Origin of the sequence: Streptomyces dengpaensis, assembly GCF_002946835.1 — a bacterium.
Taxonomy (GTDB): Bacteria; Actinomycetota; Actinomycetes; order Streptomycetales; family Streptomycetaceae; genus Streptomyces; species Streptomyces dengpaensis.
Genome location: NZ_CP026652.1, coordinates 5,142,214 through 5,199,418, shown reverse-complemented (window position 1 = coordinate 5,199,418; position 57,205 = coordinate 5,142,214). Strand labels below are relative to the sequence as shown.

Here is a 57,205-nt window from a genome sequence, read left to right as displayed (position 1 = left end):
TCCGCGCTCGCCGCGGACCCCGCGCGCCCTCTGGTGACCTTCTACGACGACGCCACCGGCGAACGCGTCGAATTGTCCGTGGCCACGTTCGCCAATTGGGTGGCCAAGACGGCCAACCTGCTCCAGGGCGAGTGGTCCGCAGAGCCCGGCGGACGGGTGGCGCTGCTGCTGCCCGCGCACTGGCAGACGGCGGTATGGCTGCTCGCGTGTTCCTCGGTGGGTGTCATCGCGGATGTCGGCGGCGATCCGGCCGCGGCGGACCATGTCGTCGCCGGGCCGGGCCGGTTCGACGACGGGCTCGCCTGTCCGGGCGAACGCATCGCCCTCTCGCTCGCACCGCTGGGGCGCCGCTTCCCGGCCCCGCCCGCCGGGTACGCCGACTACGCCGTCGAGGTGCCGACCCAGGGCGACCGCTTCGTGCCGTACGCGCCCGTGGACCCGGAGGAGCCCGCGCTGATCGTCGCCGGGGCCGAGTACACGAGCGCGGAGGTCGTCGAGCGGGCCCGGGCGGACGCGCCCGAGCTGGGCCTGACCGGGCCCGGGTCCCGCATCCTGTCGGCGCTTCCGTACGACACGTGGGAGGGCCTGAGCGCCGGTCTGTACGCGGCGCTCTCCACCGGCGGGTCCGTGGTGCTGTGCCGCCATCTGGAGCAGCTCGGTGAGGACTCGCTCGCCCAGCGGATCGAGAGCGAGCGGGTGACCGCGACGGCTCACTAGATCGCCGTGTGCCTCCTGGTCAGGGGAGCCGCGCATCCCCCGTTCGGCCTACTATCAGCCACCCCTATGGCCCCCTCCGCGCCATGGTCGTAAGAGCAGGCACCGCACGCTCGTACGTCATGAGTACGTCATGAGGGGTGGATCCACACGTGTCCGACACCGTGCGCACGCCCCCCGGACGGCCGGAGGGGCCGGGACTGGGAGCGTCGCCCACCGGGGCCGGTCGTCTGCGTCGGCGCCGGCGCTGGCTGCGCTGTACGGCGATCGGTGTCGCCGTCGTGGTGCTCGGCGCCGTGGGGGCCGGCTGGGTGGCGTACGAGATCCTGAACGCGAACATCACGTCGGACGACGACGCCGCCGCCGAGCTCGCCCGGTTCGAGAAGGAACGGCCCACGTCGCTGGTGCGGGACGCGCAGAACATCCTGCTGATCGGGTCGGACTCGCGTTCCGGGGAGGGCAACAAGAAGTACGGGAAGGACCCCGGAACCGAGCGGTCCGACACCATGATCCTGCTGCACCTGGCCGCGAACCGGCACAGCGCGACCGCCGTGTCCATCCCCCGCGACCTGATGGTGGACGTGCCGAGCTGCCGGCGGCCGGACGGGACGCGCACCCAGCCGATGTTCGCGATGGTCAACTACGCCTTCGAGATAGGCGGTTCGGCCTGCACGATCCGGACCGTCGAGAAGCTCACGAACATCCGCGTCGACCACCACATGGTCGTCGACTTCCGCGGCTTCACGGACATGGTCGATGCCGTGGACGGCGTCGAGGTCTGCCTGAAGGAACCCATCGACGACAAGGAAGCCAAGCTGAAGCTGCCCGCGGGCAAGGTCGTGCTCGACGGAGAGCAGGCGCTCGGCTACGTACGCGCCCGCAAGAGCATCGGCGACGGCAGCGACACCGACCGGATGGACCGTCAGCAGCGATTCCTCGCCGCGCTCGTCAACGAGGTGCGCGGCAATGACGTTCTGCTCAATCCGGCGAAGCTCTATCCCGTGCTCGACGCGGCCACCTCGGCGCTCACCGCGGATCCGGGGCTCGCGAGCCTGCGCGGCCTTTATGACCTGGTGCGCGGAATGCGCAACATCCCGACGGAACGTGTGCAGTTCCTGACGGTGCCCCGGACGTCGTACGTCAACAATCCCAATCGTGACCAGCTCGTGGAGCCCGACGCGACACAGCTTTTCGAACGGCTGCGTGCGGACCTGCCGGTGGCGGTCTCGAAGGACCTTCCAGAGGATTCCGCCGCAAAAAGCGGTAATTCGACATCCAGCCGTACGGCCGACTCCGCACCCGACTCCGCACCCGACCCCTCGCCAGACCCCTCGTACGACCACGAAGAGGAGTCGCGCGACGACGGAAAGTCGAAGGCCAAGCAGCCACGCGGAAGCGCCGGAACCCCGGAACCCGCGCCGACTTTCCGCGGGAACACGGCGGCCGGGGACGCCTGCGGGTAAAGCCCACGCCAAGGCTGGGAACGACCGGGCCAAGAAGTCTCCGGGAAATAGGTCGGATTGCCCGGTTGTAGGGACGTGGAATTCGTCACCGACGTCGCTGGACGCTGAACTGGGCGGATAGTGTGAGCGACCCGGTGCACCCGGCCATGAGGTCATCCTGCTGGTCGAGCACTGCTGACCGAGACCCGAGCGCCTTTTGAGGGGATAAGGCGCCGCGTGGCCCCGACGGAGGATTCAGACAACCGTGGACGCGCAAGGCCGTGGGCGGGCGGACGACATCGACCCCGCAGACCAGTGGGTACTCAACCCGAACACCGGCGAATACGAACTGCGACCGCCCCCTTCCGCACCGCAGTCGGGGGTCCCGAGGCCGCGGAGAGGCACTCCCCCGGGAGGGCGTGCCCGCACCGCCCCGGGCAGGGATCGCGAGACGCCGGGCCGGAGCCGCGAAGCTCCCGGCACCGATGTGCCGGGCCCGCGCCGACGGCGTACGGGCCCCCCGGAGCCGGTTCCGGGGCGGCGCCGCGGGCGCACCAAGCCGCAGAAGTCGAAGGCGAAGAAGATCCTGCTGTGGACCGGCGGCACCATGGCCTTCGTACTGGTGGGCGTCTCGGCCGCCGCGTACGCCTACCTCAAGCACCTTGAGGGCAACGTCAACACGACGGACATCGGCAGCGCGGGCAAGAGCAGCTTCAGCAAGGACGACGCCTTCAACATCCTGATCATCGGTACGGACAAGCGCACCGGCGCGGGCAACGAGGGCTACGGCGACTCGGGCAGCGTCGGGCACGCCGATACCACCCTCCTGCTGCACGTCGCCAAGGACCGTACGAACGCGACCGTGATGAGCATTCCGCGCGACCTCATCGTCGATATCCCGGACTGCGAGACGGTCCAGTCGGACGGCAGCAAGGAGATCGTCCCGGGCACGCAGGGCGTCCGCTTCAACACGAGCCTCGGTCAGGGCGGCCGGGACCCGGGCTGCACGATGCGTACGGTCGAGGAGAACACCGGCATCGAGCCGGACCACTTCATGATGGCCGACTTCAACGCGGTCAAGACGCTGACCACCGCGGTGGAGGGCGTCCCCGTGTGCCTCGCCAAGGACGTCGACGACCCGGACTCGCACCTCAAGCTGTCCGAGGGTGAGCACACACTCCAGGGTGAGCAGGCGCTCGCCTTCCTGCGCACCCGGCACAGCTTCGGCAACCAGGGCGACCTGGACCGCATCAAGGTGCAGCAGCAGTTCCTGGGCTCGCTCATGCGCAAGATGAGCTCCGGCGACACCCTCACCAGCCCCACCAAGCTGGTGAACCTGGCCGAGGCCGCCACCAAGGCGCTCACCGTGGACACCGGCATAGGAAAGGTCAGCACGCTCAAGGACGTGGCCCTGGAGCTGAAGAAGGTGCCGACCAAGAACATCTCCTTCACCACCGTGCCGGTGGACGACAACCCCGCCGAGACGGTCAAGGCGACGGTCGTCGTCAGGCCGGGTGCGGGACAAGAGCTCTTCGACGCCATCATCAACGACGTCTCCTTGACCGCGGTGAAGGAGAAGGAGAAGAAGGCGAAGGACAAGGAGAAGGCCGCGGAGGACGCCCGCCTCAAGGGCTCCCGCTCCGCCGCGTCCGACATCCGGGTCAACATCTACAACGGCGGCGCCGAGGCCGGCAGCGCACAGGAAACTCTTAACTGGCTGCAGAATGATGAGGGCGTGCTCAAGTCCAGCCAGCTCGGAAACGCTGACGAAACACTGAGTAGGACAACCCTGGAGTACTCTCCCGACCAGGCCGATCAGGCACGCAAACTGGCGGATCTCATGGGGCTGTCCGGTTCCGCGTTGAAGCCGGGCGAGAGCGAGCTGAACTCACAGGGTCTGCCCGCGATCGTGCTGACCCTGGGCAAGGACTTCAAGGGGGCCGGGGTGTCGATGACCGCGCCGACGAAGGCGCCGGAGGTCGAGAAGTCCACGGCCGACAAGACAGTGTGCGCCAGCTGATGACCTAACGGGTCCGTCAGGCGTCTGACAAGACGCGGGATGTGTCCGGCAGGGCGCTCGAAGCGTCCTGCCGGACGTGCGTGACGGACCCGTTTGTCAGGCGCAGGGTGGGGAGGGGCAGGGAGATGGCGCAGAGCAGTGTGCGTGGGGAGGGAATACGGCCACGCGTCCGGGAAGCCGGCGAACCGGGCTGGAACGACGGCCTGTACGACGAGAACGGCGACCCCGTTCACAGGACCGGCGGCGGTCGCGTCAGGACGGCCGATGGCGTTCGCGTCCGGACAGCCGATGACGGTCGCGTCGGAACACCCGACGGCGGTCGCGTCACCACGGCCGACGGCGATGGGGGTCGCCCGGCCGACGACACGCTGCCGCCCACACAGCAGGCCCACGGCCGGCACGGCGGTCGCTGGGACGGGGGCGGCGGGCGGCGTCCGCGTCGCAGACGCCGCATCCTGCGCTGGTCGGCGATGGTCCTGGCGTTCCTGATACTCGGCGCCGCCGGGGCCGGTTACATCTACTACCGGCATCTCAACGACAACATCAAAAAGGACGCGTTGAACATCGGCGACGCGAAGGACCGCGCCGCCGCGCCCAAGCCGAACGCGGCGGGCCAGACCCCGCTGAACATCCTGCTGATCGGTTCGGACGCCCGCGACTCCGTGGAGAACCAGAAGCTCGGCGGCGCCAAGGACACTTTCGGCGCGCCGCCCCGCGCGGACGTCCAGATGCTGTTGCACGTCTCGGCGGACCGCACCAACATGTCGGTGGTCAGCATGCCGCGCGACACGCTCCTGCAGATACCGACGTGCACCGACCCGGACACCGACAAGGATTACGCGGCGAGCACGTCGCTCGTGATGACGAACGACTCGCTGGGCCGCGGCGGCCCGGGCTGCACGGTCGCCACGTGGGAGAAGCTGACCGATATCCACATCGACCACTTCATGATGGTCGACTTCGCGGGTGTGGTGTCGATGGCGGACGCCATCGGCGGCGTCCCGGTCTGCGTGGACGCCAACATCTACTCGCACACCTCCGACGGTCACGGCTCGGGGCTGAGGCTGGAGAAGGGCACGACGTCCATCCAGGGCAAGCAGGCCCTGCAGTGGCTGCGTACGCGGTACGGCTTCGAGGACGGCAGCGACATCGGCCGGGCCGAGGCCCAGCACATGTACATGAACTCGATGGTCCGCCAGCTGCGCGAGAACGCCACGCTCAGCAACCCCAACAAGCTGCGCAAGCTCGCCGAGACGGCCACCAGCGCGCTGACCGTCGACGAGGGCCTGGGCTCGGTGACCCAGCTCTACGACCTCAGCAAGGAGCTGAAGAAGGTCCCGACGGATCGCATCACCATGACCACCATGCCGTGGGTGTACTCCTCCGACGGCAACCGGGTGCTGCCCAAGCCGACGGACGCGGCGAAGCTGTTCCGGCTCGTCCGCGAGGACATCGCGCTGGACGGCAAGGACAAGAAGAAGACCGCCAAGGAGAAGACCTCGTCCGACCCGGCCGCGGAGGACGACAAGATCGGCGTGATCGTGCAGAACGGCACCCGGACGTCCACGCTGGCCGCGGCCGCCGGGCGGGCGAGCACCGTGACCCAGCTGCTCATCGGCAAGGGCTTCACCCAGGCGACGGCCGACACGGCGTCCGCGCTCACCGAGGACACGACGGTGATCCGCTACCCGAGCGCCGACTTCGAGGGCGACGCCCTGCGGGTCGCCAAGGCCCTCGGGATTCCGGCGCGTTCGGTGGAGAAGTCCACGGACGTCTCCGGGGTGACGCTGATCGTCGGCGCCGACTGGCGTGACGGTACGACGTACAAGCCGGCCAAGGACGACGACAAGACGCCGGAGTCGGCCGACGCGCTCAACGGCTCGGACACGAGCGCGTGCATGCACGTCAACCCGAACTTCACCTGGTAGCGCTCCCTGGGCCTCACCTGGCGGCGCTCCTGACGAAACTGGGCCCCCTTCCGTGCGGAGAGGGGCCCAACTCGTATGCAAGAGACCTCAGTTGGAGCTGAGCACCGCCGGGCGCCGGGACGCGATGACCTTCTTGGCCAGCGTCTTCGGGCTGGTGAGGAAGCCGAAGCCCCAGGACATGTGCATCGTCGCGAGGGCAACGGGGATCTGGAGGCGCGCCTTCAGCGGCAGCCCCTTGCCCGCGGGCAGCGAGCCGAGCGCGATCGCCGCGAGGTAGCCGCCGGGGATCACAAAGCCGAGGGGAGACACCAGAGCACCCACGACCACACCCGCCGCGATCGCGCACACCGCGATCGGCGGGGCGAGGTAGCGCAGGTTGATGGAGCCCTCGTGGTAGCGGGCGACGACGTGCCGCCAGCGCCCGTAGTCCTTGTACTGCTTGCCGAGGGCGCGCACCGAAGGCCTGGGCCGGTACGACACCCTCAGCTCGGGCGAGAACCAGATGAGCCCGCCCGCCTCCCGGATCCGGAAGTTGAGCTCCCAGTCCTGGGCGCGGATGAACTCCTCGTTGTAGCCGCCCTGTTGCTCCAGCGCCTCGCGCCGGAAGACCCCGAGGTAGACGGTCTCGGCGGGACCCGCCTCGCCGCCCGTGTGGAAGGCGGCGTTCCCGACGCCGATCTTCGAGGTCATCGCGGCGGCGACCGCGTGCTCCCAGTCGTTCTCGCCCTCGGCGTGCATGATGCCGCCGACGTTCTGCGCGCCGGTCTCCTCCAGGAGGCGTACGGCCGTCGCGATGTAGTTCGGCGAGAGCATGCCGTGCCCGTCGACGCGTACGACGACAGGGTGCCGAGACGCCTTGATCGCGGCGTTCAGCGCGGCGGGGGTGCGCCCGGTCGGGTTCGGCACGGTGTGGACGCGCTTGTTTTGATTGGACACAGTCTCGCGTACGAGCTCGGCGGCGATCTCCTCCGTGCGGTCCGACGAGGGACCTACGGCGATCACCACCTCCATCTCGCCGTCGTAGTCCTGCGCCAGGATCGCTTGGACGGCCCCGCGCAGATGCCGCTCCTCGTTGAGGACGGGCATGATCACAGAAACAGCGGGGGGCCGCACGTCAGACTTCTCGCTCATCGGACGTCACGTTACCGCGAATGGGGGACACGGGCGCGCGCCGCCCGGCCTAAGGCCCGGGCCGCAGATCGTATGGGCCTACGGTGCTCACGGATCCCCACGCCGCATCCCCCGTCCAGCCTCACGAACCGCATCCCCGTCCAGCCTCACGAACCGCATCCCCGTCCAGCCTCGCGAACCGCATCCCCCGTCCCGCCCCGGTCCAGCCCCGCGGAGGTGCCCCCCTTGCCCACGCCGCCCCGCTCACCCGCACGCCCGCAGCCGTCCCGCTCGCGGAGACCCCCCGCGCGGCCGCCCGTACGGCGCAAGAAGCCGCGCTGGGCCATGCGGATGACGACCACCCTCTCCGTGGTGGTCCTCGCCTCGGCGGGCATCGGGCACGCGGTGGTCACCAGCCTGGACGCGGACATCGCCCGGGTCGACCCCTTCAAGGACATGAAGAACCGCCCCGAGGCGGGCCACGGCATGAACCTGCTGCTGGTCGGCACCGACGGCCGGGACAAGATCGCGGAGGCGGAGCGGCGCAGGTACCGGCTGGGCGGAGCGCCCTGTCACTGCACCGACACGATCATGATCGTGCACATCTCCGAGGACCGGGAGCGGGCCAGCGTCGTCAGCCTGCCGCGCGACTCGTACGCCGAGACGCCCGGGCACACCGACGCGACCACCGGCAAACGGCACGGCGCCCACCCGGTCAAACTCAACGCGGCATACGCGGAGGGCGGCCCGAACCTGACCGTGCGCACCGTCGAGAACATGACCCACGTCAAGATCGACCACTATCTGGAGGTCGACTTCACCAGCTTCATGAAGACGGTGGACGTGCTCGGCGGCGTACAGATCTGCACCGCCAAGCCGCTGAAGGACTCGAACACCGGTCTCGATCTGGCGGCGGGCTCGCATCTGCTGGCCGGCGGGGAGGCGCTTCAGTACGTACGGGCCCGGCATATCGACGGGGCCTCGGACCTCGGCCGGATGCAGCGCCAGCAGCGCTTCCTGGCGGCGCTGGTCGAGCGGGCCACCTCGTCCGGGGTGCTGATGAACCCGATGAAGTTCCGCGACGTCACCCGGGCCGTGCTCGGCTCGGTCCGCGCGGACAAGGGGTTCGGCACGGACGAACTGCTCGACCTCGGGCGGGCGATGCGGAGCTTCTCGCCCCGTTCGTCCGAGTTCACGACCGTGCCGATCGGTCAGATGGGATATGCCGTGAAGGGCATCGGGTCGACGCTGAAGTGGGACCCGGCCAAGTCGGCGAAGCTCTTCCAGGCGCTGCGCGACGACAAGCCGCTCGCGGCGCACACGCCGCTGCCCAGGCCCGCCGTGCGCGTCGACGTGGCCCCGCAGCAGATCCGGGTCCAGGTCGAGAACGGGACGACCACGGCGGGCCTCGCCAGACGCGTCGACAAGGCGCTCGCCGCCACCGGGTTCCGTACGACGCACCAGCCCACCAGCGCACGGGACCAGACCGTGCGGCGCACCGTCGTCTCGTACGACCCCCGCTGGGACCGCTCGGCGAAGTCCGTCGCGGCCGCGCTGCCCGGCGCCGAACTGCGCGCGGTGAAGAAACAAGGGGCGGTGCTGAAGGTCACCGTCGGGGCGGACTTCAAGGAGGTCACGCGGGTGCGGGCGGAGGATCAGCATCAGGGGGAGTTCGGGGTGGTGACGGGGGATCAGGTGGTGTGTCCGTAGGACACCGAACCGCGAGGCCCGCGTCTCCGAATCCCTGGTCGTATCCCTGGTTGTCGCCCTGGCCGGTCCCTGGTCGTCTCCCTAGTCGTCGAGGCCTTCCGCCGCACGCTTCTCGCGGAGCTCCATGATGGCGCGGCGGCGGGCCAGTCGGTGGCTGCGGCGGATCTGGGCCTCCTGGTAGCGGCGCTTGTCGCGCTCGGTCTCCGGGAGCACCGGTGGGACGCGGCGGGGCTTGCCGTCGGCGTCGACGGCGGCGAAGACGAGGTAGGCCGAGCCGACCTGCTGGGGTGGCGTGGATTCGTTCCAACGCTCGGCCAGGACGCGGACACCGACCTCCATCGACGTACGACCGGTCCAGTTCACCTGGGCCTTCACATGGACGAGGTCGCCTACGCGGACGGGTTCCAGGAAGGCCATCTCGTCCATGGAGGCGGTGACGGCGGGCCCGCCGGAGTGCCTGCCGGCCACCGCGCCCGCCGCGTCGTCGACGAGCTTCATGATCACTCCTCCGTGCACCGTTCCCAGAAGGTTGGTGTCGTTGTGGGTCATGATGTGGCTGAGGGTGGTCCGGGACGCGGAGGTCGGCTTACCCGGAATGTCGGATTCCGGGTTGAGGGCCTGGTCTGTCATGGCGTCCACCTTATGCCGGGGGCACACAAGACCCGCTTTGCATCAGCTCTGCAACAGCCGTGACGCAGATCTCCCTACTCTCTTGTAAGCCACACCGTGGGGCCCTGCACACTGGTCCGCATGAATGATTGGCCCGAGGCGTGGTCCGACGAAAACCGCAGCAGTCGCGGCAACCGCTACGGACGCGGCAGCGCAGGCGCACAGCCTGAGAGCGCCCGCGTGATGCGGCAGGTCCGGCGCGGCCCGACGTCGCCCGCACCGGGCCCGGGGGCGCCGCCGTACGGCGTGCCCCAACAGCCGACGTACGACGACGGATACGGCAACGGGTACGACTCCGGGTACAACACGGGCCAGGTCTACGGCGGCGGCGGCTTCGTGCCGAACGACAACGATCCCGACCCCTACTATCAGGACCGTCCGCGCCCGAACTGGCGTCGCCGGATCAAGGTGACCACGATCACGCTGGTCACGCTGCTGATCGTGGTCTCCGTGGGCACGTACTTCTGGGCGGACTCCAAGCTCAACCGTGACGTGGATCTCTCGAAGGTCATCGACCGGCCCGAGGCGGGCGAGGGCACGAACTATCTGATCGTCGGCTCCGACAGCCGCGCCGGCATGTCCGCCGATGACAAGAAGAGGCTGCACACCGGCTCCTCCGAGGGCAAGCGCACGGACTCGATGATGATCCTGCACACCGGCGGCAACGGGTCTACGCTCATATCCCTGCCCCGCGACTCGGACGTGGAGATACCGACGTTCGTGGGCTCCGAGTCCGGCAAGACCTACCAGGGCACCGGCCGGCACGTGAAGCTGAACGCGGCGTACGCCGAGGACGGCCCCGAACTGCTGGTCCGCACGGTCGAGTACAACACCGGCCTGCACATCGACCACTACGTGGAGATCGGCTTCGCGGGCTTCGCGAACATCGTTGACTCGGTCGGCGGCGTGGAGATCGAGATCCCCAAGGGCGGCATGAAGGACTCCAAGTCCGGCGCCGACTTCGAGGCGGGCAAGCAGACCCTCAACGGTGAACAGGCGCTCGCGTTCGTCCGTACCCGGTACGCGCTCGCGGGCAGCGACCTGGACCGTACGAAGAACCAGCAGAAGTTCCTCTCCGCGCTGGCCAACCAGGTCGCGACGCCGAGCACGGTCCTGAACCCCTTCAAGCTCTACCCGACCATGAGCGCGGGCCTGGACACCCTGATCGTCGACAAGGACATGGGCCTGTTCGACCTCGCCGACATGTTCTGGGCCATGAAGAGCGTCAGCGGCGGCGACGGCACGTCGATGAACATGCCGATCTCCGGCTCCTCGGGCGGCAACCTCCTCTGGGACAAGACCAAGATGAAGAAGCTGGTGGAGGAGCTGAAGAACGACGAGAAGGTGACGGTGACGGGCGACTGAGCCCGGCCGCGGGTGAGTCACGGTCCGGTCGTCCCCGTGACTGCCATGACAACTCGGCCCGTGACAGCCATGACAATGAGGAGAGGCACCCGGGTCCCGGGTGCCTCTCCTCATTGCTGCCGCCGAAGCGGGGACTACGGCAGGTTGCGGGCCATGACGATCCGCTGAACCTGATTCGTGCCTTCATAAATCTGCGTGATCTTCGCGTCGCGCATCATGCGCTCGACCGGGTAGTCGCGGGTGTAGCCGTATCCGCCGAGGAGTTGGACGGCGTCCGTCGTGACCTCCATCGCGACGTCCGAGGCGAAGCACTTGGCCGCCGCGCCCTGGAAGGTGAGGTCGCTGTCGCCGCGCTCGGACTTGGCCGCTGCCGCGTACGTCAGCTGGCGGGCCGCCTCTATCTTCATCGCCATGTCGGCGAGCATGAACTGGATGCCCTGGAAGTCGGCGATCGGCTTGCCGAACTGCTTGCGCTCCTGGACGTAGCCCTTGGCGTAGTCGAGGGCGCCCTGGGCGATGCCGAGGGCCTGGGCCGCGATCGTGATGCGGGTGTGGTCCAGGGTCTTCATGGCGGTCGCGAAGCCGGTGCCCTCCTCGCCGATCATGCGGTCGGCGGGGATGCGGACGTTGTCGAGGTAGACCTCGCGCGTCGGGGAGCCCTTGATGCCGAGCTTCTTCTCCGGGGCGCCGAAGGAGACACCCTCGTCCGACTTCTCGACCACGAAGGCACTGATGCCCTTCGAGCGCTTCGTGGGGTCCGTGACCGCCATCACCGTGTAGTAGTCCGAGACGCCGGCGTTGGTGATCCAGCGCTTCACGCCGTTCAGGACGTAGAAGTCGCCGTCGCGGACCGCCTTCGTCTTCATGCCCGCCGCGTCCGAGCCCGCGTCCGGCTCGGAGAGGCAGTACGAGAACATCGCGTCGCCCTTGGCCAGGGGGGACAGGTACTTCTTCTTGAGGTCCTCCGAGCCGGAGAGGATCACGGGGAGGGAGCCGAGCTTGTTCACCGCGGGGATGAGGGAGGACGAGGCGCAGACCCGCGCGACCTCCTCGATCACGATCACCGTCGCCAGGGCGTCGGCGCCCGCGCCGCCGTAGGTCTCCGGTACGTGCACGGCGTGCAGGTCGCCCGCGACCAGCGCGTCCAGGGCTTCCTGGGGGAAGCGGGCTTCCTCGTCGACCGCTGCGGCGTACGGCGCGATTTTCGCCTCGGCCAGCGAACGGATCGCGTCCCGGAGCATGTCGTGCTCCTCGGACGGGCGGTACAGGTCGAAATCAGCCGATCCGGCCAAGGTCTCTCACGCTCCAAGGGACGCAGGTGGCGCTAATTACCGTTAAGTAACCCAAATTTTAGAGGGCCGACCACGGCACGGGTACGTGAGCTTGGCGACAGAGGGCAAGTTGCCCGTCAGCCCCTCCGACTATGCTCGGGCCCGCACCGCCCCCGTCCACTCTCTGGAGTACCCATGGCCCTCAAGATCACCGTGATCGGCACCGGCTATCTCGGCGCCACGCACGCCGCGGCCATGGCCGAGCTCGGGTTCGAAGTGCTGGGCCTGGACGTCGTGCCCGAGAAGATCGAGATGCTCCAGCGGGGCGAGGTCCCGATGTACGAGCCCGGGCTCGAAGAGCTGCTGCGCAAGCATGTCGCCGGGATCGAGGGATCCACCGGGCGGCTTCGGTTCACCATGGACTGGGCCGAGGTCGGAGCGTTCGGCGACATCCACTTCGTCTGTGTGAACACGCCGCAGAAGCACGGTGAGTACGCGTGCGACATGTCGTACGTCGACGCCGCCTTCGAGACGCTCGCGCCGCATCTGCGCGGTCCCGCCCTCGTCGTCGGCAAGTCCACCGTGCCCGTCGGCTCGGCGGAGCGCCTCGCCGCCCGGCTCGCGGAGCTCTCGCCCGCGGGTGAGGACGCCGAGCTCGCCTGGAACCCGGAGTTCCTGCGCGAGGGCTTCGCCGTGAAGGACACCCTGCACCCCGACCGGATAGTGGTGGGCGTGCGCAGCGAGCGGGCCGAGAAGCTGCTGCGCGAGGTGTACGTGACGCCGGTCGCCGAGGGCACGCCCTTCGTGGTGACCGACTTCCCTACCGCCGAGCTGGTGAAGACCTCCGCGAACTCCTTCCTCGCCACCAAGATCTCCTTCATCAACGCGATGGCCGAGGTCTGCGAGGCCGCCGGCGGCGATGTCGCCAAGCTGGCCGAGGCCATAGGGCACGACGAGCGGATCGGGAAGAAGTTCCTGCGGGCGGGGATCGGGTTCGGTGGCGGGTGTCTGCCGAAGGACATCCGCGCGTTCATGGCCCGTGCCGGTGAGCTGGGTGCCGACCAGGCGCTGACCTTCCTGCGCGAGATCGACTCCATCAACATGCGGCGCCGCGGCCAGATGGTGGAGATGGCCCGGGAGGCGCTCTGGGGCGGTTCCTTCCTCGGCAAGAGGGTCGCCGTGCTCGGCGCGAGCTTCAAGCCGGACTCGGACGACGTGCGGGACTCACCCGCGCTGAACGTCGCCGGGCAGATCCACCTCCAGGGCGGCCAGGTCACCGTCTACGACCCGAAGGCCATGGAGAACGCGCGGCGGCTCTTCCCGACGCTCGGGTACGCCGGCTCCGCCGTGGAGGCCGTGCGCGGTGCCGACGTCGTCCTGCATCTGACGGAGTGGCGCGAGTTCCGGGAGCTGGACCCGGCCGTCCTCGGCCAGGTGGCCGGGGCTCAGGTGATCCTGGACGGCCGCAACGCCCTCGACCCCGAGGCGTGGCGGCGGGCCGGGTGGACGTACCGGGCGATGGGGCGCCCGACCGCCTGAAGACACGGGTGACGCGATGGGCCGCCCGACCGCTTGATAGCGACGGGCCGCCCGGCCGCCTGAAGATACGGGCGAGGCCATGAGCCGCCCGACCGCCTGATGGCGACGGGCCGCCCGGCCGCCTGAAAACAAGGGTGACGCCGGTCCGGCCGAGGCTCAGTCGGCCGGATCGGCGTCTGTTGCATTCTGCACCACATCGCCGCGCGCCGAGCGACGACCGCCCGACTCCGCCTGCCCCAGGCCTACTTGGCGCGGTATCGCCGCATCTTCACGCGTGCCCCGCACACCGACATCGAGCACCAGCGGCCCCGGCCCGCGGGACTGCGGTCGTAGTACGCCCAGTGACATTCGGGCAGTTCGCAGGCCTTGAGGCGGAGCCAGGTGCCCGCGGTGAGGGCCTCCGCCACGGCCGTCGCAACACGGGAGAGCAGCGGGCCGTCGTCGGCCGGGGCGAGGGCCGCCGAGCCGTCCCGCGCGTCGACCGCCACATACAGGGGCGCGCGCGCCAGCAGCTCGCCCAGGGGTGTCACCTCGCGGTGCGGCGGGTGACCGGCATGCGCCAGGCACACGGCGCGCAGGGACTCGCGCAGTTCTCGTACATCCGCCACGTCCCGCTCCGCGACGCCGAACACGGCGCGCCCCTCGGCCGTGTCCAGCGTGTCGGCGCCCGACTCCAGGTCCACGGTGTTGACCAGGGCCTCCACGAGGGCCAGTCCCCCGGGCGCGGGCGCTCTCTCACTCATGCTTGCGACGTTACCTCCTATGCGGGAGCATGCAGTAACCGTTACCGGTTACTCGCCTCTATGGGTAACCGAACGCCGTAATGCTTCGAGGAGGAAGTCATGGCTCTCGCCAAGCTGGGCGTCGTCGTCCTGGACTGTCCCGACCCCCGTGCCCTCGCCGGGTTCTACGCCGAGGTGCTGGGCGGCACGGTCAGCGGGGAGGACGACTGGATCGACCTGGACACGCCCGGCGGCCACCCGCTGGCGTTCCAGGCCGCCCCGAACCACGTACCGCCGCGGTGGCCGGCGCCCGACGCCTCGCAGCAGTTCCACCTGGACCTGACCGTCGACGACCTGGACACGGCGGAGAAGGCCGTCCTCGCCCTCGGGGCGAAGCCGCTGGACACCGAGGACCGCTCACGCTCGTGGCGGGTTTACGCGGACCCGGCGGGGCATCCCTTCTGCCTGTGCGCCTGCTGATTCCGGAGGCTCTGTCTCTGTGTGCCTGCTGCCGGATCGAGCGCTCCCGACAGGACGGGTCAGCCGTCCAGGTCCGCGATCCTCGCCAGTGATGGCTTGCGGCGCTGTTGCAGGGAGCGCGCCGTGAAGTCCGCGCCGCGCAGGATGCGTTGGACGTTGCCCCAGGTGAGCAGGGCGAGGTCGGTCTCGGTCCATCCACGGGAGAGGAGCTCGGCGATCAGGTGGGGGTAGCAGGAGGCGTCGGGCAGGTCCTGCGGGTGGGCGGCTCCGGAGTCGTACGTCCCCGAGAGGCCGACGCACTGCGCGCCCGCGAGGGTGCGGATGTGGTCGAGGTGGTCGGCGACGTCCCGTACGGTCGGGCCCGTCTGCTCGGCCGTGAGCGGGACGAGGCACAGGCCCTTGACGGCGCCCAGCTCGACGAGGACCTCGTCGGGGAGGTTGGCCGGGTGGGGGCGCAGGGCCCAGGCCGCGGAGCGGGTGAAGAGGACCGGGGCCTTGGAGACCGCGAAGACGCGGCTGATGGTGGCTTCCGAGGTGCCGGAGAGGTCGGCGAGCATGCCGACGCGGTTCATCTCGCGCAGCATCTCCTCGCCGAACCGGGTCAGGCCCGCCTCGCTCGCCCAGGAGGCGCCCGACAGCGTGAGGACACGCAGGCCGAGGGTGTGCAGACAGCGCAGTATGCCGAGCGAGTCGCCGAGCGCGGCCGCTCCGGCGGGGCCGAGCATGACGGCCACGCGCCCGCAGTTACGGGCGTCGGCGATCCCGGTGGTGCTGTACGCCATGCGCAGGCCCTCGGGGTGCGCATGGACCACCGTCTTCACCAGGTCGAGCTGCTCCATGGTCGCGCCGACGGCCCGGTCCCCGGCCAGGCCCTCGGGCAGGTGCAGCGACCAGAACAGCACGCCCACGTGCCCTTCCCGCAGCCGCGGCACATCGGTGTCGACGGCGCGCTCACCCAGCTCCAGGTCGAACCAGGGCAGATGGCGCAGTGCCCAGGGCAGACCGCTGTAGCCGTCGGCGACGGGGTGCGCGGTGAGCAGGGCGCGGGCCCGCTTCAGCGGGTCGGCCCCGGCCCCGCCCTCCAGCTCCGGTTCGGCGGTGCCGGCGGGCGGCGGCTCGGACTCGGGCCAGGCAGCGGGCCCGTCGAGCTCTCCCACCTCAGTGGTGGTGTGCAGTTCGTCCTGCAGTTCCGCCATGACAGGCTCCGTGGGGTGGACGGTGAAGATCGCAGTACCGCCACCGTGGCACGCAGCCCGTGGGCCTTCCTGGTGGGTGGGGCGTTTGGGGGTACGCCCCGCCCACCGGCGGACAGGTCAGCCGTCCAACTGCTCCCGCGTCTCAGCCGTCCAGTTGCTCCCGCGTCGCGTTCGACGGACCGCGCCGCGCCTGGAGGTCACGGGCCACGTCCTCCGCCGCGCCCAGCACCCGTACGGCGTTCTGCCAGGTCAGCTTGGCGAGGTCGGCGCGGGACCAGCCGCGGTCCAGCAGCTCGGCGATCAGGTTCGGGTAGCCGGAGACGTCGTCCAGGCCGTGCGGCGTGAACGCCGTGCCGTCGTAGTCGCCGCCGATGCCCAAGTGGTCGACGCCCGCGACCTCGCGCATGTGGTCGAGGTGGTCGGCGACCGTCGCCACCGTGGCGATCGGGCGCGGGTTGGCCTCCTCGAAGGCCCGGTGGACCTTCATGCCCCCGGCCGTGGTGTCGAGGTGGTGGAAGCCGTGGGCGCGCATGTTCTCGTCGGCCGCGGCCGTCCAGTCGACCGCCGCCTGGAGGACGAACTTCGGTACGAACGTCACCATCGCCACTCCCCCGTTGGCGGGCAGCCGCTCCAGGACGTCGTCCGGGATGTTGCGCGGGTGGTCGCACACCGCGCGCGAGGAGGAGTGGGAGAAGATCACCGGCGCGGCGGTCGTGTCGAGCGCGTCCCGCATGGTCGTCGCGGCCACGTGTGAGAGGTCCACGAGCATGCCCTCGCGGTTCATCTCCCGTACGACCTCACGGCCGAAGGCCGACAGACCGCCGACGGCCGGGACGTCGGTCGCCGAGTCCGCCCACGCGATGTTGTCGTTGTGGGTGAGGGTCATGTAGCGGACGCCCAGGGCGTACAACCGCCGTAGCACGGCAAGGGAGTTGTCGATGGAGTGGCCGCCCTCCGCGCCCATGAGCGAGGCGATACGGCCCTCCGCTCGCGCCGCCTCCATGTCGGCGGCGGTCAGCGCGGCGCGCAGGTACGACGGGTGACGGTCGATCAACTGCCGTACGCAGTCGATCTGTTCCAGCGTCGCCGTGACCGCTCCGGGCAGGTCCGAGCGGACGTACACCGACCAGTACTGGGCGCCGACCCCGCCCGCGCGCAGGCGGGCCAGGTCGGTGTGCAGGTGGGCGCTCTGGTCGGTGGCGATGTCGCGGGCGTCGAGGTCGTAGCGGACCTGCTCGCGCAGCGCCCAGGGGAGGTCGTTGTGGCCGTCGACGACGGGGAAGTCGGCGAGCAGTGCGCGGGCCTCGTCAAGGGAGGGCATGGCCTTGCCAGGGGAGGACATGGAGGTCACTTCCCGAAGCCGAAGCCGTTGGCCGCGCCCTCGGCCTTGGCGCGCAGCCGCTTGCCCTTCTCCGTGGCCTGGGCGTTCAGCTCCTGCTGGAACTCCCGCATACGGCCGAGGAGTTCCTCGTCGTGCGCGGCGAGCATCCGGGCGGCCAGCAGGCCCGCGTTGCGCGCGCCGCCGACGGAGACGGTCGCGACGGGGACACCGGCCGGCATCTGCACGATGGACAGCAGCGAGTCCATGCCGTCGAGGTACTTGAGGGGTACGGGCACGCCGATGACGGGCAGCGGCGTGACGGACGCCAGCATGCCGGGCAGATGGGCGGCACCCCCGGCCCCCGCGATGATCGCCTTGAGCCCGCGCTCCGCGGCCTGCTCGCCGTACGCGATCATCTCGTGCGGCATGCGGTGCGCGGAGACGACGTCCACCTCGTAGGGGATCTCGAACTCGTCGAGGGCCTGGGCGGCGGCTTCCATGACGGGCCAGTCGGAGTCCGACCCCATGACGATGCCAACAACAGGGCTCATTCGGTGATGGTGCCTCTCAGGTAACCGGCTGCGTGGCGGGCACGCTCGAGGACGTCGTCCAGGTCGTCGCCGTAGGTGTTGACGTGGCCGACCTTGCGGCCGGGCTTCACGTCCTTGCCGTACATGTGGATCTTGAGCTGGGGGTCGCGGGCCATGCAGTGCAGATACGCGGAGTACATGTCCGGGTAGTCGCCGCCGAGGACGTTCGCCATGACCGTCCACCGGGCGCGCGGGCGCGGGTCGCCGAGGGGGAGGTCGAGGACCGCGCGGACGTGGTTGGCGAACTGGGAGGTGATCGCGCCGTCCTGGGTCCAGTGGCCCGAGTTGTGCGGGCGCATGGCCAGTTCATTGACCAGGATGCGGCCGTCCGCCGTCTCGAAGAGCTCGACGGCCAGGTGGCCCACCACACCGAGCTCCTTGGCGATGCGCAGGGCCAGCTCCTCCGCCCGGAGTGCCAGCTCCTCGGCGAGGTCCGGGGCCGGGGCGATCACCGTGTCACAGACGCCGTCGACCTGGCGGGACTCGACGACGGGGTACGCGACCGCCTGGCCGTGCGGGGAGCGGACGACGTTCGCCGCGAGTTCCCGTACGAAGTCGACCTTCTCCTCGGCGAGGACGGGGACGCCCGCGCGGAAGGGTTGCGCCAGGGCCGGGTCCTCGGCGGAGCCGATGACCCACACGCCCTTGCCGTCGTAGCCGCCGCGGACGGTCTTCAGGACGATCGGGAAGCCGTCGCCCTCCGCGGCGAAGGCCGCCGCGTCCTGCGGGTCGCCGACTATGCGGTGCCGTGGGCACGGCGCGCCGATCTCGTCGAGCTTCGCGCGCATCACGCCCTTGTCCTGGGCGTGCACCAGTGCGTCGCGCCCCGGGCGGACCGGGATGCCGTCCGCTTCCAGGGCCCGCAGATGCTCGATGGGTACGTGTTCGTGATCGAAGGTGATCACATCGCAGCCCCGCGCGAAGTCACGCAGCGTGTCGAGGTCGCGATAGTCGCCGATGACGACATCGCCGACGACCTGCGCCGCGGAATCCTGAGGGGTGTCACTGAGGAGCTTGAACTTGATGCCGAGCGGGATGCCTGACTCGTGGGTCATACGAGCGAGCTGGCCACCGCCGACCATGCCGACTACCGGGAACGTCACACTCCTAGGGTATCGGCCACGCCAGAGTGGCCGATTTCCGCGCCGACAGGCACGACTTTCCGCCGTGGTGACCCGGTCTTTCCTCACCTGTGAGTCTGTACACAGGCGTCGGAGGGGGGTGCTGGTTAGCATGGCGGGGTTGACGTAGTCGACGTATTCGCACGAGTTCGAGCGACTTCGCACGATGTACGTGATGTACGTGATCTACGTGTTCGACTGGCGTATCCGCGTCAGCTGCCGCAGCCGCTGCAGCTGTCGTATCCGACGACGCATCCACCGACGGGGGCTCGCGACACCATGGGCAGTGCTTCTTCGGGGTCTCCTGCGAGGCCTCGCGGCGCGGTTCGCCGCCGGTTCGACCTGCTCTTCCGGGAGGTCGCCAAGTTCGGCGCGGTCGGTGGGGCGGGGCTGCTCGTCAATCTGCTCGTGTTCAACCTGGTACGTCATGTCACGGACCTGCAGGTCGTGCGGGCCAGTGTCATCGCCACGGTCGTGGCGATCGCCTTCAACTACGTCGGGTTCCGCTACTTCACATACCGTGACCGCGACAAGAGCGGCCGCACCAGGGAGCTGACGCTCTTCCTGTTGTTCAGCGCGGTGGGGCTGGTCATCGAAAACGGCGTGCTGTACGCGGCGACGTACGGGTTCGGCTGGGACAGCCCGCTGCAGAGCAACATCTTCAAGTTCCTCGGCATCGGCATCGCGACCCTCTTCCGCTTCTGGTCGTACCGCACGTGGGTGTTCCGCGCGCTGCCGGCACGGGAGGCTGTGGCCAGCGCGGAGTCCTTCCTGGACGCGGAGCGGGCCCGGGCCCGGGTGAACTGAGCCCTTCGCTGCCGCGGGGGCCTGGCGTGAACCTTCGCCGCCGCTCCGCGGCGGTTTTCGGCCGCTCCGCGGCCCCTGCGTCTTCGGCGCTCCGCGCCTCCCTCTTCGCCGCTCCGCGGCGGCTGTCCCACCCACCCACCCGTGCGGGTGGGGAGGGATGGGCGTTGCGGCTGGGGGTCCGGCGCGGCGGCGCGCGCGGCGCGGCCGGGGCCAGCACGGGAACGGCCAGAGCGGGGACCTTCCAGCCGACCGAGACGGGCGGGTGGGCGGGGAAACCCGCCGCGGAGCGGCGAAAAAGGGGTCGCGAGGCGTCGGCCAGGTGTGCCGCCGAGCAGCCGGTTATCTGACCGTTGGGTCGTTTTCGTTTGGAGTCGGGGGGCTCTTCAGGGGGGTGCGGGAGAGGAAGAGGCCGAAGACGGGGGGCTGCGCCTGGAGCATCTCCAGACGCCCACCGTCGGCTTCCGCAAGGTCGCGGGCAACGGCAAGACCGATACCCGTGGAGTTGCGCCCGCTGATCGCACGCTCGAAGATGCGCGCGCCCAGGTCGGCGGGGACACCGGGCCCCTCATCGGTGACCTCGATGACGGCCTGGTTGCCGGTGACACGGGTGCGCAGAGCAACCGTGCCGCCACCATGCATGAGGGAGTTTTCGATCAACGCCGCCAGCACCTGGGCGACCGCGCCCGGGGTCCCCACCGCCCGCAGGTGGCGCTTGCCGGAGCTGACGATCGCACGTCCCGCACTGCGGTAGGCCGGCCGCCACTCCTCCAGCTGCTGCTTGATGACCTCGTCGAGGTCGAAGGAGACGGCGGAGCCGGTACGCGGGTCGCGGGCGTTGGTCAGCAGTCGTTCGACGACGTCCGTGAGGCGTTCCACCTGCGCCAGCGCGATCGTCGCCTCCTCCTTGACCGTCTCCGGGTCGTCGGTGAGGGTGATCTCCTCCAGCCGCATGGAGAGGGCCGTGAGCGGCGTACGGAGCTGGTGGGAAGCGTCCGCGGCCAGCCGGCGTTCCGCCGTCAGCATGCGCGCGATCCGCTCCGCGCTGCCGTCCAGGACGTCGGCGACGCGGTCCAGCTCCGGGACGCCGTACCGCCTGTGGCGCGGGCGGGGGTCGCCGGAGCCGAGCCGTTCCGCGGTCTCCGCGAGGTCGGTGAGGGGCGACGCGAGGCGGTTGGCCTGGCGTACGGCCAGGAGGACCGCCGCGATGATCGCCAGCAGCGCGACCGCGCCGATGATCATGAGCGTACGGCCGACTTCCTTCGTCACCGACGAGCGCGGCTCCTCGACGGTGACGGTCTCGCCCTCCTCTCCCTCGGCGGTGGCGGAGATGACGTCGCCGGAGGGCCGCTCGCCACCGACCTCTATGGGCGCACGCCCGGGGATCTTGATCACGGCGTAGCGGTCGTCGCCGACCTGGTTCTCGAGGATCTCGCCGGTGACGTTCTCGTCGCTGAGGATGCGGCTGTCCACGATGCTGGCCAGGCGCAGGGCCTCGGAGTCGACGCGCTCCTGGGCGCTGCTGCTGATCGTGCGGGTCTCGACGATGACGAGGGAGACGCCGAAGACGGCGATCACTACGAGGACCACGGCTAGCGTGGACTGGATGAGGCGGCGACGCACGGGGTCCTCCGGGCAGGTGGCTGTACGTGGACCAGTGTGCCCTTACGCGGCGCTGTGCTGGGGCGGCCTGGGGTTCCTTGTCTCGCGGGGCGGCTTTACCCGCGGGCCCTGGCTGCTCGGGCCCTGGCTGCTCGCGCCCCAGCCGCCCGCGCGCCCCAGCCGCCCGCGCGCCCCAGCCGCCCGCGCGCCCCAGCCGCCCGCGCGCCCCAGCCGCTCGCGGGGCGGGGTCTGTTTCGCCCCCTCCGCCCCTGCCCGTCCTGGGGGGCTTCGCCCCCAGACCCCTCATCGCGCTTCGCGCTCGTCCTCAAACGCCGGACGGGCTGAAACCCTGCACCTGCTCAGCTCTTCTCGAAGCGGAAACCCACACCCCGTACCGTCGCGATGTAACGAGGATTCGCCGCGTCGTCGCCGAGCTTTTTGCGGAGCCAGGAGATGTGCATGTCGAGGGTCTTCGTGGACGACCACCAGGTCGTGTCCCAGACCTCGCGCATGAGCTGGTCGCGGGTGACGACCCGGCCCGCGTCCCGCACCAGCACCCGCAGCAGGTCGAACTCCTTGGCCGTGAGCTGGAGTTCCTCGTCGCCCATCCAGGCACGGTGCGACTCGACGTCGATGCGTACGCCGTGCGTGGCGGGCGGCTGCTGGGGCTCGGCGGCGCCGCGCCGCAGGAGGGCCCGTACGCGGGCGAGGAGTTCGGCGAGCCGGAACGGCTTGGTGACGTAGTCGTCGGCGCCCGCGTCGAGGCCGACGACGGTGTCCACCTCGTCGGCGCGCGCGGTAAGGATCAGGATCGGGATGGTGTGACCCTCGGCGCGCAGGCGGCGGGCCACTTCCAGGCCGTCCATTCCGGGCAGGCCCAGGTCGAGGACGACCAGGTCGACGCCGCCCTGCATTCCGGCGTCGAGCGCGGTCGGTCCGTCCTCGCGCACTTCGACCTCGTAACCCTCCCGGCGCAGGGCGCGGGCCAATGGCTCCGAGATGGACGCGTCGTCCTCGGCGAGCAGTACACGGGTCATGGGCTGATGGTAGTCCGCCTCGGACGACAGCCGTGGGGCGATCCGACTCTGTGGTTCACACCCTCCACTCGTGTGATTCTTGCCTGCGGGTGTGGGATGCGATCCTGGTGTGGACCTTCACATGGGTGTCCGCGGTTCCCCCGTCACCTGTGATCCATATCTCAAGTCCTTCCATATGCCGCATTGACATGCCGTATGGTGACCAGACGCCTGTAGCACCACAACGGGACCTTTGGCGCCAGAACGATGCTGAAGGTCTCTTTTGTGTGCGGGCTGGTGTTCGCCAGCCTCGAAAGGAATGACCTGTGGCCGGGCCCGAGCGCATCGACGCGTGACGGGCGTGGATCCCGGTGGTCGCCGTCCACTGCTCCGTCATCCGGAGCGGACTCCCCGTGGGCGTGGGGTGGACGTCCGATCCCCGCCGGTGCCGGCCGCCCCCACCGGGCGCGCAATCGTTCAAGCCCGCGCGTCCCGACCAGCAAGGAACGACCATGGCGTCCAGCCTGACGAAGGACTCCGTCCCGGGCACTCCCGGTTCCGAGAAGACCTTCTTCGGCCACCCCCGGGGACTGGCCACTCTCTTCATGACCGAGATGTGGGAGCGGTTCTCCTACTACGGCATGAGGGCTCTGCTCCCGCTGTATCTGGTCGCACCGGGCGGCCTGCACATGAGCGCGGTCTCCGCGACCGCGATCTACTCGGTGTACCTGTCGCTCGTGTACCTGCTCGCCCTTCCCGGTGGCTGGTTCGCGGACCGTGTCCTCGGCCCCCGTAAGACGGTCGCCGTCGCCGGTCTCATCATCATGCTGGGTCACCTGACGCTGGCGCTGCCGACGTCCGGCACCTTCTTCGCGGGTCTGGGCCTGGTCGCGATCGGTTCCGGTCTGCTGAAGGCCAACATCTCCACGATGGTCGGCCACCTCTACGACGGCCCGGACGACCCGCGCCGCGACGGTGGCTTCACGCTGTTCTACGTGGGCATCAACTTGGGTGCGTTCGCCGCGCCGCTGATCATCGGCACCGTCGGCGAGAACGTGAACTGGCACCTGGGCTTCGCGCTCGCCGCGCTCGGCATGGCGCTGGGTCTGGCCCAGTTCCTGCTGGGTGGCCGTCACCTGAGCGCGCACTCCAGCGTCGTCCCGACTCCGCTGACCGCCGCCGAGAAGGCCTCGACGCTGCGCAAGTCCGCCCTGTGGGCGGCCGTCGCCGTCGTCTTCTACGCGATCGTCGGCTTCTCGGGCCACTACACGCTGAACTGGCTGCTGGTTCCGATCACGATCGCCGGTCTGCTCATCCCGGTCATGGTCATCGCCCGTATCAAGCGGGACAAGGACCTGGACCGCGTCGAGCAGTCCAAGATGTCCGCGTACATCTGGTTCTTCGTGGCCGCGGCCATCTTCTGGATGATCTACGACCAGGGTGGTTCGACCCTGTCGATCTTCGCCGAGTCGTCGGCCGACAACTCGGTCTTCGGCTGGGAGTTCCCGGTCTCCTGGTACCAGTCCGTCAACCCGGTCATGATCATGGCGTTCGCCCCGGTCTTCGCCTGGATGTGGCTGGCGCTGAACCGTCGCGGCAAGGAGCCGGGCACGGCCGTGAAGTTCGCCTCCGGTCTGCTCCTGATCGGTGCGTCCTTCTTCCTCTTCCTGGCCCCGCTGTCGATCGCCGAGGGCGGTCACAAGGCGGCCGCGATGTGGCTGGTCGCGATCTACTTCGTGCAGACCGTCGGTGAGCTGACCGTCTCCCCGGTCGGCCTGTCCGTGACGACGAAGATGGCTCCCGCGAAGTACGCCTCCCAGATGATGGGTGTCTGGTTCCTGGCCGTCACCGCCGGTGACGCCACCACGGGCCTCCTCTCCATCGCCGGCGTCGACCTGAACACGAAGGGCATCGTCGCCCTGCAGGCCGCGCTCGCCGTGGCCGCCGGTGTCGCGGTGTGGATGTACCGCAAGAAGGTCAAGGAACTCATGGGCGACGTGCGCTGACGTACGCCCGCAGAGACTTCTGCACGAAGGGCCGCCGCACCACCGGGTGCGGCGGCCCTTCGGTTTTCCATCACGATGCAGGTATGCAAGCCGTGAGCCGCGCCCGGCATACGACAGCCGTGGCCAAGTTGCCCGTCACGCGCACGGCGTGCGGGTGGACCGCCGACGCATGGTCCTCGAAGAGTTGCCCGAACGCGTCCGGGTCCCCGGCGCGCACCCGGCCACGCATGAAAGCTCCACACTCCTGACCGTCCCTCGCGCGGGCCACGTTGCCGTGACCCGCGTCACACGTAGGGAGCGGGGGTTCGCAGAGAGGCTCAGCGCAGCCGGTGGTGCGGCATGAAGGTGAAGACCGCTCCGCCGAGCAGGATCACCGTCCCCGCGATCAGGCCCAGCGCCTTCAGGCCGCCGTGGTTCTCGGCGCCCGTCTCCGCCAGGCCGCCGCTGGCGGACGTACCTCCTGAGGAATCTCCTCCTGAGGAGCCTCCCCCCGAGGCGCCGCTCGCCTGTTCGCTGGTGTCCAGGGTCAGAGAAACCTCCGACTTGGTCGGCGTGCAGGTCGTCGTGGTGCCCAGGGCCTTCACCGTCAGCACGCCCGGGGACAGGGTGGACTGGCCGGTCGCGCCCGGCTTGTACGTGCCCGTCAGGTCCGGGATCTCGATGGGGTCGCCGCTCTTGATCTCCTCGGCGTTGGTCGGGCCCTCGACATGGACCGTGCCCTTGTCGGAGCCGCCGAGGACGACCTCAATCGACGGCTTGACCGAGTCGGCGGGGATGTCGGCCGGGCTGTCCATCACGGACTTCTTGAACTGGACCGTGAGGTCGAAACTGCCGCCGCTCTTCTTGGCGTTGATCTGGACGGGAGAGGTGGCGCTCTTGTCACCGATGGGGGTCTTGCACGCGTAGGGGATGGCGACTTCCTTCCCCGTGAAGTCCGTCTGGCCGCCACCACCACTGCCACCACCGTCACCGCCGGTGGAGCCGCCCGTGTCGTCGCCTCCCGTCCCACTCCCGCTGGGGGTCGGCGAGGCCGAACCGGTGGGCAGCGTCGGCAGTCCCGTCGGCAACGTCGGCAATCCCGTCGGCAGCGTCGGCGTCGGAATCCCGCCCGTCGTACCGCCCGAACTCCCCCCGCCCCCCGTCACCTTGATCGTCGCCGCCGACTTCACCGTCTCCTTCGGCGTGCACTTCGTGTCCGTCGACAACGGCTTGCTGACGTTGATGTTGTACGCGTCCGGGGTCAGGGTCACATCACCGGCCGCCGTCAGTTTCAGCTTGCCCGTCATGTCGGACAGCTTCATGTCGCTGTTCTTGGGGATCGCGGGGTTCTGGCGCGGTCCCTCCATGGCGATGTCGGCGGTCTGCGCGCCGCCCGCCTTGAGCGTGCCCGTCGGCTTGACCGTGTCCTTCTCCAGGTCGATGACGTCGGGATTCTTGGACGCCGCCTGGACGAACTTCCAGGTGATGGTGACCTCGTCGCCCACCTTCGCCTCGGCGGGTGCGGTGATCTCCACCTTCGTCGTGCCCTGGACCGGGGGCAGGCCCGAGATCGAGGGCGGGATGCACTCCGTCTTGTACGACACTTCGGCGGCCTGTGCCGGGGCCGCGGCCACACCCACCAGGATGCCCGCGCCGCCGAGCATCAGCGCGACCCCGGCCGCGCTCACTCTCCGTCCGGCCATCGGCGCCACTCTCCGTCCGGCCATCGGTACCACTCTCCGTTGCGTGCTCACGTAGGTCCCTTCCTCGTCCGACTCGTCCGACTCGTCCGGCTCGTCGGAGTCGTTCGAGTCGCCGGACTGTTCTCTTGCGGTGCGGAGAGCTGACCGTGCGCCGCCGTCCCCGGATCGCTGTCCGGCGTGAACCACGGCAGGGTCGGGGTCGTAGAAGTCTTCGGTGCCACAGGCGTGGCCGGCGCGCTCGGCGAGGGGCGCAACTTCGGCATCCATACGGTGAGTTCGGGCAGCCGGAGCCCCCGGTGACGGCCGCCGCGGCCGGACGAGCGGCGCGGCCGTACCCGGTCCACCACCGCCATCCCGACGCGGAACACCGCCGCCGGTACGACCACGCAGAGCAGGATCCAGAACAGGGTCACGCCCCACGGGCGGCCCACGCCCCACGGCTGCTCGGCAAGCACCTTGCCGCCGTACTTCAGCGAGACCGTGTAGTCGCCGTGCGCCCCGGCCGGCAGTTCGACCGGGAGCTCGATCCGCGCCTTCCGGCCGGGCGCGATCGTGCCGCGCCACTGCCGCTCCTCCCACTGCGGGGCGAACACCCCGTGGGAGATTCCGATGTGGAAGACCGGGTTCTTCACCGGGGCGGTGCCGACGTTGCCGACGGTGAAGACGAGTTTGCGGGCCGGTGGCGAGCCGAACCAGGTGAGCAGGCCGCTGGACCCGTCCAGCCGGGTGTCGGTCAGCACGGAGAGCCGGCCGCCGCTCTCCTCCTTCGGCAGCGGTTCCACCGAGTGCCCGGCCACCATGAAGATCGCGTCCGCCTCCGCCTTCTCCCCGGTGACCGTGGCGACGTGCACCACGCACGGACACGGCTCGGGCGGCTCGGCGACCGGCAGCTCCTTGCTGAAGCTCCCCTTGGCGTCGGTGGTGACGGCCCGGCCGTCGGCATTGGCACAGGAGTTGGTGCCGCCGATGACACCCCGGGACGGCACGGACTGCCCGCAGATCAGCATCATCAGCAGCGCCTTCGGCCGCCACCCGCTGCCGGTCACGGTGATCGAACCGCCGATCCCCGCCTGGGACTTGGACAGTCTCACGCTCGGCTTGTCCGCTGCGGACGCTGCGGACGTTACGGAGGCCGCGGAAGCTACGGAGGCCGCGGACCCTACAGACGCGGGTGCGCCCGCAAAGACGAGCAGAAGCAGCGCGAGAGCCACCGTCAGCGCCGGAATCCGCACCTTCACGACACCGCTCCCGTCAACTCGGCTTCCACACCCGGCTGTTGATCCGCCCCGCCGTCCCGCGTCCGGCGCCGATGACGCCGTACGACCAAGAAGGCACCCACCGACGCAAGCGCTCCCCCCACGCCCGTCACCGCACCCCACGGCACGAACCGCGCCGACGCGGACGCCGTGTCGCGCGCGCCGCCCGCCGCCGTCACCGTCAGCCGCACGTCGACCGCGTCCAGCGCCGGGGCGTCGTGCCACGGTTCGCTGAGCGTGACCCGGCGGCCCGGCAGGAGATCGACGGGCAGGGTGCGCGGGGCCCGGTCGAGGAGCGCGCCGAAGACACCGTCGGCGTGCACCGCGAACCTCGGGGTCAGGACGGTGGTGCCGCGGTTGACCAGCTCGTACGAGATCCGGCCGCCGCGCACGGCGACATGCTCGACGGTGAGCGCCGACAACGTCGGCCCGCTCACCCGCAGTTGGACCCGGACCGCCACGGAACGCCCGCCGCCGTCGCTCGCGACGATCGCACCCGGGTGGTCACCGGGCACCACACCCGCCGGGACGCTCACCGTGAACGGCACGTCGGCGCGTGTACGTGCCGGAACCCGTACGGTCACCGCGCGCACCGCCGTCCGCCGCCCGTCCCTCTCCTGCGCGAAGCCGATCCAGGCACCCGTGTCCGACGGCTTCTCCCGCACGGTGAAGCCGCCGCCCGATGTGTTGTCGCCGTCCGCGCCGCGCAGCCGGACGGTGAGCGGCCGCGCGCCCGGGTTGAGTACGGACACGGTGTCCTGCAGAACCGTGCCGGGCGCGCCCTCCGCGTAGACGTACGGGCGCCCCTCCCGCGTACGGGCGAACGGCGCGACGGACCAGCCGTCGTCGGCCACGGCTGCCGGTGCCACGCCCAGCAGCAGCGGCACGGCAAGCAGGACCGGGCCGAGGACCCGGGCAGCGGGAGGTGCGTACGGCATGGGGCGGCTCCCATCAATAGGGGCGGCGCGCTGGGGGTCCCCCAGGTTTTCGGCTCTGGGGGAGCCTCCTTGAGGGGCGGCGGTCGGGTGACGGGTGGGCACGCGCGAGGGATCAGCGGCGTACCGCCTGATTCCTCCGCGTCAGCCACAGCACGCCCGCCGCGCCTGTGAGCAGGACCGTTCCGCCGAGCGTGCCGAGGGCGATCGCCGAGTCCTCGGGGCCGGTCTGGGGAAGTTCGCCGCCGGAGTCCGCGCCGCTCTGGGTCTCGCTCGAGCCGGATGACCCCGAACCGCCGCTCGCGGCCGTGACGTCGAGGGTCAGGGACGGCTTGGGGTTGTTCGAGGGGGTGCACGTGGTCGTCGTACCGAGCGCCTTGATGGTGAGCACGCCCGCGGTGAAGGTGACCTTGCCGGTCTTCTTCGGCGTGTACGTGCCGCTCAAGTCACTGATTTTGATGGGGGTGTTGGCGGGGATCGCGGCCGCGTTGGCCGGTCCGCGCACCGCCACCGTGCCGCTGTCCGCGCCGCCCACCTTGATCACGGCGCTCGGGTTCATCGCGCCCTTGCCCAGCTCCACCGGGCTGGACGAGACACCCTTCTGCCAGGACATGGTGAGCTTGTAGCCGCTGCCGCTCTTGACGCTCTTGATGTCGATGGGCGAGACGGCGCTCTTGTCCCCGATCGGCGTCTTGCACTGGTAGTTGACGTCCACCACGTCGGCCTGGGCTGCGGGGGCGGCCATCAGCACCGCCGAGCCGGCCAGGGCCGCGGCGAACGCGAGCGCGGCGGTTCGTTTCTGGTACGTCCGGTACGACACCTCGGGGCCTCATTCCTGACGGATCCTGACGGAACAGCTTCCTGACGGAACATCAGATCGGCCGTCAAGGTACGCCCGGGGACTTATGGAGGGAAGACAAAGTGCGCGCCGGATCCGTGGGGATCCGGCGCGCGTGAAGTGACGTACGAAAAACGGTTCGAACCCTCGGTAACCCGAGGTGAAGGTCAGGCAGCACCAAAGTCAGGCAGGCGCCGACGTCGGGCACGCACCCAGGCCAGGCGCGCGCCAAGGTCAGGCAGCTGCCAAAGTCAGGCAGGCGCCCCGAGTTCCGCCCAAACGGTCTTGCCCGCGACCCCCGGAGTCCGTACAACCCCCCAGTCCAGGCACAGCCGCTGCACGATGAACATCCCGTGGCCGCCGGGGCGTCCGGCGCGGTGCGGGGTGCGCGGTGCGGGCTGGCCCGCGCCGCGGTCGGAGACCTCGATGCGCAACACCTTGTTGTCGCAGGCGATCCAGAGCTCGTCCGGGCCCTCCGCATGCAGGCAGGCGTTGGTGACGAGTTCGGAGACGACGAGCAGGACGTCCTCGGCGGCGGCCCGCCGGTCGGCGCTCGCGGCGGGCAGCCAGCCCCACGCGTACAGCGCCTGACGGGTGAAGTCGCGGGCGAGCGGCACGACTCCGCTCGCGCCGTCCAAGCTCAGCCTGCGGGCCTGGCGGCCGGCGGCCATCACGTCTCCGGAGGCGGAAGCGCCGCCGTCGCCGGAGGCACCGGAAGCGCCGCCGTCACCCGACTCCGGGCCGCGGTCGCCCGGCGAGTAAGGCCGGGTGGTGCTCATCAGCGCTTCACCTCACCGATTCGCCGGTTCACGATTCAAGACTCAGCTCAACACTCAGTACGTGCGGATGGAACTTGTGGATCAAACTCGCGGATCAAACTTGTGCGTCAGACTTGTGCGTCAGACTTGTGCGTCAACCGCTCAGGCTGCCGACATATTCAGGATGTCTCCTGCCCGACCGAACCGTCCGAACACCCGCTTATTCGGCACGGAACATGTGACACGGGTAACGTGCCGGTCACGTAGCGGGAAATGAGGCACAACGCCGAAGCGGACGGACGGGTCGACCGGCTAGGAGGACTCGTCGATCAGCGCCGCCTCGAGCGTCTCGTGGACAGTGAAGACGGCCTCCGCCCCAGTGATTTCGAACACTCGGGCCACCACCGGCTGCATCCCGGCCAGATGGACGCCACCCCCCGCGGCCTCGGCCTTCAGACGGGCGCCGAGCAGCACATTGAGCCCGGTGGAATCACAGAACTCGAGGCGCGAGCAGTCGACGACCAGGCGTGCGTGCCCCTTTTCGAGGCAGTCGTCGAGTGGCTCACGCAACAAATCAGCCGTGTAGTGATCCAACTCACCCGCCGGGGTCACGACGGCACTTCGGCCCTCTTCCCGCACCTCGACAAGAAGCCGGCCCGACTGTGCGCTGCCGACCGTCCCGCGGTCCATGCCGTCTCTCTCCCGAGCGTCGCGACTGCTGATGTACGCCCTCGAACACTACGCCTTCCCTGCGCCCCCTGACACCCGAACAACCCCCCGAAATCGGACATTTAGCAATGAAACGCACTTGCGGTGGGCGAGCGAAAGCGGGTAGGCCTAGTAGAGACGTTTATTCGACACGGCCGGCTTTGGAGGCGCCGCACACCGCAGTGCACGAATTGGCATCGGCGGCCATATGCCGAGAACGATGGAGGACACCATGTCACCCCGGCTCGACGCATCGCAGACCCAGACGGCGACGTCGACACCCTCCCTGGGACGCCCTGAGCTCCTCGACAAAACCGACAAAATCGAAGAAGCGGCTGAAATCAGCGGATTCGGCGGCCTTGCCGGTCTCGACGGTCTCGCCGGACTCGAAGGACTCGACGGACTTCCGGAGATCCCCCCGTACGACGAGGTGGGGCCGGTGGACGCACGGGCCCTGTCGAAGACTCTCTTCGAGCGGCTGGAGTCCCTCGAAGAAGGCACCCACGAGCACGCGTACGTCCGCAACACACTCGTCGAGCTCAACCTCGCGCTGGTGAAGTTCGCCGCCTCCCGCTTCCGCTCCCGCAGCGAGCCGATGGAGGACATCATCCAGGTCGGCACCATCGGCCTGATCAAGGCGATCGACCGCTTCGAGCTGAGCCGCGGCGTCGAGTTCCCCACCTTCGCGATGCCCACGATCGTCGGCGAGATCAAGCGGTTCTTCCGAGACACCTCGTGGTCCGTGCGCGTACCGCGCAGGTTGCAGGAACTCCGCCTCGACCTGGCCAAGGCGGGCGACGAACTCGCCCAGCAGCTCGATCGCGCCCCGACGGTGGGAGAACTGGCGGAGCGCCTGGGCCTCAGCAACGACGAGGTCGTCGAGGGCATGGCCGCCTCGAACGCCTACACGGCCAGTTCGCTGGACGCCCAGCCCGAGGAGGACGACTCCGAGGGCGCGCTCGCGGACCGCATCGGCTACGAGGACCACGGGCTCGAGGGTATCGAGTACGTCGAGTCCTTGAAGCCGCTGATCGCCGAACTCCCGCCGCGCGACCGCAAGATCCTCTCGCTGCGCTTCGTCGCCAATATGACCCAGTCCGAGATCGGCGACGAACTCGGCATCTCGCAGATGCATGTGTCACGGCTGCTGTCGCGAACGCTGGTGCGGCTGCGGAAGGGCTTGACCGTCGAGGAGTGACGGTTGAGGGGTGACGGTTCAGGGATGACGGTTCAGGGATGACGTCGCTGAGTGACAGTCGCTGAGTGACAGTCGCGGAGTGACGGTGCCTCACAGCCATGCTTCGAACGGAAAGCGGTCCGGCCGACAGTGCCGGACCGCTTCGTTTTTCGGCTCTCCATTTCGGGGTGTCCGGTTCAGGCCGTCCGCTTCGATAACCGGAGATCTCACGGGTTACCCAGGGGAACCACTTTCCTCAAAGGGCCACCTCCATCACTATGGTCACCCCAAACTGGCTGGTAGGTCAGAACGGGGGCGAGCGACCGCACGGAGTGCGAGGAGGCCTGAACATGGCTCAGGGCGACCGGGCCGACGACAACGACGCCGAGACCGAGGGCGCGAACCACGCGGGCGCGTCCGACGCGCAGCTCACCGAACTGCTGAGCGCGGCCACCCCCACCGCGTATCCGGCCCTCCAGGAACTCCGCGGGCGGCACCGCCCGTCGGTCCTCGCCTACGCCCGCCTCTGCACCACCAGCGAGTCCGTGGCACGCCAGCTCGCCGCGCAGGCCTTCACCCTGGCGGCCAGAGAGGCAGCCCGCGGCGCCGACCCCGGCATCCCCTGGCGGCACCAACTCCTGCTGCTGACCGGTCGGGTGGCCGCGTCTTGGGCCGCGGACCAGCGGGCCGCGGGCCTCGACGCCGGGTTCCTCCTCGTACTGAACACGGCGGGTCCCGACGGCCCCGTCCCGCCCATGCTCGCGGCGTTCCAGTCCCTCCCGTCCCGCGCCCAGGGCCTTATCTGGTACGGCTGCGTGGAGCGGGAACCCGAGGACAGGACGGCTGCGCTGCTCGGCCTCACCCGCGAGGACGTGACGTACGGCACGGAGCCAGCACTCCAGTCCTTGGGCCAGGCCTGTCTGAGGTCCCGCCTCGCCGCCTCCGACGACCCCCGCTGCGCGGACTTCCGCCGGCTGATCGAGGAGTCGGTACGGCCCGACAACTCCCGTCACAGCGCGGACCTGAACGCCCACATGGCGCACTGCCCGCACTGCACGGCGGCGTACGAGGAACTGTCCGCCCTCCGCGACGACCCGCGTAGCGCCCTGGCCGAAGGTCTGCTGCCCTGGGCCGGCACGGCGTACACCAGGACCGGCGCGAGCGATGTACAGCCCGGCACACGCGGGACGTGGCCCCTTACGAGGAACACGACCGGGCCCCGTACGAGGAACGACGCCGGGCCCCGCACGAGGAAGGCGACCGGGCCCCGTACGAAGGCGGGAACCTGGCCGCCGTCCCGCCGCTTCGTGCTGGCCTCGGCAGCTCTCGGTGTGGCCCTGGCGCCACTGCTGCTCATCATGCTGTTCTCCGGCGATTCGCCGTCGCAGGACGCGGCGGGCTCGGTGAGCACTCCGGCGATCCCGCCGTCGGTGACGGTGACGGCGACAGCGACGGTTTCATCCACACCATCGGCTTCGCCCTCCTCCAGCAAGTCACCCTCCCCGACGAAGAGTTACTCCCCGCCCCCGTCGAAGCCGGCGCCCCCGAAGCCGACCCCCACGCGCTCCCCGACGTATCCGGTGTACCCGCCGGGCGCCGCCTACGCGCAAGTGGTGAACGTCGCCTCGGGCCGGTGCCTGGACATCCGCGACGGCGTTATGGAGAAGGGCACGGACGTCATCACGGCCCCCTGCACCTCCTCCGCCACCCAGCGCTGGCGTGTCGACGCCTACCTCGGCGTCCTCCAGTCGTACGCCGACTCCGACTTCTGCCTCGACAGCCGTGGCTCCGCCGACGAGGGCGTCGGGATCTGGGAGTGCGACTCGATCGAGGGCAGGAACGCCGAGAACCTGCGGTTCACCGTGGACGACGACGGCGTCATCCGCCCGGAAGTCGCCACCGAGACCTCGGTCACGCCGGACGACAGCGGCGGTCTGTCCCTGCTGCCGCTGAACGGGGGCACGGGACAGCGGTGGCGGGCGGGGGCCACGTAACCCGTCGTCGCCACCCGCCGTCGTAGCCATTCGTCGAAACCGGTCGTCGATGCCGGTCGTCGAAACCAGTCGTCGAAACCAGTCGTCGATGCCGGTCGTCGATGCCGGTCGTCGATGCCGGTCGTCGATGCGGGTCGTCCGACCTCGCGTCAGACCTCGCGTACGCCGCGCCGCCACACCTCCGAAACCAGCGGCACGCCCGGGCGGTAGGCGAGGTGGACGTGGCTGGGCGCGTCCAGCAGGGTCAGGTCGGCGCGGGCGCCGGCGGTGAGGCGGCCGATGTCGTCGCGGCGGAGGGCGGCCGCACCGCCGGCCGTGGCCGACCACACCGCCTCGTCGGGCGTCATCCCCATGTCCCGTACCGCCAGCGCGACGCAGAACGGTACGGACGAGGTGAAGGACGAGCCCGGATTGCAGTCGGTGGAGAGGGCGACGGTCACGCCCGCGTCCAGCAGGCGGCGGGCGTCCGGCCATTCGGCGCGGGTGGAGAACTCGGCGCCGGGGAGGAGGGTGGCGACGGTCCGGCTGTTGGCCAGGGCGTCGACGTCCGCGTCCGTGAGGTGGGTGCAGTGGTCGGCGCTCGCCGCGTCCAGTTCGACGGCGAGCTGGACGCCGGGGCCGTACGAGAGCTGGTTGGCGTGGACGCGCGGGTGCAGGCCCTTCGCCTTGCCCGCCGTGAGAATCGCGCGGGCCTGGTCGCCGTCGAAGGCACCCTTCTCGCAGAAGACGTCGACCCAACGGGCGTACGGGGCACAGGCGTCGAGCATCTCGCCGGTGACGAGGGCGACGTACGCGGCGGGGTCGTCGGCGTAGTCCGGGGAGACGATGTGGGCGCCGAGGTAGGTGACCTCGTCGGTGTGCGCGGCGGCGATGCGCAGGGCGCGGGCCTCGTCCTCGACGGTGAGTCCGTAGCCCGACTTCGTCTCGAAGGTGGTGGTGCCCTGGCGCAGGGCCTCGTCGAGGTAGTGCACGAGGTTGCGTTCCAGGTCCTCGTCGCTCGCGGCGCGCGTGGCCGCGACCGTCGTACGGATGCCGCCCGCCGCATAGCCGCGGCCCGACATACGGGCGTTGAACTCGGCGGTCCGGTCGCCCGCGAAGACGAGGTGCGAGTGGGAGTCGACGAAGCCCGGGATCACCGAGCGGCCACCGGCGTCGACCCGATTGTCAGTGGCGGGTGCTTTGCTTGATTCACCGGTCCACGCGACGCGGTCGCCGTCGATGACGACGGCCGCGTCCTGGATCAGACCGAGGGAGGATCCGTCACCGAGGGAGGGGTCGTTGGTGACCAGCGTGGCGATGTTGGTGATGACGGTGCTGCTGCTCATGGCGTCCTCAGGGATGACGGTGGGGTTCAGGCACGCAGGGCTTCGACGGCTTGGGCGATGGCCCGTGGCACATCCGGTACGAGGGCGTGCGCCCCGTCTCGTACGACATGACGCCCGCCGACGATCGTGTGGCGTACGTCCGCTGCCGTCGCGGCGAATACGGCCGTCTCGGCACCGAGGCGCGGCAGCGGCCCCGCTGTTCTGACCGAGTCGAGGGCGATCGTCGTGAAGTCGGCGAGCGCGCCCGGTTCGAGGGTGCCCGCGTCGTCCCAGCCGAGGGCCGCGTGGCCGTCGGCGGAGGCGGCGCGCAGGAGGGCGGCCGTCGTCCAGTGACCGCGTGTGCGGGTGCGCAGGCGCTCGTTCAGCTCCATCGCGCGGGCCTCTTCGAGGAGGTCGATGACGGCGTGGCTGTCGGAGCCGAGGGAAAGGGGCGATCCCGCGCGCTGGAGAGCGGCGGCGGGTCCGATGCCGTCGGCGAGGTCTCGCTCGGTGGTGGGGCACATGCAGGTGCCCGTCCCGGAGCCGCCGATCAGGGCGATGTCCTCGTCGGTGAGGTGCGTGTTGTGGACACCGGTGGTGCGCGGGCCCAGCACGCCGTGGTCGGCGAGGAGCTGCGTCGGGGTGCGTCCATGGGCCTGCCGGCAGGCGTCGTTCTCCGCCGTCTGCTCCGACAGGTGCACATGGAGCGGGGCCCGCCGCTCCCCGGCCCAGCGCGCCACCGTCGCCAACTGCCCCGCGGGCACGGCCCGTACGGAGTGGATGGCCGCACCGATCCGTGCGTGATCCCGGTCCTTGAGAACTGAACAGCGTTCCGCCCAGGCCTCCGCGCTGCCGTCGGAGAAGCGCAGCTGGTGCTGGTTGGGCGGCTGTCCGAAGCCGGAGGAGAGGTAGGCCGTGTCGAGCAGGGTGATCCGGATCCCGGCCTCCCGCGCGGCCTCGATCAGGGCCTCGCCCATCGCGTTCGGGTCGGTGTACGGGGTGCCGCCCGGGGTGTGGTGCACGTAGTGGAACTCGCCGACCGCGGTGACTCCCGCGAGCGCCATCTCCGCGTACACCGCGCGGGCGAGCGCGTGGTAGGTCTCCGGGGTCAGCCGGTCCGCGAAGGAGTACATGACCTCGCGCCAGGTCCAGAAGGTGCCGGAGCCGACCTGGACCGTGCCGCGCAGGGCGCGATGGAAGGCGTGCGAGTGGGCGTTGGCGAGCCCGGGGAGGGTGAGTCCGCGGAGGATCTCGGCGCCGGGGGGCGGGGTGTCGACGCCGGTGCGGACCCCGACGATCCGGCCGTCCGCGACATCGAGGGCCACGCCCGGCTCGACGTGCGTGCCGAGCCAGGCGTGCTCCAGCCAGTAGGTCCGCGTGTGGGTCCGCGTATGGGTCTGCGTCACCTGCAGGCCAGCCCTTCGAGTACGTCGGCGAGTGCGGTCACCCCGGCCACGCAGTCGTCCTCGGCGGCGTACTCGGCCGGGGAGTGCGAGACACCCGTGGGGTTGCGTACGAACAGCATGGCGGTCGGGACGGTGCCGGAGAGGATCCCGGCGTCGTGTCCCGCCCCGGTCCCCAGGACGGGCACCTTGAGATCGGCGTCCTTGCCGAGGATGCGGGCGAGTTCGTCACGCAGGGCGTGCTCGAACTCGACGACGGGGGTGAACGACTCGCGGACGACGTCCAGGCCGACGCCCTGCGCCTCGGCGTACTCGCGGGCCGCCTTCTCGATGCCGGTGACGACCGTGTCGAGGCTCGACTGGTCGGCGGCGCGGGAGTCGAGCCAGCCGCGGACGAGGGAGGGGACGGCGTTCACGCCGTTCGGCTCGACGGAGATCTTGCCGAAGGTGGCGACGGCGCCCGCGAGTTGGGCCTCGCGCCGGGCGGCCAGCACGGTCTCCGCGTACGACAGCATCGGGTCGCGGCGGTCCACGAGCCGGGTGGTGCCCGCGTGGTTGGCCTCCCCGCGGAAGTCGAAGCGCCACCGCCCGTGCGGCCAGATGGCACTCGCGATGCCGACCCGGTCACCGGAGAGGTCCAGCGCCCGCCCCTGCTCGACATGCAGCTCGACGAAGGCGCCGATGCGGGAGAGACGCTCGGAGTCCGGCCCGATGGTGCCGGGGTCGTACCCGGCGCCCTCCATGGCCTGCGGGAGCGTGATCCCGTCGGCGTCGGTCAGCTTGTGCGCCTGCTCGACGGTGAGCTGCCCGGCGGCGAGCCGTGAGCCGACACACGCCAGCCCGAACCGGGCACCCTCCTCGTCACCGAAGTTCACGATGGCGAGGGGCCGGGTGAACTCCACGCCACGAGCGCGGAGTTCGTCCAGCGCGGCGAAGGACGACACGACCCCGAGGGGCCCGTCGAACGCCCCGCCGTCCGGCACGGAGTCCAGATGCGACCCCGTGACGACGGCATCCCCGTCGGCGGGATCCCCGAGCCAGGCCCATTGATTCGCATTCCGGTCCAGCTCGTACGTCAGGCCCCGCGACTCGGCCTGCGCCCGGAACCAGTCCCGGCAGTCGGCGTCGGCACCGGTCCAGGCGAAGCGGCGGTAGCCGCCGGAGGCGGAGCTGCGGCCGATCGGCAGCAGCTCCGCCCACATGCCGTGGAAGGTCACGCGTCGTCACCCTCGCGCATCGGAACCCGCACGCCGCGCTCGTCGGCGACGGACTCGGCGATGTCGTACCCGGCGTCGACGTGCCGGATGACACCCATGCCGGGGTCGTTCGTCAGCACCCGGCGGATCTTCTCGCCGGCGAGTTCGGTGCCGTCGGCGACGGAGACCTGGCCCGCGTGGATGGAGCGGCCCATGCCGACGCCGCCGCCGTGGTGGATGGAGACCCAGGACGCACCGGACGCCACGTTCACCATGGCGTTGAGCAGCGGCCAGTCGGCGATGGCGTCGGAGCCGTCGAGCATGGCCTCGGTCTCGCGGTACGGGGAGGCGACGGAGCCGCAGTCGAGGTGGTCACGGCCGATGGCCAGCGGGGCTGCCAGCTCACCGGAGGCCACCATGTCGTTGAAACGCTCACCGGCCTTGTCGCGCTCGCCGTAGCCGAGCCAGCAGATGCGGGCGGGCAGGCCCTGGAAGTGGACGCGCTCGCCGGCCATCTTCATCCAGCGGTGCAGCGACTCGTTCTCCGGGAAGAGGTCGAGGATCGCCTTGTCGGTCTTGGCGATGTCCTGCGGATCACCGGAGAGCGCCGCCCAGCGGAAGGGGCCCTTGCCCTCGCAGAAGAGGGGGCGGATGTAGGCGGGGACGAAGCCGGGGAAGGCGAACGCGCGGTCGTACCCGGCGAGCTGGGCCTCGCCCCGGATCGAGTTGCCGTAGTCGAAGACCTCGGCACCGGCGTCCATGAAGCCGACCATGGCTTCGACGTGCTGGGCCATCGACTCACGCGCACGGGTGGTGAAGCCGGCCGGGTCCTTGGCCGCGTACGTGGCCATGTCGTCGAAGTCGACGCCGACCGGGAGGTAGGAGAGCGGGTCGTGGGCGCTCGTCTGGTCGGTGACGATGTCGATGGGGGCGCCCTCGGCGAGCATGCGGGGGAGCAGTTCGGCGGCGTTGCCGAGCAGGCCGATGGAGAGCGGCTTGCGCTGGTCGCGGGCCTCGACGGCGAGCTGGAGGGCATGCTCCAGGGAGTCCGCCCTGACGTCCAGGTAGCGGTGCTCGATGCGGCGCTCGATGGCGCGCGGGTCGCAGTCGATACAGATCGCGACGCCGTCGTTCATCGTCACGGCGAGCGGCTGGGCGCCGCCCATGCCGCCGAGACCGGCGGTGAGGGTGACGGTGCCCGCGAGCGTGCCGTTGAACTTCTTGGCGGCGACGGCGGCGAAGGTCTCGTAGGTGCCCTGGAGGATGCCCTGCGTGCCGATGTAGATCCAGGAACCGGCGGTCATCTGCCCGTACATGGTCAGGCCCAGCTGCTCCAGGCGGCGGAACTCCTCCCAGTTCGCCCAGTCGCCGACCAGGTTGGAGTTGGCGATCAGCACGCGCGGCGCCCACTCGTGGGTCTGCATGACGCCGACGGGACGGCCGGACTGGACGAGCATCGTCTCGTCCTGCTTGAGGGTCCGGAGGGTGCGGACCATGGCGTCGAAGGAGCGCCAGTCGCGGGCGGCCTTGCCGGTACCCCCGTAGACGACGAGCTTGTCGGGGTGCTCGGCGACCTCGGGGTCGAGGTTGTTCTGCAGCATCCGCAGGGCGGCTTCCTGCTGCCATCCCAGGGCACTCAGTTCCGTACCGCGCGGGGCTCGGACGGGGCGGGGTCCTGACATGGTCTGCCTCCTATGCGAACTGTTTCAGCGAGCTGTCGCAGCGTCTGTTGCAGTAGATATTCACATCCTGTCTTCCTGAATAGAGCTAGTCAATAGGTGTATAGGCCAGCGCGGTCGCGTCGCGGGTGTTTGGCTGGGATGTATGGGCGCAGATATGGGCGCAGACAGGGACAGGACGGGGGATCCGGTGAGCGACAGGGAGAGGGCGGCCATGTCGTCGGGCGGCGCGGGAGCCTCCGGCGGCGCGATGTCATCGGGTGGCGCGAGCGCTGCCGGCGGCGCGGGGGCTGCCGGCAGCACGGAGGTTTCGGGTAGCACGGGCGGCGACGACTCCGATCGTGTCCTCCGGCGTGACGAAGCCGTCCGGGCCGCCGTGGAGCAGGGGCTCCTCGGGCCGGGAGCACCGGTCGTCGCCCTGCTCGACGTCCCCGGCATCCGGGCCTCGGCGACCGCGCTGCGGGCGGCCTTCGACGCGGTGACCGCCCCGGACACCCCCGTACTGCACGCCTTCGCGGTGAAGGCGACCCCGCTCGTACCCGTGCTGCGGCTGCTGTACGAGCAGGGCATCGGCGCGGAGGTGGCGAGCCCCGGCGAACTCGCCCTCGCGCGGGCGGCCGGGATCCCGCCGGCGCACACCGTGCTCGACTCCCCCGCGAAGACGCCCGCGGAGCTGCGCGAGGCGCTGGCGTCGGGCATCGCGGTCAACGCGGACAATCCTCAGGAGCTGGACCGCATCGACGCGATCGTGCGGTCCGCGGCCACCGGCTCGCCGATCGGGATCCGGGTGAACCCGCAGGTCGGCGGTGGTTCGATCGAGGCGCTGTCCACCGCGACGGCGACGTCCAAGTTCGGGGTCGCGCTGCGCGACGAGGGTGCCCGCGAGTGGATCGTCGGGGCGTACGCCGACCGCCCGTGGCTGACCCGGCTGCACACGCACACCGGTTCGCAGGGCATCCCGCTCTCGCTGATGGCGCAGGGCGTGGCGGAGACGTACGCGCTGGCCGAGGAGATCAACCGGCGCCTCGGGCGGCGGCAGGTCGACACGATCGACATCGGCGGCGGGCTGCCGGTCAACTTCGGTTCCGACGCGACGGCCCCGACGTACGCGCAGTACGCGCGGCTGCTCGCCGAGGTGGTGCCCGGGCTCTTCGACGGGCGGTACGGGCTGGTCACCGAGTTCGGGCGGTCGCTGCTCGCCAAGCACGGGACGGTGATCGCCCGGGTCGAGTACGCCAAGTCCGCCGGGGGCCGGCCGGTCGCGGTCACCCACGCCGGGGCCCAGGTGGCGGCCCGCACGGTGTACGCGCCCGTGACCTGGCCGCTGCGGATCGCCGCGTACGACGCGAAAGGCCGCCCCAAGGCGGGACCGGACGTCATCCAGGACGTAGCGGGCCCCGCCTGCTTCGCGGGCGACCTGCTCGCCGAGGGACGCGCGCTGCCCCTGCTCGAACAGGGCGACTACGCGGCCGCCCTGGACACAGGTGCGTACTACTTCGCCCACCACTACGCCTACAACTCCCTAGCCCGCCCGGCCATTTACGGCTTCGCGCCGGCCCCGGAGGGCGGGCAGCACGAGGTGCGCTTCGCGGTCGTACGGGAGCAACAGACCCTCGACGAGATCGTCGCCGAGTCGGGCGGGGCACAGCCGTCGGCGCTGACGGGGCTTTAGCCCAGCCGCTGGAGCGGGTGCCGAGGAGGCCGCGTGCACCCCTCGGAACCTCAACCGGCCGAGGCGGATCGAAGGCGACCGCCCTGAGCGTCTGACCCGACCCGACCCGCCCGCTGGCCGGCCGGTCTACACGAGAGCGTCGGTGCGGCAGCGCGCTCCGCCCGGTGCCGCGTCCCCCGCCGCGAGGCCCGTGCCGCGGTACCCCTTGACCGGCTTGCCCGCCGGGGCACCGGCCCGCTTGCCGAGCCAGTCGACGCGGACCCACAGCAGGACGTCGTCGGCGCGTTCGCGGCGGCCGAGCCACGCGGCCTTCAGGCGCGGCCCGGCGCCCGCCCCGGCCAGCAGCATGCCGCCCGCCGCGGGCGCCGCGAACGCGCTGCCCAGCGCGGCCGCGAAGGCGAGGACGAGCCACCAGCGGTGGGCCCGGCGCCAGTTGCGTACGGTCACGGCGCGGCCCTGGAGCACGTCGTGCTTGCCCGCGCGGGCGGCGGAGCGGGCGAGGGCGGCGTACCGCGTCCGGCGCGCGTACGCCACCACGGCGGCCGCCACGATGAACAGCGCGGCCCCGGCCATGTCCCCGATCCGGCGCCCGGTCAGCCCCGGCACCAGCACCCCGACACCGGCCGCGACCACCCCGCACCACCACAGCGGTGCGGCCCCGGTCCGCACGACCACCGCCACCCGAGCCAGCCCCTGCCCTCCGCGCGCCACGATCCGCCTCCCGTCTCGGCACCTTTGGCCGCGGAGGTTAGCCGGGAAAGGTGAGACGAATCTGAGAGGCGTCGCCGTCCCGTCGTACGTCTACTCCACGAACAGGCCGCGGGCAGCCGCCCCCGTGTCGAACTCCTCCAGCCTCGCCTGCGCGTCCGGCAGGTCGTCGCACATCGCCTCCAGGAGGACGCGGCCGAGGAGCATCGGGGCGCAGGCCGTGTCGAAGGCGAGGCCGGTGCCGACTGCGGCGGGGAGCAGGAGGTCGGAGACCTTCGCCACCGGCGCGAAGGCGGAGTCCGCGACCGTGACGACCGTCAGGCCGGCCTCCTTCGCGTACGCCAGGGAGTCGACGACCTCGCGCGGGTGCCGTGGCAGGGCGAAACACAGCAGGGTCGTGGCCCCGGCGCGTACGGCGGCGTCGATGCGGTCCTGGAGCATCGTGCCGCCCTCGTGCAGCAGCCGTACGTCGGGGTGGACCTTGGCGGCGAAGTACGCGAAGCCGTACGCCTGGGCGGCGGCGGCCCGCAGGCCGAGCACCGGGAGCGGGCGGGACGCGGCGAGCAGGCGGCCCGCCTTCGCGACCGGGCGCGGGTCGGCGAGCACCTCCGCGAGATGCTTCAGGTTCTCGATCTCGGCCTCGACGGCCTGCTGGTACTCGTTGTACGAGGCGGCGTCCGCGGCCGGTTCCGCGGGCGCGACCTCGCGCAGGTACTTGCGCAGCGCCGGGTAGCCGTCGAAGCCGAGCGCGACGGCGAAGCGGGTGACCGACGGCTGGCTGACTCCGGCGAGCTCGGCCAGCTCGACGCTGGACAGGAACGGCACGTCGGCGGCGCGGCGCACCATGCTGTGCGCGATGCGCCGCTGGGTCGGGGTCAGCCGGTGCCCCTCGAAGAGCGTCTGAAGCCGCGCGGCGGGACTGTCGGTCACACCCATGTCCCTGTCCACGCCCGTATCCCTGCCCGCACCCCCGCCCCCGCCCGCGTCCCCGCCCGTGTTCCTGTCCACGCTCATGACGTGCTCCCCCTCCAGATGTCCGTGAACCGGTCGAGCAGCGCGGCCGCCGCTGTCACGTCGTCCGTGAGCGGCCGGTCGGCCTGGTCCGGATCGAGGACCGACTCGGCCAGTTCCAGTGCGCGGCCCGCCGGCAGGTCCGGGTCGGGCCGCAGGTCGCGCTGGCGCAGCGCCCGTACGGCGGCGACCAGTTCACAGCCGACGACGAGACGGTACGCGCCGCACGCCCGCAGTGTCTGACGGGCGGCGAGCGAGGCGAAACTCGCCTGCTCCTCGACGCCCCGGGAGAGTACAGCGTGGCCGAGCGAGGCGGGCGCGGAGAAGGCCCGCAGGTCACCGAGGGCGGCACCGGCGGCGTACTCCAGGATCATCACGCCGGAGGACGCGGGCTCGTGGTCGGCGAGGAAGGGGCGCAGCCGGGTGTAGGCGGGTTCGTTGAGGGTGGAGAGACGGGAGGTGGACAGGCGCGCGACCTGCGTCACGGCCAGCCTGAAGTGATCGAGGGAGAGGGCGAGTTGGGCCTGGTAGAAGCCGCCGTGGTGGTACGCGGCCATGTCCTCGGGCGAGATGAGGGGGTTCTCGGCGGCGGCGTTGATCTCCACCGTGAGGACTGCCTCCAGTGCGTCGGCGGCGTCGTGCGCGGGCCCGTGGATCTGCGGGATGCACCGGAAGCCGTACGGGTCCTGGATCCGCCCGAGCGGTGGCGTCGGCCGGTCCGCGGCACCGATCAACTCCCGCATCCGCCGCGCCACTTCGGCCGACCCCTTGTGCGGGCGGGCGGCATGCACGGGCGCCGCGTACGCCTCGTGCGAGCCGTCGACGGCCAGCAGCGACAGCGCGGCCACGACCTGCGTGGCCCCGATCAGACCGCGCAGCTCGTTCAACGCGAGCGTGGCCTGCCCGAGCGTGAGGGCGTTGCTGCTGATGAGCGCGAGGGCGTCGTTGTTGTCGAGGGGCTGGGGTTCAGGAGCGCCTGATCCCCGCCACGCGGGGACCTCCGACTCCCACCACGCGGGCGCCTCCGAGTCCAGCCCTGCCGGCCCCCTCGATTCCCGCCACGGAGACCGCTCCGCTTTCCGCCAGGGATGCTCCCCCGCCAGCGCGAGGCCCACCTGCGCCAGGGCCGCGATGTCCCCCGTGCCCACGGATCCGAACTCGTTCACCGCGGGATACGCCCCGCTCTCCAGCGCCTCGCACAGCGCCGTGACGACGCTGGGGCGCAGGCCCGCGCCGCCCGCCAGGAGCTGGTTGGCACGGACGGCGAGCATGGCGCGGACCTGGCGGGCGGGGAGCTCCTCCCCGATGGCTCCGGCATGGCTGCGCAGCAGTCGCAGGCCGTGTCCGGCGGCGGCCTCGGTCGGCACGTCCTCATTCCGGTTGGCGCCGACGCCGGTGGAGCGACCGTAGACTCGGCCGGTCGCGGCAATCTGCCGGGCCACGCCCCAGGACTCCTCGACCCGCTTCAGCGCATCGGTGCCGGGGACCGGCCGCGCGCGCCCGTCGGCCAGGCGCACGATGTCGTCGACGCCGGCGCTGACCCCGTCCAGGACCACGAGGCCCGCCGCGTCCGCAGACGTCACATCCACATTCCGAGACGACATGGAGCGCAAACCCTCCTCAATCCGGACATCAGATCTTGCCTGGTGGCCACAAGTAACCAGCGATTAACGCCGGACCGTTGACAAGCTATTCAGGTACAGAGAACTCTGCATGACGATATACAGACCGGGCAAGGGACACCTCATGATCCAGTTCGACACGGTCCACAAGCGCTTCCCGAACGGCACGACAGCCGTCCACGACCTCTCCCTCGACATGCCGGAAGGCGGCGTGACCGTCCTCGTCGGATCTTCCGGTTGCGGTAAGACGACCACCCTGCGGATGATCAACCGGATGGTCGATCCGACCTCCGGAACCATCCGCGTCGGCGGCAAGGACGTCCTCGATCAGGACGCCGCCGAGCTGCGCCGCTCCATCGGCTACGTCATCCAGCAGTCGGGCCTCTTCCCGCACCGCACGGTGCTCGACAACATCGCCACCGTGCCCCTCCTCCTGGGCTGGGGCCGCAAGAAGGCCCGGACGCGCGCGGCCGAACTCCTGGAAACCGTCGGCCTCAGCGCCGACGCCGGCAAGCGGTTCCCGCACCAGCTCTCCGGCGGCCAGCAGCAGCGCGTCGGCGTCGCCCGCGCGCTCGCCGCCGACCCGCCCGTCCTCCTCATGGACGAGCCCTTCGGCGCGGTCGACCCGGTCGTACGCACCCAGCTCCAGGACGAACTGCTCCGTCTGCAGAAGGAGCTGAGCAAGACCATCGTCTTCGTCACGCACGACATCGACGAGGCGGTACGGCTCGGCGACCAGATCGCGGTCTTCCGCACCGGCGGCCACCTGGTGCAGTGCGCGACGCCCGCGGAACTGCTGGCCCGCCCCGCGGACGACTTCGTGGCGGACTTCCTGGGCGCGGAGCGCGGGCTCAAGCTGCTCTCCCTCACCACGCTCAAGGACGTCCCGCAGGGCCCGGCCCCCGAGAGCGGCGCCTGGACCCTCGTCCTCGACGAGGCGCGCAGACCGCTGCACTGGCGCACGGCCGACACCGGCACCGGCACCGCCGCCGGCACCGAACTCCCCGTACGGCCGCTCAAGGACACCGACTCCCTGCTGTCGGCGCTCAACGAGTCCATCGCCTCCCCCACCGGCCTCGTGGCACGTGTCGATGCGAACGGCGCCCTCACCGGCGTCACCTCCCGCGACGACATCCACAAGCACGCCGGCCAGGCCCACACCACCGCGAGCGTGGCCATATGACCATCGACTGGTCATGGCTGGCCGACCACACCGACGACCTCACCACCCTCACCGTCTCCCACCTCCAAGCCGCGCTCTCCGCCGTCTTCTTCGGCCTGCTGATCTCCCTCCCCCTGGCCGTGATCGCCCACCGGATCCGCCCCCTGCGCGGCCTCCTCCTCGGGCTCTCGAACGTGCTGTTCACGATCCCGTCGATCGCGATCTTCGTCCTCCTGCTGCCGGTGAGCGGGCTGACCCGCACCACCACCGTCATCGGCCTGACGATCTACACCCTGGTCGTCCTGCTCCGGAACACGGTCGAGGGCCTCGACTCGGTCCCGGTGAAGACCAAGGAAGCCGCGAAGGCGATGGGCACACGCCCCCTGCGCACCCTCCTGACCGTCGAACTCCCCCTCGCCCTCCCCGTGATCATGGCGGGGGTGCGGATCGCGACGGTCATGTCGATCTCGCTGGTCTCCGTCGCCACGTACATCGGCGACGGCGGACTCGGCCAGCTCTTCACCGACGGCTTCCAGCGCAACTTCCCGACGCCGGTGATCGTCGGCGTCGTTCTGACGCTCCTGCTGGCCCTGGTCGCGGACGCGCTGCTGGTCGCGATCCAGTACGTACTCACCCCGTGGACGAGGCGGCGAGCCTGATGTACGAACTCTTCAAGAACCTCGGCAACTGGCTGGTCACCGGCGACCGGTGGTCCGGCACGGACGGCATCGCGCACCGCCTCGCCGAACACCTCCAGTACTCGCTGCTCGCCACGCTCGTCGCGGCCGCCATCGCGCTGCCGGTCGGCCTGCTGATCGGCCACACCGGACGCGGCGCCTTCCTCGCGATCAACCTCTCCTCCTTCGGCCGCGCCCTGCCGACGGTCGGCCTGGTCGTCCTCGTCTTCCTGGCGAGCGGTCTGTCGATGTGGCCGGTGTACATCGCGCTGGTCGCCCTCGCGGTCCCGTCGATCGTGACGAACACGTACGCGGGCATGACCGCCGTCGACCAGGATGTGAAGGACGCGGCACGCGGCCAGGGCATGCGCGCCCACCAGGTGCTGTTCCAGGTCGAGTTGCCCCTCGCACTCCCCCTGATCATGACGGGCCTGCGGCTCGCGCTGATCCAGGTGGTCGCGACGGCCACGATCGCCGCGTACGTCTCCTTCGGCGGCCTCGGCCGCTACGTCTTCGACGGCCTCGCCCAGCGCGACCTGGTGCAGGTGCTCGGCGGCGCGGTGCTCGTGGCCGTGCTCGCCGTCGTCCTCGACCTCGCCCTGTCCGCGCTCCAGCGCGTCCTCTTCCGCCACCGCCCCGCCTAGGAGCACCCAGCCATGAACCGACGTACTCTCCTCGGCGGCCTGCTCGCCACCGCCTCCGTCCCCGCCCTGGCCGCGTGCAGCAGCGGGATCACCTCGCTCGACGGCGAGGGCAACGCCGCCGCGGGCGGCGGCTCCAGCAAGGACGGCATCACCATCGGCACCGCCAACTTCACCGAGAACCAGGTGCTGGGCTACCTGTACGCCGCCGTCCTGGAAGCGGCGGGCGTCAAGACGACGGTCCGCCCCAACCTCGGCACCCGCGAGATCCTCATCCCCGCGCTCAAGGGCGGCGACATCGACCTGCTCCCCGAGTACCAGGGCGCCCTGCTCCACTACCTCGCCCCCAAGTCGAAGGCCACGGAGGAGGGCGAGATGCAGAACGCCCTCGCCGTCGCGCTCCCGGCGGGCCTCCAGATCCTCCCCTACGGGATGGCCGAGGACTCGGACGCCTTCGCGGTCACCCGGGAGACCGCGAAGAAGTACGGCCTGACCTCACTCGCCGACCTGAAGAAGCAGAACGGCAAGCTGGTCATCGGCGCGGCGCCCGAGGTGAAGAAGCGCGAGGTCGGCGCGGTGGGCCTGAAGGACGTGTACGGCGTCGAGTTCAAGGAGTTCAAGTCCCTCGACTCCTCCGGCCCGTTGGTCAAGGGCGCCTTGAAGAAGGGCGACGTGGACGTGGCGAACCTCTTCACCACCGACACCGACATCCAGGCCAACGACTGGGTGGTCCTGTCCGACCCCGAGAACCTCATCCCCGGCCAGCACATCGTCCCCCTGATCGCCGACCGCAAGGCCGACTCCACGGTCCGCAAGGCCCTCGCCAGGCTCGGCAACATCCTCACCACGGCCCAGCTCACCGAACTCAACCGCCAGGTGGACAAGGACAAGAAGGACCCGGAGGACGTGGCGAACGCGTACGCCGCGCAGCACGGGCTGGCCAAGTGACGGCGGGCCTCGGGGGTCCGGGGGTGCTGTAGCGGCTGGTCGCACGGCGCAACACGGCGCACATTCCGGAGCGGACGGCGTATGCACCGGCTCTTGATCAAGAACCGGTCTCGGGGCGGTGATGATCCGACATCGAACCACCCGAGGGTCACCAAACGGGCACTCAGGGTGATGTGCGCTGCGTACGGTGAGCGGACACAACCAGCCCACCACCTGAGGGAGCGTCATGCCCTCGAACCGCAGGGCCCTGCTGGCGGCGGCCACCACCGCGCTCACCGCGACCCCGGCCGTCCTGGCCGCCACCGCAGCACATCCACCCCCGCCCCGGCACACGCACCCACCCCCACACCCGACGACCGCCCGCGCGGCCCTCGCCGAACTCCTCGCGGGCAACCGGCGGTACGCCGCCGGGCGCTCTCGTCATCCGCACGAGGAGCGCGCCCGGCGGCAGGTCCTCGCGGCCGAGCAGCACCCGTTCGCGGTCGTCGTCGGGTGCATCGACTCCCGCGTGCCGCCCGAGCTGGTCTTCGACCAAGGGCTCGGGGACCTGCTCTGCACCCGGACCGCGGGCCAAGTGCTGGACAAGGCGGTGCTCGGGTCCATCCAGTACGGGGTGGCCGAGCTACGCATTCCGTTGGTGCTGGTGCTGGGCCACGAGCGATGCGGTGCGGTCGCGGCGACGCTTGAGTATCTCCGTACGGGGGCGCCGGTGCCGGGGCATCTCGCCCTGCTGGTGGACGGGATAGCCCCTGCGGCGCTGCGGACCCGGACCGCGCGCGGAGACTGGGCGGATCACACCGCACGGGCCCATACCGTGCGGGTGCGGGACGCGATCCGGGCGGATCCGGCGTTCGCCTCGGCCGAGGTCGCCGCCGCGTGGTTCGATCTCGACACCGGGCGCGTGGCGTTGCTGCCCTGAGCCCTCGTGCACGGCCGGTGCGGCGCGGCCCAGTTGCCTGCACGGCCGCAGGGGCGCAGCCCCGTCGGGCGCAGCCCCGTCGCAAACAGGGGGGCTATCCCCAGTGCCCCGGGGCCCTCGACTCCCTACCGTGAGGTGCATGACCGGTATGGAGGCGCGCGGTGACGCCGAACTGAAGAAGGAACTCAACGCCACCCTGCACGCGCGCAGGGAACTGGGCGACGAGTACGAGTCCGCGCTGGTCGACTCGTTCCTGGAGAAGGTCGAGCAGCGCCTCGACGGCGCGGTCGACCGCCGGGTGCGGCGCCAGCTGGCCGAACAGCAGATGGTGGTGGCCCGGGGCGCGCGTTCGCCCGAGTCGTCCGACTCCTGGGGCGAGCGCTTCGGCTTCGGGATCGTCTCGCTCGTCCTGGCGGTTCCCCTGTCCGCGATCGGCGGCGGTGTCTCGGGCCTTCCCGGCCTGCTGGTCGCCTGGGGCGGCATCGTCGGGGTGAACGTGGTCCAGGCCGCGCGGCTGTCCCCGAACTTCTTCAGCCACCGCAAGGGCAAGGACTCCGACTGGGAAGAGTGAGCGACACGGAAGGGCCCGGCACTTGTGACCGAAGGACAAGTGCCGGGCCCTTCCCACGTGTTGCGCGGGGACCGCCGCACCCCCGTTACCGGGGGGCGGGACGACGGCGGTCCCCGCGAAGGACGCGGGCCGGTCAGGGCCGGGCTTGCGCGTCCGTGGCGTCCATGGAGGTCCGGGAGCCGCTCCGGAGGTCCTTGGCGCCGTTTTCGGTGTCGGCCGGGGCGGGGAGCCTCCCCCAGTGCTTAACGCCTGGGAGGTACCCCCACCGCCCTGTCGACACCCCCTAATGTGCCGGTTCCGTGTTAAGCGGGTGCTGCGCGGACGTGACGCGCTCGTACCACTTCCGCGAAGTTCCCCGCCGAGGGCGTCCCCCGCCCCGGCGCAGGACGCCCCCGGAACGCGTCCCTACTGCTTGGCGCCGCCCTTGGCAAGGAAGGACAGCAGGTCCTGACGGCTGACGACACCGGTGGGCTTGCCCTCGACCAGGACGATCGCGGCGTCGGCGTCACCGAGCACGGACATCAGGTCGCCGACCGGCTCGCCGGAGCCGACCTGCGGCAGCGGCGGCGACATGTGCTTCTCCAGCGGGTCCTCCAGGGAGGCCCGCTGGGCGAACAGCGCGTCGAGCAGCTCGCGTTCGACGACGGACCCGACGACCTCGGCGGCCATCACGTCCGGGTGACCGGCGCCCGGCTTCACGATAGGCATCTGCGAGACGCCGTACTCGCGCAGCACCTCGATGGCCTCGCCGACGGTCTCGTCCGGGTGCATATGGACGAGGGAGGGGATGGAGCCGCCGGCCTTGTCGTTCAGCACGTCGGCGACGCGGGCGCTCGGGCCCGCGTCCTCCAGGAAGCCGTAGTCGGCCATCCACTCGTCGTTGAAGATCTTGCTGAGGTAGCCGCGCCCGCTGTCGGGAAGCAGCACGACGACGACGTCATCGGGCCCGAGCCGCTCGGCCACGCGCAGCGCGGCGACGACGGCCATGCCGCAGGAGCCGCCGACGAGCAGGCCCTCCTCCTTGGCGAGCCGCCGCGTCATCTGGAAGGAGTCCTTGTCGGACACGGCGACGATCTCGTCGGCGACCGTACGGTCGTACGCGGTCGGCCAGAAGTCCTCGCCGACGCCCTCGACCAGATACGGCCGTCCGGAGCCGCCGGAGTACACGGAGCCCTCGGGGTCGGCGCCGATGACCTTCACCTTGCCGTCACTGGCGTCCTTCAGGTAGCGGCCCGTACCGGAGATGGTTCCGCCCGTCCCCACACCCGCCACGAAATGGGTGATCTTGCCCTCCGTCTGCTCCCACAGCTCGGGGCCGGTGGAGTGATAGTGCGAGAGCGGGTTGTTCGGGTTGGAGTACTGGTCGGGCTTCCAGGCGCCGGGCGTCTCGCGCACCAGCCGGTCGGAGACGTTGTAGTACGAGTCCGGGTGCTCGGGGTCGACGGCGGTCGGGCAGACGACGACTTCGGCACCGTACGCGCGCAGCACGTTGATCTTGTCGGTGGAGACCTTGTCGGGGCACACGAAGATGCACTTGTACCCCTTCTGCTGCGCCACGATGGCCAGCCCGACACCGGTGTTCCCGCTGGTCGGCTCGACGATCGTGCCCCCCGGCTTGAGGGCGCCGCTCTCCTCCGCGGCCTCGATCATGCGCAGGGCGATACGGTCCTTCACGGACCCGCCGGGGTTGAAGTACTCAACCTTCGCCAGGACGGTCGCCTGGATGCCCGCGGTCACGTTGTTGAGCCTCACCAGCGGGGTGTTGCCGACGAGACTGATCATCGAGTCGTGGAATTGCACCGTTGTCTCCGGAGCTGCGTTCTAAAAGGGATGGTCCCGTCAGCCTACGGCGCTGGCGACCGTTCACGTGCCGTTGAGATTGGCTGACCGGCTCTTCGGGGCAAGCAGTGGTTGTACGGCTACGAGGAGGTGGCGGCGACGGATGTCGAGCTTGTCGAGGGCGAGGGTGGCTCGGCGCATCGCGGCGGGCGCTGCGTACGGCGGTGGTGGGATCGGCCTGGTCGGGGCGGCCGCCGTCGGACTGGTGCTGGCCGAGGTGCAGCTGGCGAAACGCCATGTGGGCAATGGGCACAGTGGACACGCGCCGCGCGCGGACGGCCTGTACGGGTACGCGTACACCGGTCCTGACGATCCGCCCCTCCGCCTGACAATGCTCGGCGACTCCACGGCCGCGGGCCAGGGCGTGCACCGCGCCCGCCAGACGCCGGGCGCGCTGCTGGCCTCCGGGCTCGCGGCGGTGGCGGAGCAGCCGGTGGAGCTGTGCAATGTGGCGCAGCCCGGGGCCCAGTCGGACGACCTGGACCGCCAGGTGGGGCTCGCCCTCGCGGACCCCTCGCGGGTGCCCGACGTCTGCGTGATCATGATCGGTGCGAACGACGTGACGCACCGGATGCCCCCGACGCGGTCGGTGCGTCATCTGTCCGCGGCGGTACGGCGGCTGCGTACCGCCGGTGCCGAGGTCGTCGTCGGCACCTGTCCCGACCTGGGGACGGTCGAGCAGGTACAGCAGCCGTTGCGATGGCTGGCGCGACGAGCGTCGCGCCAGCTCGCGGCCGCCCAGACGATCGGTACGGTCGAACAGGGCGGCCGCACGGTGTCGCTGGGCGACCTGCTGGGCCCGGAGTTCGAGGCGAACCCGCGGGAACTGTTCGGGCCCGACAACTATCACCCCTCGGCGGAGGGGTACGCGACGGCGGCGATGGCGGTCCTGCCGACGGTCTGCGCGGCGCTGGGCCTGTGGCCCGCCGAGGAGGAGCGCCCGGACGTCTCCCGCCGCGAGGGCTTCCTGCCGGTCGCCCGCGCGGCAGCCGAGGCGGCGTCCGAGCCCGGCACCGAGGTCACGGCCGCGATGCCCACGGCCCCCCGCGGCCCCTGGGCCCTCCTCAAACGCCGCCGCCGTCGCCGCCTCCCAGCCACGGACCCGGCCCCGGCCGGAAATCTCTAGCCCGTCCGGAATCTCTAGCCCGTCCGGCGTTTGAGGACGAGCGCGAAGCCCGACACGGGGTTTGGGGGCGGAGCCCCCAAGGAACGATGGGGGTCCCCCCGCTCGAGCGAAGCCGAGAGTGGGGGAGGGTAGGGGCGGAGGGGGCGAAAAACATCCTGTCCGCACCCCCTCCCCAAGGCGCCCCCGCCAGAGAAAAGCAAGCGCTTAGAAAAGTGCGGCCCGAGTCACACCCGCACACCCGTGACCCTGACCATACGTACGGGTAGCTTCCCAGACAGTCCGCCCCATCACCCCGTACTCCCACCCGTCGCCCGACCGCCACCCCTCAACGAGGCGCTACGCGCCGCCCCTCTTCTCTGGAGCCGTGATGCCCGAAGCCGTGATCGTCTCAGCCGCCCGCTCCCCGATCGGCCGCGCCTTCAAGGGCTCCCTGAAGGACGTACGCCCCGACGACCTGACCGCCACGATCATCGAGACCGCCCTCGCCAAGGTCCCCGAGCTGGACCCGAAGGACATCGACGACCTGATGCTCGGCTGCGGCCTCCCCGGCGGCGAGCAGGGCCACAACCTCGGCCGCATCGTCGCCGTACAGATGGGCATGGACCACCTCCCGGGCTGCACCATCACCCGGTACTGCTCCTCTTCCCTCCAGACCTCCCGCATGGCCCTGCACGCCATCAAGGCGGGCGAGGGCGACGTCTTCATCTCGGCGGGCGTGGAGATGGTGTCCCGCTCCGTCAAGGGCACCTCCGACGGCCTGCCCGACACCCACAACCCCCTCTTCGCCGACGCGGAGGCCCGCACCGCCGCCGTCGCGCAGACGGAGGGTTCGACCTGGCACGACCCGCGCGAGGACGGCCTGATCCCGGACGCGTACATCGCGATGGGCCAGACCGCCGAGAACCTGGCCCGCCTGAAGGGCGTCACCCGCCAGGACATGGACGAGTTCGGTGTCCGCTCCCAGAACCTCGCCGAGGAAGCCATCAAGAATGGCTTCTGGGAGCGCGAGATCACCCCGATCACCACCCCCGACGGCACGGTCGTCAGCAAGGACGACGGCCCGCGCGCCGGCGTCACCCTGGAGGGCGTCCAGGGCCTGAAGCCGGTCTTCCGCCCGGACGGCATGGTCACGGCCGGCAACTGCTGCCCGCTCAACGACGGCGCCGCCGCGCTCGTCATCATGAGTGACACCAAGGCCCGCGAGCTGGGCCTGACCCCGCTCGCCCGCATCGTCTCGACCGGCGTCACCGGCCTGTCGCCCGAGATCATGGGCCTCGGCCCGGTGGAGGCGAGCAAGCAGGCGCTGCGGCGCGCCGGCCTGACCGTCGACGACATCGACCTGTTCGAGATCAACGAGGCGTTCGCCGCCCAGGTGATCCCGAGCTACCGCGACCTGAACATCCCGCTGGACAAGCTGAACGTGAACGGCGGCGCCATCGCCGTCGGCCACCCCTTCGGCATGACCGGCGCCCGCATCACCGGCACGCTCATCAACAGCCTCCAGTTCCACGACAAGCAGTTCGGCCTGGAGACGATGTGCGTCGGCGGCGGCCAGGGCATGGCGATGGTCATCGAGCGCCTCAGCTGAGTCATCGACCGCGGGTGTCACCGCGGTTGAACCCAGCGTGACCGAATCGGCCCAGGACCCCGTGAACACCGGGTCCTGGGCCGATTCGTGATCCAATCCCCCCCAAGATGTGACCTATCTCCCCCCGGGGAGGGATTTACGCAGGTCAGAGCCATTGCGCAACCAAACATCAGGCCGAAAGTCCTGTCCCTTTCGTGACGTTACGCACTGACAGCTGGGCCGTCTTCCCTTCAAGCTGATGTAGGAAGTCGGGGGTCGACTTTGGAACCGGGAGTACGTCAGTGAGCGCCATGCCGATTGCTTTGCTGCTCACCACCGCCGCGACCGCGGCCGTGGGCGTCGCCGTGCTGCATTCCCTGCGGGGGCTGCGCCGGCAGGTCGCGGCCCTGCACACCGAACTGGCCGAGAGCCGCGCCATGCCCGCCGCACGCGGCCTCGTACCCGCGGCGCGCGCGGCTGCTGACGCGGATGAGATACGCATGGCCGTCACCGAGGCGCTCGCCGAGGAGCGGGAGCGGGAGCTCGCCGAGGCGCGCGCCTTCTGGGCCGCCCAGGAGGCACGCGACGCCTCGGACGCACCGTCGCTGCTAGGCATGCCGGACAGCGACCTGTTCACGCCGCGCCAGTCGGACTTCGTGGGCCTGGAGCCCCTGGAGCCGGTGACCGAGCCCGGCCTGGACGCCGAGGAGTTCGCCGGGGACTCCCCCGAACTCGCCGCGGCCCGCCGCCGTCACCCCTCACACCCCGACTTCGTACCGGTCCAGTCACCTGTCGTGAATGACCATGAGCGTACGGTCGCCACCCTGGAGGAACTGGCCGAGTCCGGCGTGGAACTGGCGGACGTCCGCCCGGGCCCGCTGGGCACCCTGGACGTCTACGTCTTCGCCGACGGTACGACGCTCTGCATGACCCCGGGCCACCGCGAGACCGCGGAACGCCTGGCGTCCGCCCTGCGCGCCGGCGAGACCCCGGTCCTCCTTGGCGGCTCGGGCATCTCCGGCGCCTACACGCTGACCTTCGCGTGCGGCGAGGAGAGCGTGTACATCCTGGCGGACAGGGTCATCGCGTCCCTCTGACGCCCCCGGACGTACCCCCGCACGCACGCAGCGCGCCGAAGTCGACCAGACCCGGCGCGTTTCCGTACGGCGACCGGAACCAGGCGCGTTTGCCTACGGCGGTCACACCCCGGCGCGCTTCTGAGCCTCCGCCACCAGAGCCACCGCTTCCGCCAGCTCCCCTTCGTCTTTCAGTACGAGTGCCAAATCGTGCGCGGCCACGGTGATTTGGTCGGCGGCGGCGAACATGCCCGCGTCGGGCATCTCGCGGGGCTCCCCGGACACGCCCTCCAGAAGCTGGGCACGCCGTGCCAACTCCCTGGCCAGACCCAGGGCCTCGGCCGCCGCACCCCGTTGCAGGCGGCTCTGCGGCGCGGCCCGCAACCGGTCGGCGAAGTGGTCCACAGCTCGGGTCAGCGGCGTCGTATCAAGCACGCCGCGAGACTACGCGTCGTTCCAGGACTGTTGCCAACAACCCAACCCTCAGGCACGGTGGCGTGAAGGACCGGCTTACATCCCCTTTGCGTTCGGAGGCGCCGATGTCCCATGTCTTCTCCGAGGAGACCCATCGCAATCTGCTCGCCCGCATCCCCCACTGCACCGGTCGTGAAGTCTCCGACTGGCTTCGCACCGTCGAGGAAGGCCCCGCCCTCTTCCGCTTCGAGGAGAAGGTCAGCTGGCTCCGCGCCGAACACAATCTCGCGTACGGCCACGCCAAGGCGATCATTCACGAGTACGACCTGAGGAGGGCCGCGCGCAAACTGCTCTGAGCGCGCACCGCCGAGACGACAGGCATCCGACGACGAAGGGCCCGCGAACCGGCGGTTCGCGGGCCCTTCAGGCACCCAGGGATACCCCGTCGTTTAGTCGTCGCCGCTGAAGATGGCGACCAGGCGCAGCATCTCGATGTAGATCCACACGAGGCTCATGGTCAGGGCGAACGCGGCCAGCCAGGCCTCCTCGCGGGGCGCGCCGTAGGCGATTCCGTCCTCGATCTGCTTGAAGTCGAGGGTCAGGAAGAACGCGCCGAGCAGGATCGCGATGATGCCGACGATCGCGCCGAGCGGGCCCATGCTGCGCAGTCCGCCGTCCTCGGCAACACCGAAGACGACCAGCAGCAGGTTGACCGCCGTGACCAGGATGAAGGCGATCGCGATGGCCATGCCGATGCGCGCATACCGCGCGGTCACACGGATCCAGCCCGCCTTGTAGACCAGGAGGGTGGCTCCGGCGACCGCCATGGTGCCCAGGACCGCCTGGAAGGGCGCGCCCGACCACCGCGCGTTGAACATCTCGCTGATGACCCCGAGGAAGACGCCCTCGAAGGCGGCGTAACCCAGGATCAGCGCGGGCGAGGCCTTGCGCTTGAACGACTGGACCATGGCCAGTACGAAGGCGACCAGGGCGGCGCCGATGGCGAGCCCGTAGCTGCTGCTGGACACCGGCAGCAGCGCCCAGGCCAGGATGGCGCCGACGGTGACCGTGCCGAGCGTCATGGCCGAGCGCATGACGACGTCGTCCATCGTCATACGGCCGGTGGTGGTGACCGGGGCCTGCGGCGGAGCGCCGTACTGCAGGTCCTGCTGGGCGTACGGGTTCTGCGCGTAGGGGTTGCCGCCCTGCTGGGCGTGCGGGTTGCCCTGGGTGCCGACAGCGGGTCCCCCGGCCTGCGGCGCCGCGTTGAAGCCCGCGTAGCCGTTGTCGCGGCTGAACCCCCGTCGCGAGAAGACCGGGTTACTGCTCCTCATTTCACTCCTCCATGGCCACCCTGCGTGGCCTTGGGCTCAAGAGTAATAGGTAGGCAAAGGAATGACCCTAGTGCTTGGGGAGGATCTTTCCCTTGTGGTGCCACGGTACGCGTGTGTCCCTTGCCCCGCCCGGACTGGTACGAAGCCGTGACACCGCGCCCAGTCCTGGCTGACGCCCTGACTGCCGCTGCTGCCTCTTACTACCGCCGCGCCGCCCGTCTTATTCCACGTCCTGGTCCAAAGGGAACCCGGTGTAGCCCTCCGCGAGGTCGGTCTCGGCCGCCCGCGAGCTCGCGATCCGCTCCAGACGGGCCAGCTGCATACGGTCCTCGAAGGGGGTCGCGCCGGGGTCGCGGTGCAGC

At 70.4% G+C, this 57,205-nt stretch carries 49 protein-coding genes and 1 pseudogene (2 of these 50 running past the window's edge); 23 read left to right on the top strand and 27 right to left on the bottom strand.

Translation table 11 applies throughout. From position 1 onward, the window contains the following. The 4 genes from C4B68_RS24065 to C4B68_RS24050 all read left to right on the top strand — a co-directional run. A protein-coding gene (locus C4B68_RS24065) for a TIGR03089 family protein (protein WP_099501933.1) crosses the window boundary here: on the top strand, positions 1-717 show its 3' portion. It extends 39 nt beyond the left edge of the window; only the last 717 of its 756 coding nucleotides appear in the window; its start codon lies off the left edge, out of view; its stop codon occupies positions 715-717. A gap of 149 nt (positions 718-866) precedes the next feature. Next, on the top strand, positions 867-2,177 hold the full coding sequence (locus tag C4B68_RS24060) for an LCP family protein (protein WP_240634452.1): 1,311 nt from the start codon (positions 867-869) through the stop codon (positions 2,175-2,177). A 244-nt stretch (positions 2,178-2,421) separates the two neighbouring features. After that, positions 2,422-4,176 carry an LCP family protein gene (locus tag C4B68_RS24055; RefSeq protein WP_099501685.1) on the top strand — a complete coding sequence of 585 codons (1,755 nt, stop codon included), beginning with the start codon at positions 2,422-2,424 and terminating at the stop codon, positions 4,174-4,176. A gap of 125 nt (positions 4,177-4,301) precedes the next feature. Then, positions 4,302-6,104 carry an LCP family protein gene (locus C4B68_RS24050; RefSeq protein ID WP_099501687.1) on the top strand — a complete coding sequence of 601 codons (1,803 nt, stop codon included), beginning with the start codon at positions 4,302-4,304 and terminating at the stop codon, positions 6,102-6,104. 87 nt (positions 6,105-6,191) lie between these two features. Here C4B68_RS24050 and C4B68_RS24045 read toward each other — a convergent pair whose 3' ends face one another. Continuing rightward, positions 6,192-7,235, bottom strand: a complete 1,044-nt coding sequence (locus tag C4B68_RS24045) for a glycosyltransferase family 2 protein (protein WP_099501689.1) — start codon at positions 7,233-7,235, stop codon at positions 6,192-6,194. 225 nt (positions 7,236-7,460) lie between these two features. Between C4B68_RS24045 and C4B68_RS24040 the strand changes: the two genes are divergently transcribed. Then, the gene (locus tag C4B68_RS24040) at positions 7,461-8,924 is read left to right on the top strand and encodes an LCP family protein (protein WP_441349330.1); all 1,464 of its coding nucleotides are present in this window, start codon (positions 7,461-7,463) and stop codon (positions 8,922-8,924) included. An 81-nt stretch (positions 8,925-9,005) separates the two neighbouring features. Here C4B68_RS24040 and C4B68_RS24035 read toward each other — a convergent pair whose 3' ends face one another. Further along, on the bottom strand, positions 9,006-9,554 hold the full coding sequence (locus C4B68_RS24035; RefSeq protein ID WP_180289246.1) for an acyl-CoA thioesterase: 549 nt from the start codon (positions 9,552-9,554) through the stop codon (positions 9,006-9,008). A gap of 120 nt (positions 9,555-9,674) precedes the next feature. Between C4B68_RS24035 and C4B68_RS24030 the strand changes: the two genes are divergently transcribed. Next, entirely contained in the window at positions 9,675-10,958 is a 1,284-nt protein-coding gene (locus C4B68_RS24030; protein ID WP_099501692.1) for an LCP family protein, read from the top strand. A 134-nt stretch (positions 10,959-11,092) separates the two neighbouring features. Here the strand turns inward: C4B68_RS24030 and C4B68_RS24025 are convergent, their stop codons facing one another. Further along, the gene (locus C4B68_RS24025) at positions 11,093-12,250 is read right to left on the bottom strand and encodes an acyl-CoA dehydrogenase (RefSeq protein WP_099501694.1); all 1,158 of its coding nucleotides are present in this window, start codon (positions 12,248-12,250) and stop codon (positions 11,093-11,095) included. 174 nt (positions 12,251-12,424) lie between these two features. Here C4B68_RS24025 and C4B68_RS24020 point away from each other — a divergent pair, with 174 nt between their 5' ends. Then, positions 12,425-13,768: a UDP-glucose dehydrogenase family protein gene (locus C4B68_RS24020; RefSeq protein ID WP_099501696.1), complete on the top strand. Its 1,344-nt coding sequence runs from the start codon at positions 12,425-12,427 to the stop codon at positions 13,766-13,768. Positions 13,769-14,010: 242 nt separating this feature from the next. Here the strand turns inward: C4B68_RS24020 and C4B68_RS24015 are convergent, their stop codons facing one another. Then, on the bottom strand, positions 14,011-14,511 hold the full coding sequence (locus C4B68_RS24015) for a CGNR zinc finger domain-containing protein (RefSeq protein WP_099501698.1): 501 nt from the start codon (positions 14,509-14,511) through the stop codon (positions 14,011-14,013). A gap of 99 nt (positions 14,512-14,610) precedes the next feature. Between C4B68_RS24015 and C4B68_RS24010 the strand changes: the two genes are divergently transcribed. Beyond that, positions 14,611-14,970, top strand: a complete 360-nt coding sequence (locus tag C4B68_RS24010) for a VOC family protein (RefSeq protein ID WP_099501700.1) — start codon at positions 14,611-14,613, stop codon at positions 14,968-14,970. 59 nt (positions 14,971-15,029) lie between these two features. On the opposite strand, the gene C4B68_RS24005 is transcribed toward C4B68_RS24010, so the two are convergent. The 4 genes from C4B68_RS24005 to C4B68_RS23990 all read right to left on the bottom strand — a co-directional run bounded on the left by C4B68_RS24005 (position 15,030) and on the right by C4B68_RS23990 (position 19,180). Next, positions 15,030-16,166: a dipeptidase gene (locus C4B68_RS24005; RefSeq protein ID WP_099501701.1), complete on the bottom strand. Its 1,137-nt coding sequence runs from the start codon at positions 16,164-16,166 to the stop codon at positions 15,030-15,032. Between the two features lie 142 nt (positions 16,167-16,308). Continuing rightward, a complete protein-coding gene (locus tag C4B68_RS24000; RefSeq protein ID WP_099501936.1) occupies positions 16,309-17,487 on the bottom strand; it encodes a dipeptidase in 1,179 nt (392 codons plus the stop codon). A gap of 26 nt (positions 17,488-17,513) precedes the next feature. Further along, entirely contained in the window at positions 17,514-18,038 is a 525-nt protein-coding gene (gene purE / locus C4B68_RS23995) for a 5-(carboxyamino)imidazole ribonucleotide mutase (RefSeq protein ID WP_099501703.1), read from the bottom strand. Continuing rightward, the gene (locus tag C4B68_RS23990) at positions 18,035-19,180 is read right to left on the bottom strand and encodes a 5-(carboxyamino)imidazole ribonucleotide synthase (RefSeq protein WP_099501705.1); all 1,146 of its coding nucleotides are present in this window, start codon (positions 19,178-19,180) and stop codon (positions 18,035-18,037) included. The genes purE and C4B68_RS23990 overlap by 4 nt, the downstream gene beginning before the upstream one ends. 297 nt (positions 19,181-19,477) lie before the next feature. Between C4B68_RS23990 and C4B68_RS23985 the strand changes: the two genes are divergently transcribed. Next, positions 19,478-20,005, top strand: coding sequence for a GtrA family protein (locus tag C4B68_RS23985; RefSeq protein WP_099501707.1), 528 nt, complete (start codon positions 19,478-19,480; stop codon positions 20,003-20,005). Positions 20,006-20,344: 339 nt separating this feature from the next. Here C4B68_RS23985 and C4B68_RS23980 read toward each other — a convergent pair whose 3' ends face one another. Continuing rightward, complete coding sequence (locus tag C4B68_RS23980; protein WP_099501709.1) at positions 20,345-21,625, bottom strand: ATP-binding protein; 1,281 nt, start codon at positions 21,623-21,625, stop codon at positions 20,345-20,347. A gap of 338 nt (positions 21,626-21,963) precedes the next feature. After that, positions 21,964-22,641 (bottom strand): response regulator transcription factor, encoded by a 678-nt coding sequence (locus C4B68_RS23975; RefSeq protein WP_010984912.1) that lies wholly within the window; start codon positions 22,639-22,641, stop codon positions 21,964-21,966. A gap of 491 nt (positions 22,642-23,132) precedes the next feature. Between C4B68_RS23975 and C4B68_RS23970 the strand changes: the two genes are divergently transcribed. Continuing rightward, entirely contained in the window at positions 23,133-24,626 is a 1,494-nt protein-coding gene (locus C4B68_RS23970; RefSeq protein WP_099501711.1) for an oligopeptide:H+ symporter, read from the top strand. A gap of 317 nt (positions 24,627-24,943) precedes the next feature. On the opposite strand, the gene C4B68_RS23960 is transcribed toward C4B68_RS23970, so the two are convergent. The 6 genes from C4B68_RS23960 to C4B68_RS23935 form a co-directional block, all read right to left on the bottom strand. After that, on the bottom strand, positions 24,944-26,308 hold the full coding sequence (locus C4B68_RS23960) for a hypothetical protein (protein WP_099501713.1): 1,365 nt from the start codon (positions 26,306-26,308) through the stop codon (positions 24,944-24,946). A 47-nt stretch (positions 26,309-26,355) separates the two neighbouring features. Further along, positions 26,356-27,534 carry a hypothetical protein gene (locus C4B68_RS23955; protein WP_373682220.1) on the bottom strand — a complete coding sequence of 393 codons (1,179 nt, stop codon included), beginning with the start codon at positions 27,532-27,534 and terminating at the stop codon, positions 26,356-26,358. 8 nt (positions 27,535-27,542) lie between these two features. Then, positions 27,543-28,502: a COG1470 family protein gene (locus C4B68_RS23950; RefSeq protein ID WP_099501717.1), complete on the bottom strand. Its 960-nt coding sequence runs from the start codon at positions 28,500-28,502 to the stop codon at positions 27,543-27,545. A gap of 112 nt (positions 28,503-28,614) precedes the next feature. Beyond that, a complete protein-coding gene (locus tag C4B68_RS23945) occupies positions 28,615-29,319 on the bottom strand; it encodes an LPXTG cell wall anchor domain-containing protein (RefSeq protein ID WP_099501719.1) in 705 nt (234 codons plus the stop codon). 269 nt (positions 29,320-29,588) lie between these two features. Continuing rightward, positions 29,589-30,116 (bottom strand): ATP-binding protein, encoded by a 528-nt coding sequence (locus C4B68_RS23940; protein WP_099501721.1) that lies wholly within the window; start codon positions 30,114-30,116, stop codon positions 29,589-29,591. Between the two features lie 291 nt (positions 30,117-30,407). Then, positions 30,408-30,785 (bottom strand): STAS domain-containing protein, encoded by a 378-nt coding sequence (locus C4B68_RS23935; RefSeq protein ID WP_099501723.1) that lies wholly within the window; start codon positions 30,783-30,785, stop codon positions 30,408-30,410. 250 nt (positions 30,786-31,035) lie between these two features. Between C4B68_RS23935 and C4B68_RS23930 the strand changes: the two genes are divergently transcribed. Continuing rightward, a complete protein-coding gene (locus C4B68_RS23930; RefSeq protein ID WP_099501937.1) occupies positions 31,036-32,001 on the top strand; it encodes an RNA polymerase sigma factor SigF in 966 nt (321 codons plus the stop codon). Between the two features lie 329 nt (positions 32,002-32,330). Further along, entirely contained in the window at positions 32,331-33,974 is a 1,644-nt protein-coding gene (locus C4B68_RS23925; RefSeq protein WP_099501725.1) for an RICIN domain-containing protein, read from the top strand. Between the two features lie 149 nt (positions 33,975-34,123). Here the strand turns inward: C4B68_RS23925 and hutI are convergent, their stop codons facing one another. From hutI to hutU, 4 genes are read right to left on the bottom strand one after another with little or no spacing between them, the layout of a single operon-like run. After that, positions 34,124-35,299 carry an imidazolonepropionase gene (hutI, locus tag C4B68_RS23920; protein ID WP_099501727.1) on the bottom strand — a complete coding sequence of 392 codons (1,176 nt, stop codon included), beginning with the start codon at positions 35,297-35,299 and terminating at the stop codon, positions 34,124-34,126. Between the two features lie 26 nt (positions 35,300-35,325). Continuing rightward, positions 35,326-36,684: a formimidoylglutamate deiminase gene (locus C4B68_RS23915; protein ID WP_099501729.1), complete on the bottom strand. Its 1,359-nt coding sequence runs from the start codon at positions 36,682-36,684 to the stop codon at positions 35,326-35,328. Continuing rightward, the gene (locus C4B68_RS23910; RefSeq protein WP_099501731.1) at positions 36,681-37,898 is read right to left on the bottom strand and encodes an allantoate amidohydrolase; all 1,218 of its coding nucleotides are present in this window, start codon (positions 37,896-37,898) and stop codon (positions 36,681-36,683) included. The genes C4B68_RS23915 and C4B68_RS23910 overlap by 4 nt, the downstream gene beginning before the upstream one ends. Beyond that, positions 37,895-39,559: a urocanate hydratase gene (hutU, locus tag C4B68_RS23905; protein ID WP_099501733.1), complete on the bottom strand. Its 1,665-nt coding sequence runs from the start codon at positions 39,557-39,559 to the stop codon at positions 37,895-37,897. The genes C4B68_RS23910 and hutU overlap by 4 nt, the downstream gene beginning before the upstream one ends. Positions 39,560-39,701: 142 nt before the next feature. Here hutU and C4B68_RS23900 point away from each other — a divergent pair, with 142 nt between their 5' ends. Continuing rightward, positions 39,702-41,228, top strand: coding sequence for a type III PLP-dependent enzyme domain-containing protein (locus C4B68_RS23900; RefSeq protein ID WP_373682216.1), 1,527 nt, complete (start codon positions 39,702-39,704; stop codon positions 41,226-41,228). Positions 41,229-41,354: 126 nt separating this feature from the next. On the opposite strand, the gene C4B68_RS23895 is transcribed toward C4B68_RS23900, so the two are convergent. The 3 genes from C4B68_RS23895 to C4B68_RS23885 all read right to left on the bottom strand — a co-directional run bounded on the left by C4B68_RS23895 (position 41,355) and on the right by C4B68_RS23885 (position 44,551). Next, complete coding sequence (locus C4B68_RS23895) at positions 41,355-41,939, bottom strand: hypothetical protein (RefSeq protein WP_099501737.1); 585 nt, start codon at positions 41,937-41,939, stop codon at positions 41,355-41,357. A 90-nt stretch (positions 41,940-42,029) separates the two neighbouring features. Next, complete coding sequence (locus C4B68_RS23890) at positions 42,030-42,872, bottom strand: MurR/RpiR family transcriptional regulator (protein WP_099501739.1); 843 nt, start codon at positions 42,870-42,872, stop codon at positions 42,030-42,032. Positions 42,873-42,946: 74 nt separating this feature from the next. Then, positions 42,947-44,551 carry an aromatic amino acid ammonia-lyase gene (locus C4B68_RS23885; protein WP_099501741.1) on the bottom strand — a complete coding sequence of 535 codons (1,605 nt, stop codon included), beginning with the start codon at positions 44,549-44,551 and terminating at the stop codon, positions 42,947-42,949. A 142-nt stretch (positions 44,552-44,693) separates the two neighbouring features. Between C4B68_RS23885 and C4B68_RS23880 the strand changes: the two genes are divergently transcribed. From C4B68_RS23880 to C4B68_RS23855, 6 genes are all read left to right on the top strand, one after another. Continuing rightward, positions 44,694-45,752, top strand: coding sequence for an ABC transporter ATP-binding protein (locus tag C4B68_RS23880; protein ID WP_099501743.1), 1,059 nt, complete (start codon positions 44,694-44,696; stop codon positions 45,750-45,752). Then, the gene (locus C4B68_RS23875; RefSeq protein WP_099501744.1) at positions 45,749-46,390 is read left to right on the top strand and encodes an ABC transporter permease; all 642 of its coding nucleotides are present in this window, start codon (positions 45,749-45,751) and stop codon (positions 46,388-46,390) included. The genes C4B68_RS23880 and C4B68_RS23875 overlap by 4 nt, the downstream gene beginning before the upstream one ends. Then, positions 46,390-47,052 carry an ABC transporter permease gene (locus C4B68_RS23870; protein ID WP_099501938.1) on the top strand — a complete coding sequence of 221 codons (663 nt, stop codon included), beginning with the start codon at positions 46,390-46,392 and terminating at the stop codon, positions 47,050-47,052. The genes C4B68_RS23875 and C4B68_RS23870 overlap by 1 nt, the downstream gene beginning before the upstream one ends. A gap of 12 nt (positions 47,053-47,064) precedes the next feature. Next, positions 47,065-47,997: an ABC transporter substrate-binding protein gene (locus C4B68_RS23865; RefSeq protein WP_099501746.1), complete on the top strand. Its 933-nt coding sequence runs from the start codon at positions 47,065-47,067 to the stop codon at positions 47,995-47,997. Between the two features lie 226 nt (positions 47,998-48,223). Next, positions 48,224-48,916, top strand: coding sequence for a carbonic anhydrase (locus tag C4B68_RS23860; RefSeq protein ID WP_099501748.1), 693 nt, complete (start codon positions 48,224-48,226; stop codon positions 48,914-48,916). A 139-nt stretch (positions 48,917-49,055) separates the two neighbouring features. Further along, a complete protein-coding gene (locus tag C4B68_RS23855; protein ID WP_167459149.1) occupies positions 49,056-49,487 on the top strand; it encodes a hypothetical protein in 432 nt (143 codons plus the stop codon). A 405-nt stretch (positions 49,488-49,892) separates the two neighbouring features. Here the strand turns inward: C4B68_RS23855 and C4B68_RS23850 are convergent, their stop codons facing one another. Continuing rightward, positions 49,893-51,287 carry a cystathionine beta-synthase gene (locus C4B68_RS23850; RefSeq protein ID WP_099501751.1) on the bottom strand — a complete coding sequence of 465 codons (1,395 nt, stop codon included), beginning with the start codon at positions 51,285-51,287 and terminating at the stop codon, positions 49,893-49,895. Between the two features lie 142 nt (positions 51,288-51,429). Here C4B68_RS23850 and C4B68_RS23845 point away from each other — a divergent pair, with 142 nt between their 5' ends. The 3 genes from C4B68_RS23845 (at position 51,430) to C4B68_RS23835 (ending at position 55,116) form a co-directional block, all read left to right on the top strand. After that, complete coding sequence (locus C4B68_RS23845; RefSeq protein ID WP_180289247.1) at positions 51,430-52,452, top strand: SGNH/GDSL hydrolase family protein; 1,023 nt, start codon at positions 51,430-51,432, stop codon at positions 52,450-52,452. Between the two features lie 367 nt (positions 52,453-52,819). Further along, positions 52,820-54,040: an acetyl-CoA C-acetyltransferase gene (locus C4B68_RS23840; RefSeq protein ID WP_099501755.1), complete on the top strand. Its 1,221-nt coding sequence runs from the start codon at positions 52,820-52,822 to the stop codon at positions 54,038-54,040. Positions 54,041-54,330: 290 nt separating this feature from the next. Continuing rightward, positions 54,331-55,116: a hypothetical protein gene (locus C4B68_RS23835; RefSeq protein WP_099501757.1), complete on the top strand. Its 786-nt coding sequence runs from the start codon at positions 54,331-54,333 to the stop codon at positions 55,114-55,116. Between the two features lie 102 nt (positions 55,117-55,218). Here the strand turns inward: C4B68_RS23835 and C4B68_RS23830 are convergent, their stop codons facing one another. After that, positions 55,219-55,530 (bottom strand): hypothetical protein, encoded by a 312-nt coding sequence (locus tag C4B68_RS23830; protein WP_167459148.1) that lies wholly within the window; start codon positions 55,528-55,530, stop codon positions 55,219-55,221. Between the two features lie 104 nt (positions 55,531-55,634). Here C4B68_RS23830 and C4B68_RS23825 point away from each other — a divergent pair, with 104 nt between their 5' ends. After that, the gene (locus tag C4B68_RS23825; protein WP_099501759.1) at positions 55,635-55,865 is read left to right on the top strand and encodes a DUF4287 domain-containing protein; all 231 of its coding nucleotides are present in this window, start codon (positions 55,635-55,637) and stop codon (positions 55,863-55,865) included. A 93-nt stretch (positions 55,866-55,958) separates the two neighbouring features. Here the strand turns inward: C4B68_RS23825 and C4B68_RS23820 are convergent, their stop codons facing one another. Beyond that, positions 55,959-56,843 carry a Bax inhibitor-1/YccA family protein gene (locus C4B68_RS23820; protein WP_099501761.1) on the bottom strand — a complete coding sequence of 295 codons (885 nt, stop codon included), beginning with the start codon at positions 56,841-56,843 and terminating at the stop codon, positions 55,959-55,961. Between the two features lie 220 nt (positions 56,844-57,063). After that, positions 57,064-57,205, bottom strand: a pseudogene (locus C4B68_RS23815) (FAD-dependent monooxygenase); it runs 475 nt beyond the window's last position.

Bases quoted from the DNA above. Each gene is read 5' to 3' on its own strand.
- C4B68_RS23985 (WP_099501707.1), top strand. From the start codon at position 19,478: ATGGGCAGTGCTTCTTCGGGGTCTCCTGCGAGGCCTCGCGGCGCGGTT.
- C4B68_RS23935 (WP_099501723.1), bottom strand. From the start codon at position 30,785: ATGGACCGCGGGACGGTCGGCAGCGCACAGTCGGGCCGGCTTCTTGTC.
- C4B68_RS23865 (WP_099501746.1), top strand. From the start codon at position 47,065: ATGAACCGACGTACTCTCCTCGGCGGCCTGCTCGCCACCGCCTCCGTC.
- C4B68_RS23930 (WP_099501937.1), top strand. From the start codon at position 31,036: ATGTCACCCCGGCTCGACGCATCGCAGACCCAGACGGCGACGTCGACA.
- hutU (WP_099501733.1), bottom strand. From the start codon at position 39,559: ATGTCAGGACCCCGCCCCGTCCGAGCCCCGCGCGGTACGGAACTGAGT.
- C4B68_RS23925 (WP_099501725.1), top strand. From the start codon at position 32,331: ATGGCTCAGGGCGACCGGGCCGACGACAACGACGCCGAGACCGAGGGC.
- C4B68_RS23975 (WP_010984912.1), bottom strand. From the start codon at position 22,641: ATGACCCGTGTACTGCTCGCCGAGGACGACGCGTCCATCTCGGAGCCA.
- C4B68_RS24015 (WP_099501698.1), bottom strand. From the start codon at position 14,511: ATGAGTGAGAGAGCGCCCGCGCCCGGGGGACTGGCCCTCGTGGAGGCC.
- C4B68_RS23875 (WP_099501744.1), top strand. From the start codon at position 45,749: ATGACCATCGACTGGTCATGGCTGGCCGACCACACCGACGACCTCACC.
- C4B68_RS23835 (WP_099501757.1), top strand. From the start codon at position 54,331: ATGCCGATTGCTTTGCTGCTCACCACCGCCGCGACCGCGGCCGTGGGC.
- C4B68_RS23820 (WP_099501761.1), bottom strand. From the start codon at position 56,843: ATGAGGAGCAGTAACCCGGTCTTCTCGCGACGGGGGTTCAGCCGCGAC.
- C4B68_RS24005 (WP_099501701.1), bottom strand. From the start codon at position 16,166: ATGGCGGAACTGCAGGACGAACTGCACACCACCACTGAGGTGGGAGAG.
- C4B68_RS23900 (WP_373682216.1), top strand. From the start codon at position 39,702: ATGGGCGCAGATATGGGCGCAGACAGGGACAGGACGGGGGATCCGGTG.
- purE (WP_099501703.1), bottom strand. From the start codon at position 18,038: ATGAGCCCTGTTGTTGGCATCGTCATGGGGTCGGACTCCGACTGGCCC.
- C4B68_RS23860 (WP_099501748.1), top strand. From the start codon at position 48,224: ATGCCCTCGAACCGCAGGGCCCTGCTGGCGGCGGCCACCACCGCGCTC.
- hutI (WP_099501727.1), bottom strand. From the start codon at position 35,299: ATGAGCAGCAGCACCGTCATCACCAACATCGCCACGCTGGTCACCAAC.
- C4B68_RS24000 (WP_099501936.1), bottom strand. From the start codon at position 17,487: ATGCCCTCCCTTGACGAGGCCCGCGCACTGCTCGCCGACTTCCCCGTC.
- C4B68_RS23855 (WP_167459149.1), top strand. From the start codon at position 49,056: ATGACCGGTATGGAGGCGCGCGGTGACGCCGAACTGAAGAAGGAACTC.
- C4B68_RS24050 (WP_099501687.1), top strand. From the start codon at position 4,302: ATGGCGCAGAGCAGTGTGCGTGGGGAGGGAATACGGCCACGCGTCCGG.
- C4B68_RS23885 (WP_099501741.1), bottom strand. From the start codon at position 44,551: ATGTCGTCTCGGAATGTGGATGTGACGTCTGCGGACGCGGCGGGCCTC.
- C4B68_RS24010 (WP_099501700.1), top strand. From the start codon at position 14,611: ATGGCTCTCGCCAAGCTGGGCGTCGTCGTCCTGGACTGTCCCGACCCC.
- C4B68_RS23870 (WP_099501938.1), top strand. From the start codon at position 46,390: ATGTACGAACTCTTCAAGAACCTCGGCAACTGGCTGGTCACCGGCGAC.
- C4B68_RS23825 (WP_099501759.1), top strand. From the start codon at position 55,635: ATGTCCCATGTCTTCTCCGAGGAGACCCATCGCAATCTGCTCGCCCGC.
- C4B68_RS23840 (WP_099501755.1), top strand. From the start codon at position 52,820: ATGCCCGAAGCCGTGATCGTCTCAGCCGCCCGCTCCCCGATCGGCCGC.
- C4B68_RS23890 (WP_099501739.1), bottom strand. From the start codon at position 42,872: ATGGGTGTGACCGACAGTCCCGCCGCGCGGCTTCAGACGCTCTTCGAG.
- C4B68_RS23880 (WP_099501743.1), top strand. From the start codon at position 44,694: ATGATCCAGTTCGACACGGTCCACAAGCGCTTCCCGAACGGCACGACA.
- C4B68_RS23845 (WP_180289247.1), top strand. From the start codon at position 51,430: ATGTCGAGCTTGTCGAGGGCGAGGGTGGCTCGGCGCATCGCGGCGGGC.
- C4B68_RS23960 (WP_099501713.1), bottom strand. From the start codon at position 26,308: ATGGCCGGACGGAGAGTGAGCGCGGCCGGGGTCGCGCTGATGCTCGGC.
- C4B68_RS23950 (WP_099501717.1), bottom strand. From the start codon at position 28,502: ATGCCGTACGCACCTCCCGCTGCCCGGGTCCTCGGCCCGGTCCTGCTT.
- C4B68_RS24020 (WP_099501696.1), top strand. From the start codon at position 12,425: ATGGCCCTCAAGATCACCGTGATCGGCACCGGCTATCTCGGCGCCACG.
- C4B68_RS24045 (WP_099501689.1), bottom strand. From the start codon at position 7,235: ATGAGCGAGAAGTCTGACGTGCGGCCCCCCGCTGTTTCTGTGATCATG.
- C4B68_RS24030 (WP_099501692.1), top strand. From the start codon at position 9,675: ATGAATGATTGGCCCGAGGCGTGGTCCGACGAAAACCGCAGCAGTCGC.
- C4B68_RS23970 (WP_099501711.1), top strand. From the start codon at position 23,133: ATGGCGTCCAGCCTGACGAAGGACTCCGTCCCGGGCACTCCCGGTTCC.
- C4B68_RS24035 (WP_180289246.1), bottom strand. From the start codon at position 9,554: ATGACAGACCAGGCCCTCAACCCGGAATCCGACATTCCGGGTAAGCCG.
- C4B68_RS23940 (WP_099501721.1), bottom strand. From the start codon at position 30,116: ATGAGCACCACCCGGCCTTACTCGCCGGGCGACCGCGGCCCGGAGTCG.